This is a genomic window from Pseudomonas sp. C7.1, from assembly GCF_056312395.1.
Genome location: NZ_JBWDTL010000003.1, coordinates 168842 through 226512, shown reverse-complemented (window position 1 = coordinate 226512; position 57671 = coordinate 168842). Strand labels below are relative to the sequence as shown.

The 57671-nt window shown below is 59.0% G+C and carries 50 protein-coding genes, 1 tRNA gene and 2 pseudogenes (2 of these 53 running past the window's edge); 18 read left to right on the top strand and 35 right to left on the bottom strand.

Annotation, left to right across the window (positions count from 1 at the left end; genetic code table 11):
- The 8 genes and pseudogenes from AC0T4W_RS04385 to AC0T4W_RS04350 form a co-directional block, all read right to left on the bottom strand.
- A protein-coding gene (locus AC0T4W_RS04385) for an AAA family ATPase (protein WP_476316624.1) crosses the window boundary here: on the bottom strand, positions 1–1520 show its 5' portion. Its footprint begins 571 nt before the window's first position; only the first 1520 of its 2091 coding nucleotides appear in the window; it begins with the start codon at positions 1518–1520; its stop codon lies beyond the left edge, outside the window.
- Positions 1521–1613: 93 nt separating this feature from the next.
- The gene (istB, locus tag AC0T4W_RS04380) at positions 1614–2369 is read right to left on the bottom strand and encodes an IS21-like element helper ATPase IstB (protein ID WP_476315508.1); all 756 of its coding nucleotides are present in this window, start codon (positions 2367–2369) and stop codon (positions 1614–1616) included.
- A gap of 16 nt (positions 2370–2385) precedes the next feature.
- Positions 2386–3906, bottom strand: a complete 1521-nt coding sequence (gene istA, locus AC0T4W_RS04375) for an IS21 family transposase (protein WP_476315505.1) — start codon at positions 3904–3906, stop codon at positions 2386–2388.
- A gap of 409 nt (positions 3907–4315) precedes the next feature.
- On the bottom strand, positions 4316–4963 hold the full coding sequence (locus tag AC0T4W_RS04370; protein WP_476316621.1) for a hypothetical protein: 648 nt from the start codon (positions 4961–4963) through the stop codon (positions 4316–4318).
- 9 nt (positions 4964–4972) lie between these two features.
- Positions 4973–5359 carry a hypothetical protein gene (locus AC0T4W_RS04365; RefSeq protein WP_476316618.1) on the bottom strand — a complete coding sequence of 129 codons (387 nt, stop codon included), beginning with the start codon at positions 5357–5359 and terminating at the stop codon, positions 4973–4975.
- A gap of 176 nt (positions 5360–5535) precedes the next feature.
- A complete protein-coding gene (locus tag AC0T4W_RS04360; RefSeq protein ID WP_476316615.1) occupies positions 5536–6057 on the bottom strand; it encodes a hypothetical protein in 522 nt (173 codons plus the stop codon).
- Positions 6058–6105: 48 nt separating this feature from the next.
- Positions 6106–6252 (bottom strand): annotated as a pseudogene (locus AC0T4W_RS04355) (BrxR family transcriptional regulator); the annotation flags it as partial.
- 214 nt (positions 6253–6466) lie between these two features.
- Positions 6467–7141: a hypothetical protein gene (locus tag AC0T4W_RS04350; protein ID WP_476323453.1), complete on the bottom strand. Its 675-nt coding sequence runs from the start codon at positions 7139–7141 to the stop codon at positions 6467–6469.
- Positions 7142–7506: 365 nt separating this feature from the next.
- Here AC0T4W_RS04350 and AC0T4W_RS04345 point away from each other — a divergent pair, with 365 nt between their 5' ends.
- The 3 genes and pseudogenes from AC0T4W_RS04345 to AC0T4W_RS04335 form a co-directional block, all read left to right on the top strand.
- Complete coding sequence (locus tag AC0T4W_RS04345) at positions 7507–8232, top strand: endonuclease (RefSeq protein WP_476316612.1); 726 nt, start codon at positions 7507–7509, stop codon at positions 8230–8232.
- Between the two features lie 79 nt (positions 8233–8311).
- On the top strand, positions 8312–8893 hold the full coding sequence (locus tag AC0T4W_RS04340; protein WP_476316610.1) for a DUF1415 domain-containing protein: 582 nt from the start codon (positions 8312–8314) through the stop codon (positions 8891–8893).
- Positions 8894–9209: 316 nt separating this feature from the next.
- Positions 9210–10406, top strand: a pseudogene (locus tag AC0T4W_RS04335) (type IV pilus assembly protein FimV); the annotation flags it as partial.
- Between the two features lie 21 nt (positions 10407–10427).
- Here the strand turns inward: AC0T4W_RS04335 and AC0T4W_RS04330 are convergent.
- A complete protein-coding gene (locus AC0T4W_RS04330) occupies positions 10428–11540 on the bottom strand; it encodes a hypothetical protein (protein ID WP_476316608.1) in 1113 nt (370 codons plus the stop codon).
- A 662-nt stretch (positions 11541–12202) separates the two neighbouring features.
- Between AC0T4W_RS04330 and AC0T4W_RS04325 the strand changes: the two genes are divergently transcribed.
- Together AC0T4W_RS04325 and AC0T4W_RS04320 are read left to right on the top strand one after the other, a co-directional pair.
- Positions 12203–12415, top strand: a complete 213-nt coding sequence (locus AC0T4W_RS04325; protein ID WP_304864699.1) for a cold-shock protein — start codon at positions 12203–12205, stop codon at positions 12413–12415.
- A gap of 102 nt (positions 12416–12517) precedes the next feature.
- Positions 12518–13015, top strand: coding sequence for an RDD family protein (locus AC0T4W_RS04320; protein WP_476316604.1), 498 nt, complete (start codon positions 12518–12520; stop codon positions 13013–13015).
- A 62-nt stretch (positions 13016–13077) separates the two neighbouring features.
- Here AC0T4W_RS04320 and lptG read toward each other — a convergent pair whose 3' ends face one another.
- Both lptG and lptF read right to left on the bottom strand, forming a co-directional pair.
- Positions 13078–14139, bottom strand: coding sequence for an LPS export ABC transporter permease LptG (gene lptG, locus AC0T4W_RS04315; RefSeq protein ID WP_476316601.1), 1062 nt, complete (start codon positions 14137–14139; stop codon positions 13078–13080).
- A complete protein-coding gene (gene lptF / locus AC0T4W_RS04310; RefSeq protein ID WP_476316598.1) occupies positions 14132–15253 on the bottom strand; it encodes an LPS export ABC transporter permease LptF in 1122 nt (373 codons plus the stop codon). Before lptF ends, lptG begins: the two co-directional genes overlap by 8 nt.
- 143 nt (positions 15254–15396) lie before the next feature.
- Between lptF and AC0T4W_RS04305 the strand changes: the two genes are divergently transcribed.
- The 8 genes from AC0T4W_RS04305 to rlmF all read left to right on the top strand — a co-directional run bounded on the left by AC0T4W_RS04305 (position 15397) and on the right by rlmF (position 25678).
- Positions 15397–16890 carry a leucyl aminopeptidase gene (locus tag AC0T4W_RS04305; RefSeq protein ID WP_476316595.1) on the top strand — a complete coding sequence of 498 codons (1494 nt, stop codon included), beginning with the start codon at positions 15397–15399 and terminating at the stop codon, positions 16888–16890.
- A 23-nt stretch (positions 16891–16913) separates the two neighbouring features.
- Positions 16914–17390, top strand: a complete 477-nt coding sequence (locus tag AC0T4W_RS04300) for a DNA polymerase III subunit chi (protein ID WP_476316592.1) — start codon at positions 16914–16916, stop codon at positions 17388–17390.
- An 8-nt stretch (positions 17391–17398) separates the two neighbouring features.
- Complete coding sequence (locus AC0T4W_RS04295; protein ID WP_476316589.1) at positions 17399–17794, top strand: DNA polymerase III subunit chi; 396 nt, start codon at positions 17399–17401, stop codon at positions 17792–17794.
- Between the two features lie 262 nt (positions 17795–18056).
- Complete coding sequence (locus AC0T4W_RS04290; RefSeq protein WP_476316586.1) at positions 18057–20903, top strand: valine--tRNA ligase; 2847 nt, start codon at positions 18057–18059, stop codon at positions 20901–20903.
- 100 nt (positions 20904–21003) lie between these two features.
- Entirely contained in the window at positions 21004–22455 is a 1452-nt protein-coding gene (gene nhaC, locus AC0T4W_RS04285) for a Na+/H+ antiporter NhaC (RefSeq protein WP_476316583.1), read from the top strand.
- A gap of 150 nt (positions 22456–22605) precedes the next feature.
- Positions 22606–23985, top strand: a complete 1380-nt coding sequence (gene nhaD / locus AC0T4W_RS04280; protein WP_476316580.1) for a sodium:proton antiporter NhaD — start codon at positions 22606–22608, stop codon at positions 23983–23985.
- A gap of 47 nt (positions 23986–24032) precedes the next feature.
- Complete coding sequence (locus AC0T4W_RS04275; protein WP_476316577.1) at positions 24033–24329, top strand: winged helix-turn-helix domain-containing protein; 297 nt, start codon at positions 24033–24035, stop codon at positions 24327–24329.
- Positions 24330–24643: 314 nt separating this feature from the next.
- Positions 24644–25678: a 23S rRNA (adenine(1618)-N(6))-methyltransferase RlmF gene (gene rlmF, locus AC0T4W_RS04270; RefSeq protein WP_476316574.1), complete on the top strand. Its 1035-nt coding sequence runs from the start codon at positions 24644–24646 to the stop codon at positions 25676–25678.
- 233 nt (positions 25679–25911) lie between these two features.
- Here rlmF and AC0T4W_RS04265 read toward each other — a convergent pair whose 3' ends face one another.
- On the bottom strand, positions 25912–27156 hold the full coding sequence (locus AC0T4W_RS04265; protein WP_476316571.1) for an SLC13 family permease: 1245 nt from the start codon (positions 27154–27156) through the stop codon (positions 25912–25914).
- A 339-nt stretch (positions 27157–27495) separates the two neighbouring features.
- On the opposite strand from AC0T4W_RS04265, the gene AC0T4W_RS04260 reads away from it, so the two are divergent.
- The 4 genes from AC0T4W_RS04260 to AC0T4W_RS04245 all read left to right on the top strand — a co-directional run bounded on the left by AC0T4W_RS04260 (position 27496) and on the right by AC0T4W_RS04245 (position 32212).
- Positions 27496–28512 (top strand): class I SAM-dependent rRNA methyltransferase, encoded by a 1017-nt coding sequence (locus tag AC0T4W_RS04260; protein WP_476316568.1) that lies wholly within the window; start codon positions 27496–27498, stop codon positions 28510–28512.
- A 100-nt stretch (positions 28513–28612) separates the two neighbouring features.
- Complete coding sequence (locus tag AC0T4W_RS04255) at positions 28613–31600, top strand: DUF748 domain-containing protein (RefSeq protein WP_476316565.1); 2988 nt, start codon at positions 28613–28615, stop codon at positions 31598–31600.
- A gap of 12 nt (positions 31601–31612) precedes the next feature.
- Positions 31613–31909: a DUF2845 domain-containing protein gene (locus AC0T4W_RS04250; protein ID WP_476316562.1), complete on the top strand. Its 297-nt coding sequence runs from the start codon at positions 31613–31615 to the stop codon at positions 31907–31909.
- 3 nt (positions 31910–31912) lie between these two features.
- On the top strand, positions 31913–32212 hold the full coding sequence (locus AC0T4W_RS04245; protein ID WP_476316559.1) for a DUF2845 domain-containing protein: 300 nt from the start codon (positions 31913–31915) through the stop codon (positions 32210–32212).
- A gap of 63 nt (positions 32213–32275) precedes the next feature.
- Here the strand turns inward: AC0T4W_RS04245 and AC0T4W_RS04240 are convergent, their stop codons facing one another.
- The 16 genes from AC0T4W_RS04240 to rlmE form a co-directional block, all read right to left on the bottom strand.
- On the bottom strand, positions 32276–32473 hold the full coding sequence (locus AC0T4W_RS04240; protein ID WP_476316556.1) for a CsbD family protein: 198 nt from the start codon (positions 32471–32473) through the stop codon (positions 32276–32278).
- 63 nt (positions 32474–32536) lie between these two features.
- The gene (locus AC0T4W_RS04235) at positions 32537–32905 is read right to left on the bottom strand and encodes a BON domain-containing protein (protein ID WP_476316554.1); all 369 of its coding nucleotides are present in this window, start codon (positions 32903–32905) and stop codon (positions 32537–32539) included.
- 300 nt (positions 32906–33205) lie between these two features.
- Positions 33206–35311: a polyribonucleotide nucleotidyltransferase gene (pnp, locus tag AC0T4W_RS04230; RefSeq protein ID WP_476316551.1), complete on the bottom strand. Its 2106-nt coding sequence runs from the start codon at positions 35309–35311 to the stop codon at positions 33206–33208.
- A 212-nt stretch (positions 35312–35523) separates the two neighbouring features.
- Complete coding sequence (gene rpsO, locus AC0T4W_RS04225; RefSeq protein ID WP_042554902.1) at positions 35524–35793, bottom strand: 30S ribosomal protein S15; 270 nt, start codon at positions 35791–35793, stop codon at positions 35524–35526.
- 209 nt (positions 35794–36002) lie between these two features.
- Positions 36003–36923: a tRNA pseudouridine(55) synthase TruB gene (gene truB, locus AC0T4W_RS04220; RefSeq protein ID WP_476316546.1), complete on the bottom strand. Its 921-nt coding sequence runs from the start codon at positions 36921–36923 to the stop codon at positions 36003–36005.
- Positions 36924–36927: 4 nt separating this feature from the next.
- Positions 36928–37332, bottom strand: a complete 405-nt coding sequence (gene rbfA, locus AC0T4W_RS04215) for a 30S ribosome-binding factor RbfA (protein WP_476316543.1) — start codon at positions 37330–37332, stop codon at positions 36928–36930.
- 122 nt (positions 37333–37454) lie between these two features.
- The gene (gene infB / locus AC0T4W_RS04210; RefSeq protein WP_476316540.1) at positions 37455–39941 is read right to left on the bottom strand and encodes a translation initiation factor IF-2; all 2487 of its coding nucleotides are present in this window, start codon (positions 39939–39941) and stop codon (positions 37455–37457) included.
- Positions 39942–39968: 27 nt separating this feature from the next.
- A complete protein-coding gene (gene nusA / locus AC0T4W_RS04205) occupies positions 39969–41450 on the bottom strand; it encodes a transcription termination factor NusA (protein ID WP_476316537.1) in 1482 nt (493 codons plus the stop codon).
- A 66-nt stretch (positions 41451–41516) separates the two neighbouring features.
- Positions 41517–41978, bottom strand: a complete 462-nt coding sequence (rimP, locus tag AC0T4W_RS04200; protein WP_476316534.1) for a ribosome maturation factor RimP — start codon at positions 41976–41978, stop codon at positions 41517–41519.
- Positions 41979–42279: 301 nt separating this feature from the next.
- Positions 42280–42365, bottom strand: a tRNA-Leu gene (locus AC0T4W_RS04195).
- A 32-nt stretch (positions 42366–42397) separates the two neighbouring features.
- Positions 42398–42781 (bottom strand): preprotein translocase subunit SecG, encoded by a 384-nt coding sequence (gene secG, locus AC0T4W_RS04190; RefSeq protein WP_476316531.1) that lies wholly within the window; start codon positions 42779–42781, stop codon positions 42398–42400.
- A 4-nt stretch (positions 42782–42785) separates the two neighbouring features.
- Positions 42786–43541, bottom strand: coding sequence for a triose-phosphate isomerase (tpiA, locus tag AC0T4W_RS04185; protein WP_476316529.1), 756 nt, complete (start codon positions 43539–43541; stop codon positions 42786–42788).
- Positions 43542–43606: 65 nt separating this feature from the next.
- A complete protein-coding gene (gene glmM / locus AC0T4W_RS04180; RefSeq protein WP_476316526.1) occupies positions 43607–44944 on the bottom strand; it encodes a phosphoglucosamine mutase in 1338 nt (445 codons plus the stop codon).
- Between the two features lie 18 nt (positions 44945–44962).
- Positions 44963–45814, bottom strand: coding sequence for a dihydropteroate synthase (gene folP / locus AC0T4W_RS04175; protein ID WP_476316523.1), 852 nt, complete (start codon positions 45812–45814; stop codon positions 44963–44965).
- 8 nt (positions 45815–45822) lie between these two features.
- Positions 45823–47739, bottom strand: coding sequence for an ATP-dependent zinc metalloprotease FtsH (gene ftsH, locus AC0T4W_RS04170; RefSeq protein WP_476316520.1), 1917 nt, complete (start codon positions 47737–47739; stop codon positions 45823–45825).
- Positions 47740–47920: 181 nt separating this feature from the next.
- Positions 47921–48544 carry a 23S rRNA (uridine(2552)-2'-O)-methyltransferase RlmE gene (gene rlmE, locus AC0T4W_RS04165; RefSeq protein ID WP_476316517.1) on the bottom strand — a complete coding sequence of 208 codons (624 nt, stop codon included), beginning with the start codon at positions 48542–48544 and terminating at the stop codon, positions 47921–47923.
- Positions 48545–48658: 114 nt separating this feature from the next.
- Between rlmE and yhbY the strand changes: the two genes are divergently transcribed.
- A complete protein-coding gene (yhbY, locus tag AC0T4W_RS04160) occupies positions 48659–48970 on the top strand; it encodes a ribosome assembly RNA-binding protein YhbY (protein ID WP_476316514.1) in 312 nt (103 codons plus the stop codon).
- A gap of 58 nt (positions 48971–49028) precedes the next feature.
- Here yhbY and AC0T4W_RS04155 read toward each other — a convergent pair whose 3' ends face one another.
- The 7 genes from AC0T4W_RS04155 to dnaK form a co-directional block, all read right to left on the bottom strand.
- Positions 49029–49469 carry a DUF4149 domain-containing protein gene (locus AC0T4W_RS04155; protein ID WP_476323450.1) on the bottom strand — a complete coding sequence of 147 codons (441 nt, stop codon included), beginning with the start codon at positions 49467–49469 and terminating at the stop codon, positions 49029–49031.
- A complete protein-coding gene (gene greA, locus AC0T4W_RS04150; RefSeq protein WP_476316511.1) occupies positions 49462–49938 on the bottom strand; it encodes a transcription elongation factor GreA in 477 nt (158 codons plus the stop codon). Before greA ends, AC0T4W_RS04155 begins: the two co-directional genes overlap by 8 nt.
- The gene (carB, locus tag AC0T4W_RS04145) at positions 49935–53156 is read right to left on the bottom strand and encodes a carbamoyl-phosphate synthase large subunit (RefSeq protein WP_476316509.1); all 3222 of its coding nucleotides are present in this window, start codon (positions 53154–53156) and stop codon (positions 49935–49937) included. Before carB ends, greA begins: the two co-directional genes overlap by 4 nt.
- 36 nt (positions 53157–53192) lie before the next feature.
- A complete protein-coding gene (carA, locus tag AC0T4W_RS04140) occupies positions 53193–54341 on the bottom strand; it encodes a glutamine-hydrolyzing carbamoyl-phosphate synthase small subunit (protein ID WP_476316506.1) in 1149 nt (382 codons plus the stop codon).
- A 220-nt stretch (positions 54342–54561) separates the two neighbouring features.
- A complete protein-coding gene (gene dapB, locus AC0T4W_RS04135; protein WP_476316503.1) occupies positions 54562–55365 on the bottom strand; it encodes a 4-hydroxy-tetrahydrodipicolinate reductase in 804 nt (267 codons plus the stop codon).
- Between the two features lie 71 nt (positions 55366–55436).
- Complete coding sequence (gene dnaJ / locus AC0T4W_RS04130; protein ID WP_476316500.1) at positions 55437–56561, bottom strand: molecular chaperone DnaJ; 1125 nt, start codon at positions 56559–56561, stop codon at positions 55437–55439.
- 126 nt (positions 56562–56687) lie between these two features.
- A protein-coding gene (dnaK, locus tag AC0T4W_RS04125) for a molecular chaperone DnaK (protein ID WP_476316497.1) crosses the window boundary here: on the bottom strand, positions 56688–57671 show its 3' portion. Its footprint extends 933 nt past the window's final position; only the last 984 of its 1917 coding nucleotides appear in the window; its start codon lies beyond the right edge, outside the window; it ends in the stop codon at positions 56688–56690.

Sequence of the window (57671 nt, the reverse complement as noted above, 5' to 3'; positions counted from 1 at the left end):
AGCCAATGACCGAAAGCAGTCTTGCCTGTACCTGGCGGGCCGTAAAAGCACAGACGTGCCTCGCCATGATTCTGCAACCCGGCTAGAAGCTGATCGAGGGGCATATCAGTATTGGCCATTTCTGGGCTGTAGAACTCAGGTAGAGCCTGCATGCGACTCTGCCCCAGGCGCGAAAACCCTTGGGCTTGCAACGTGGCGTTGACCAGAAATTCGACTGTCGTGTCCAAGGCCGCAGATGCGTCTTGAGCCTGGCTGCTTGCCACATCCATCGCCCGTGTGATGATGGCGGGCATCAGCTGTTCATGGTCGGCGAGCTTGTCGACCAACGACTGAGTCAGGCGATTGTCGCTGGCGCTGCGGATAATGCCTTCGCGCTGAAGCCGAGGTGGATTATCCAGCTTGAGTACTAAGTCGAAGCGCCGGATATAGGCATTATCCAAAGCCCTGATGTTGTTGGTCAGCCAGAAGCAGGGGATTGGGTTCTCCTCAAGCATGCGGTTGATCCAGCCTTTTTGCCGTTCTTGGCCACCCATGAACATGGCCAGTTCATTGCTGCCACTGAATAGATCCTCGATCTCATCCAGCACCAGCAAGGTTTTCTGCTGGCTGAGTACACACATCGCCGACCGCAGCGCGCACAAGCGACCGCGACGATCAATAGGATCACCACTGTTATCGGTACAGGCAATTTCGAAGAGATCAGCCTGCAACTCGCTGGCAAGCAGCCTTGTTAGCTGGCTCTTGCCGGTGCCGGGTGGGCCATAGATGAGGATGTTAACCCCGGTTTTTTTCGCTTCGAGTGCTTGCTGCAGGTAGGGGCGGGTGATGTTGAGTGGGGTGTCGAGGTGAATAAAATCTTTGGCTTCCAGCTCGCTTTCGGGGGCAGGGCGAAAAGCACTTTGGAACAGCCCAATAGCGCTACCTTGGTGGTGACGCACGGAGAACAGCAGATCCTTGTTGTTAAAGCCCAGCAGGTCAGAGATGTGATTGCGCACGCCGCTGCGCAGGTTCGCCTCAAGCAACCCTGACTGCACCAGGCGGCCCTCTGCCGAAAGACGTAAACGCAGGTCATTCTGCGGAATATCCAGCAGTGTGCTCAGCACTCTGATCAGGCGGTTGAATCCGATGTGACCGAGTTCATTGCAGCAGTCATCCAGCAGGGTATCTGTATTCATCACCGAGCAGAAACCGATCAGCTTTTGCTCGATTTCATCCAGGCCAATCAGCTGTGCAAGTTTTGCCAGATTCGCTTGCAGGTTGTCTGGTAGCTCGGGTGCTGGAAACTCCTTATCAAAGAGCATGCGTTCATTGCGCAGCGCAGCCAAAGATCGCTCCTGAAAGCTGAATTTTCTGGCTACGTTTGAGCGTCTAGCTCTTCCAGGTAGAACCCCAGGGAAGGTGGGGGCGTCCTCATCGTCTTCATCACTCTCGGCAGCGTCTACTAGCCAGTAAATGCCAAGCTCGTGGGCGACATCGTCATCACTGAAACAACCGTGATTGATGAAGCCTGCGGATTCCACGCCATTCGGACACTCAGCCCACGCTGATCCGGACACCTGTTCCACGGTCATCCGGACAGGCAGTCGGAGCGCAGCGACGCAGGATATGCATTGTTAGTCTGAGGTGCCCGGCGTCGTCAATTTCTTCGCCCGCCTGCGCATCGACTCTCCCTTCAGGTTGATCCGGTAGGCGTTGTGCACCAGGCGGTCGAGGATGGCGTCGGCCAGGGTCGGATCGCCGATCAGTTCGTGCCAGTTGTCCACCGGCATCTGACTGGTCACGATGGTTGAGCGTTGGCCGTAGCGGTCGTCCAGCAGCTCCAGCATGTCGCGGCGCTGTTCGGTGGTGAACGGTGCCAGGCCCCAGTCATCGAGGATCAGCAGGTCGGTCTTGGCGTAGCTGCTCATCAGCTTGACGAAGCGGCCGTCGCCATGTGCCAGGCCCAGTTCTTCCAGCAGCCGTGGCAGGCGCAGATAGCGCACGCTGCAGCCGTCCCGGCAGGCCTGGTGGGCCAGGGCGCAGGCCAGCCAGGTTTTGCCGACGCCGGTGGGGCCGCCGATGATCAGGTTGAGGCCGTCGCGCAGCCACTGGCCGCTGCGCAGTTGCAGGATCAGCGCCTTGTCCAGCCCGCGCGGGGCGCGGTAGTCGATGTCTTCGAGGCAGGCGTTGTGCTTGAGCCGGGCCTGGCGTAGGCGGCTGCTCAGGCGCTTGTCGTCGCGCTCGGTCAGCTCGCGATCGACCAACAGGCCGAGGCGTTCTTCGAAGCTCAGGCTGTCGATGTCGGGTGTTTTCAGTTGCTCGGCGAGGGCTTTGAGCATGCCGTGCAGGCGCAGGGTTTGCAGCTTGTCCAGGGTCGGGTGAGGCAGCATGGTGGGATTCCTTTGTTCAGTGGTAGTAGCCGGGGCCGCGCAGGTTGGCGTGGTCGTCCGGTAGTAGGGGTAGGTTCTGTTGAGCCAGCGGCAGGTTTTCCAGGCCTTGGCGCAGAATCGATTCGAGGCTTTTGTAGCTACAGGCACCGAGGCTTAGGGCGCGCTGGCAGGCGGCTTCCAGCCGTTCTTCGCCGTGGTGCTTGCCCAGGCGCAGGATGCCCAGGCAAGCGCGGTAGCCATGCTGCGGATGCACGCGCCGTTCGAGGATGTGGCTGATTACGCCGGCGGTGTTCGGGCCGGTCTGCTCGGCCCAGCGGATAAGCCGTTGAGGCGTCCACTCGGCATGCTCGCGATGGCTCTTGGGCATGTGCTCGGTCTGCGTGCTGTGCCGGCCTTTGTGCAGGGAGCGTACGTGGCTGGCCACCCGCTGGTTGGCGTGGAAGCACTCCACGGTGCGGGCCGTCAGGCGCACCTCCAGCTGCTTCTTCACCAGCTGGTAGGGCACCGAGTAGTAATGCCCATCGACCTCGACGTGGTAGTCGATGTGCACCCGCGCCTTCTTCCACTCGGCATAGACGTAGGGCTGCTCCGGCAACGGGCGCAGAGCCGGGCGATCCAGGCTGGCGAAGGCCGACTGCCGGGAGCCCGGCAGCTTCTTGAACGGCCGTTGGTTGAGCCGCTCCAGCAGCACGGCGATGGCCGTGTTGAGCTCGTCCAGGGAGAAGAACTGGCGATGGCGCAAGGCGGCGAGGATCCAGCGCTCGACCACCTGCACGCCGACCTCGGCCTTGGCCTTGTCGCGGGGCTTACGCGCCCGCGCCGGCACCACCGCCACGCCATAGTGCTCGGCCAAGTCGCGGTAGCTGGGGTTGATGTCCGGTTCGTAGCGATGGGCCTTGCTCACCGCACTGCGCAGGTTGTCCGGCACCACGATCTCCGGCACCCCGCCGAGGAAGGCGAAGCAACGGGCATGGGAGCCCAGCCAGTCCGGCAACTGCTGCGACCAGGTGGCCTCGGCGAAGGTGTAGCTGGAGGCACCGAGTACCGCGACGAATACCTGCGCCTGGCGGATCTCGCCGCTGTGACGGTCGATCACCGGCATCGTCTGACCTGCGTAGTCGACGAACAGCTTTTCGCCGACGCGGTGCTCCTGGCGCATCACCACATCGACCTTGCCGGCCCAGGCCCGGTAGTGCTCGCAGAACCAGCTGTACTGGAAGCCCTGTGGCTGGCCCAGCCGATACTCCTGCCAGAGCAGTGCCAGGGTCACGCCTGGTCGGCGCAGCTCGGCATGCACCCAGGCCCAGTCGGGAGTTGGTCGTTGCTCAGAGGGGATCTCCGGCGGTGGCGGGAACAGGCGCCGCTCCAGCTCGGCGTCGGACAACTCAGTAGGGAGCGGCCAGGAGAGGCCGCAGGCCGTGAATCGGCAAAGGTAATCACCGGCACTGCTGTGACCTATGCCCAGACTGCGGGAGATCTTACGGACAGACAGCCCGCAATCGAACTTGAGGCGCAACACTTCACGGATTTTACGCATGGATAAACGCTCCACGACGACCTCTCTGCTTCGAAAAAGAGGCCAATGGTAGTGAATAAATCCTGCGTAGCTGCCTGCCAGAAAGTGTCCGGATGGCTGTGGAATCAGTGTCCGGATGCTCGTGGAATGGGTGTCCGGATCAGCGTGGAATCACTGTCCGGATGTGCGTGGAATGGGTGTCCGAGTCAGCGCGGAATCCGCAATGAAGCCCCGATGGCCGCCGCAATCGATCACCAGCTTGAACATCCAGCTCAGGGCAAGCGGGCATGTGTCCTGGTTGTGTGGGCCAGACTTGCGAGCGGGTTTTGTCATTTTGAGTCCTCCAGAGAGTGTGGAGGCATTGTGGAGGATGCTTGCGACGCAATGCGTCGCAAGCCGTGCTCAGGTACTTTTACTGTGGACGGGGGCGTTAGGGTTCCAGCTCTCCCAGGAGCATCACCACGGGTGGATTGCTTGCGTGGTAGTTGGCGGCGAGCACTATGCTGCTGACGTTTGGGCTGATTTCTTCAAGAGCATTTCCGAGGTCTGAGATCATCGGCATCGTTAAATCGTGACCAGCAAACAGCGAGGCAAAGACATTTCTAAAGCGAAAGCGTTGTAGTTGTGCCCAAGGAACTTCAAGAGGGTCGTCATAGGGGATGATCTCTAAAAGTAGCTTCTGGCTTTCGGAGGCTCGCAGAAAACGTATCAGATCCGAAATGTCGATGCAGATAAGACCGGTGTGCATGAAGGGATGGGTAAGCATGTGGATGCCTTGCTCAGCCCATTTCATAAATTCATGCGTACTTAAGTGATGGGGGCATGTGACTTGATAAGCATCCTCGGGCAGTGCGCGTGAGCAGTCATTTTGGTCGAAATACACCGTGGCACGTTTGTCATCCGTAGGTGGGTGGTAGTCAAGCGGTGCACTGATGACAAAGAGCAAGTCGCTTAACTCAAAGTTGGGCACCGGATTGTCTGGATAGAAAGTTGCCCGCATGGTCTCTGTAAACGTAAAGAAATCCATGACACTAAAGCATGGGCCGTGCTTCGGAAGATTGGTTTTTAATGGAGACATTTCGTGCCCTCAATCGGCAGTTTTCAGACGAATGATCTTGCGGCCTACGGCTAGGCTGACCAGCCAGCTGATGAGTTGGGCGTAGTTGATATCCTCCAGAGCCGCGATTTGCTTGCGCACCTCTTCTAGGCTGGCGAGCATCGCGCGCATGGCGTGGGCATCCAAGGTGTGGGTCAGGCCCGCCCGGGACATCAACGTGACAGGCTCAAGCAACGCGTCAAATGCATCCTGCTGAATCAGCAGGCGCGACAGATTGCTCAGTTGCTCCTGCAGATGCTCAGGTGGTTCGGAAGGACTGAGAAAGCCTGCAAGGCTGATAATTCGACGACCAAAGCGCTTGGTGTTCGAGGTTTCTTGCAGAAGTGCTTCGAGGTTTTCCTTGATGAGACGATCCATGGTGCTTCCCCTAGATACAGTGAGCACCAATCGTGAATCATGCCTGCGACGAAATGTGACGCAGGAGTGTGCTGATTTATCCGGACGGGATTTTTTGATGGGTCGGCTAATATACCGAGTACATCTCTAGAAGAGATGAACGGTTCGCCATAGTGAATAGAAACGCAATGCTTTGCTCAGGCCCTTTTAGGGCTTGCCGGCTTGTACTTTTCCGGGAGCCACTTAACGTGTTTTATTTTTGCGATTCGGTGCCTCGCCATTAAGTCTATGCCGTCCCAGTCTTCCGGCATTTGTTGGCGAAGTTTAAGTTGGTTGAGGCGCGCGTCTTCAGCTTTTGTAACTGCAATCCTGACAATCATCTTGTCTAGAATCTCAGCTATTCTTGCCATGCTTATTTTTTTCTGCTGAGTCAATGCTGCGTATATAGCCAGTCGTGGAATTGCATGCTCAATGATTATTCCGTTTTTAGGTTTGATGTTGGATTTTTCATTTTCCTTCCAAAGGCGCATGGCGGCAGACGAGAAAATTATTCCGTTATTATCGCCTTGAACTCCTTTAGGTGCGTCAGATTTCCATAGAAGTTCTCTTAGTAGAATGTGTTTCTTGAATTCTTCTGGCCAGTCTGATTTTAATATGTCGTATATTATTTTTATCATTACATCCTTGCCGTACGAATCTATTCGTTTAATTTTTGGCATAGCTTTAATCCCTAACCATTTATGAAAAATATATTAGCGCTACTGTTCTCAATGGTACAACCAACCCTGCAGTTCATCCAAATTCACCACCACAATCTGCTGGGCCGTTGGCTTGGTATGCACTTTGGTCGTGTCGATCTGATAGCGCTGCAGCACGTACTGCACCAGTGCACCTCGTATATCGATAACCAGCCGTGTTGCCGTTTCGTCGCGAGCCGCGTTGCTGCGAAACGGCAACAGACCCTAGGTCGCGCGCCCCATTTACTCAGGAGTCACTATGCGCGTCGCCTTTACCTTATTGCTGCTATCAACCACCCTAACCCTGAGCGCCTGCAGCCTCGGTGAAACAGCAGATCGAAGCTGCTAATGCGCAAAACAATAAGCGATTGGAAGAAGACTACTGAGGGGTTTACTGCACCGGCAGGAAGTTTATAAACAACAACCCCTGGGCATAACTCACACCCATGCGCCGATAGCGCTCATCCAGCACATCGGTAAGCAGATCCAGACGCGCGACTATCTTGCCAAACTCCACGGCATAGCTGAGGTTATGCCCTTCAGCAGAAATCTCGTTTGACAATAACCAGGGCTTGCCCCCGGCATCAGTGCGCTGGGCGAGCATCCAGCTGGCCTTCTCGAAATTGCGCGCGGCGTTATGGATGAACTGCGGGTCCAGTGTATCGCTCAGGTAATACTCGGTGCGCCCACCGTGAGCGGTAATCAGCATGCTCGCCAGCGAATAGATAAACGCACCAACACGGTCGCCCTGGTACTCAGCGCTTAAGGCATAACCCAGCGCTGCAATATCGGTACGCCCGCCCAGCTGCGGCAGCGGTTGGTCCAGCTCAATGGCGCGGTGTACCTCACGCTTGGCGGACTCCACATCCGCAAGGCCGGTTTTGCGCCACTCGCGCGGGTTACGCAGGTACAGCTTGTCCATCAAACGGTAGAGGCTATTGAGGTTGTTGCGCATGCCCAGAGTGGCCATACGGTCGGCGTGGCTCTGGAAGAACTCGGTGGGTTTGATCGCGCTACGGTTGCTGATGATGGTTTGATGGTCCTGCCGACTGGAACAGCCGCCCATAGCCATTACCGCCACCAGCAACGTCGCCAGCAACGGCCAACGGCGCCTTGCCACAGCGCTGCCGCCCGACCAGGCGGAGCCAGTTTTCAGCCATTGCCAACGCTGTACAGTGCTCATCAGAGGAGGTCGTCCGCTGCGGTGTAATGAGGTAACGCTAGCAATAAAATCCAGATTGGCCAGTTTTCCTACCCGAATACATGACATTGAACACAATCAAGCACCTAGCTGCATAAGCTCAGGTGGACTGCCAACAGACCGTGCTACACACAAAAGATTGCTAACCGCCTATCAGCACACCGGCAAAAGGCCCGCCACAGAGCGCTTTAAGCGGTATGATCCGCGCCTTTTTGGCTGTCGAGTCACCCATGCTGCGTCTGTTTGCCCTGCTTTGCCTGCTAGTTACCCTGCCCGTCCTTGCCGATGCCCCGAAAACCTTTAGCGCCGCGAAGAAAATCGCCTGGCGGCTGTATGCCGAGCGGCCCAATACCTTCTATTGCCAATGCGCCTACAGCGGCAACCGGGTCGACCTTGGTAGCTGCGGCTACAGCGTGCGCAAGCAGGAGCGGCGAGCCGCCCGCGTGGAGTGGGAGCATGTGGTGCCGGCCTGGGTGATCGGCCATCAGCGCCAATGCTGGCAGAACGGCGGCCGCAAGAACTGCGCACGCAGCGACGCCAGTTTCAAAGCCGCCGAAGCGGACCTGCACAACCTGGTGCCGAGCATCGGCGAAGTGAATGGCGACCGATCCAACTACGCCCTCGGCATGCTCAGCGACAAGCCCACGCAATACGGCGCCTGCCCGATGGTGGTCAATTTCAAGGCGAAAACCGCCATGCCGCCGGCTCATGCGCGTGGCGCATCGGCGCGCATCTATCTGTATATGGCCGAGCGTTACCAGCTGCGATTGTCCAAGCTCGACCGTCGCACCTACGAAGCCTGGAACCGCCAATACCCAGTCAGCGAATGGGAGCGCTGGCGCAACCAACAGGTCGGCTGCGTGATGGGCCACGGCAACCCTTATGTAGGCGCCATCGATGCCAGCCGCTGCAGTCCGCTGCGCCGTGCCGGCAACCCGCAACGTAACAGCGGCTAAGCACTGGCAGCTGCCCGAAGACCCCAGCGCGCCGCTATTAACGCTAAACTTCACGCCACACCAACCCGAGCACAGCCCCATGTCCAGCACCGCCACCCCAAGCCCCGCCCACGCCATTGCCGAAACCCGCGCCTGGGTTGATCGCGCTGTAATCGGCCTGAACCTCTGCCCGTTCGCCAAGGCCGTGCAAGTCAAAGGGCAAGTGCGTTATGTGGTGTGCGCCAGCGCCGAGCCGCAAGCACTGCTCAGCGCCTTGATCGACGAGTTGCACGCGCTCGCCAACTGCGAGCCAAGCGAGACCGACACCACTCTGCTGATCCACCCTGCCGCCCTTACCGATTTTCTCGACTTCAACGATTTTCTCGCCGTGGCCGATGACACCCTCGACGATCTCGGCTATGCCGGAGTTCTGCAAGTGGCCAGCTTCCACCCGCAGTTCCAGTTTGCCGACACCGGCGTCAATGATGTCAGCAACGCCACCAACCGCTCGCCCTACCCGACCCTGCATATCCTCCGTGAAGCCAGCATTGACCGCGCCGTCGCTGCCTTCCCAGAGCCGGAGGCGATCTTCGACGCTAATATCCAGACCCTGGAAGAGCTTGGCGCAGACGGTTGGGCGGCCCTGCAGGCGCAATGCCGCAAAGACGCGCAAAACAGCTAAGTCGCAAACGCGAAGCTGCCAGAAACACCTGACAGCACTACAGCCATATCTATCAAGCCGAGTGCACCGCCCATTCGAACGAGCGCGCGGATGCCGTGCGCCCGACGAATGGACGCTATTGCTTCCGAGAACCTTGAGAGATTTGCAAGCTGATCAACACAATTAATCGGCGCGACTCCATAAAATCCCCCCTCTTTCGAAGCTGCCAATACGGGCCGAGTGGATTGCTGAGTAGGCTCAGCTCTGCAGGCCTGGCGGCAACAACTTTCAAGGCCCTCTCGCGGGTCGAGAAGCAGATAAAACAAGGGATAACGCTATGGCTCGGGTTCGTAAACTGGTGCTGGCAATCGCAGCCGCTTCGGCGCTGTCATCCGGCATGGCGCACGCGCTAGGGCTGGGTGAAATGACGCTGCAGTCAGCGCTCAATCAACCACTGGTGGCTGAGATTGAGCTGCTGGAAAGCCGTGACCTGGACGCCAACGAAGTGATCCCGACCCTGGCGTCCCCAGAAGCATTCAATAAGGCCGGGATTGATCGCCAGTTCTTCCTGACTGACCTGAAATTCACCCCGGTACTCAAACCCAATGGCAAAAGCGTTATCCGGGTGACCTCGAATAAGCCGATGCGTGAGCCTTACCTGAATTTTCTAGTGCAGGTGCTCTGGCCCAATGGCCAGTTGCAGCGTGAATACACCCTGCTGCTGGACCCGCCGCTCTATACCGCGCAAAGCGTGACCCCTGTTGCAGTACAACAACCGGTAACCGCAGCCTCTGCTACGTCACGCACACAGCCGCCGACACCGCGCCCAGCCGTTAGCGCAATTCAGCCAGCGTCGCCAGGTGTAGCCCCCGCCACACCACCGGCAGTCAATGAGTACAAGACCACCGCCAACGACAACCTCTGGGACATTGCCAACCGTGCGCGGGCTGGCGGCAGCGTGCATCAGGCCATGCTGGCGATTCAGGATCTCAATCCGCAGGCCTTTATCGATAACAACATCAACCGCATGAAAAGCGGCCAAGTGCTGCGCCTGCCCGATGCCCAACAAATCAACAGCCGCACGCAAAGCGCCGCCATCGCACAGGTTAACCAGCAAACCGCCGCCTGGCGTGAGAGCCGCAATGTTGCCGCCAGCACCCGTCAGCTGGACGCCAGCAAGCGCAATAACGCCGCCGCTACGCCAGCCATAATTGAACGCAGCGATAACCTGAAACTGGTTGCCGATAGCAGCGGTAAAGCCGGTGCCGGCAGTGACAAAGGCAGCGCAGGCAACAAGGCCCTGCTTGACCAACTGGCGATAACCCAGGAAAGCCTCGACTCAACCAATCGTGAAAATGCTGAGCTGAGAAGCCGCATTGCCGACCTGCAGAGCCAACTCGACAAACTGCAGCGGCTTATCCAGTTGAAAAACGATCAGATGGCCCAGCTACAGGCTCATCTGGCCGCGCAAAATCAGGTGCCCGCTGCAACACCTGAGGTATCAGCGTCTACAGCTGGTAGTGAAACACCGGCTAACCCTTAAGCCCGAGAGCGATCAGCTGCTAGCCGGAGTGCACTTGGCCTGCGCTGCTTCAGGAGTTAAGTTGCGCACCGAGGTGTAGAACAGCTCGCAGGTTTGTAGCTTGTCAGTAACCTGCCATTTCTCGCTGCAGCTGCTCAGAACTGGGCTCGCATCCTGATTGGGCTGTTCGCCCATACTCGCCTGCCAGCAGGCGGCGCTGAGATCCTGCCCCATGACTTTGATGCCGGCAGCATCGGCTTTCTGCTGATCGCCATCGTAGTTTTCCGGGTCAGCGGCATACCAGATGTAACTGGGGTGGTTGGCGCCGAGCACCGCCACTTGCTGCCCAGCAGCCGGGCTGATCTGCGCCAAGCCAAGTACATCGAGAGAAACCCCGTACTGCTGCTTAACCCAGCTGCGCACCGGGCTGCCAAAGGCCACCATGGGCAGCGCTTGGCCGTCTTTGCCAGCGGTCAACTGCATGACCATCTGGGTCTGGTAGGTGTTGAAATAACTGTAAACCCCCTCAAGCGCGCTACCGGCGTTAGCGGGTGCGGCAATTGGCGCAATGTCGATGATGGTCTGGAAGGCAGGTGTCTGCGCCGCATCGATGCCGTTATTAGTCAGCAGCTCCGCCCAACGGTCCGTGGTGCTCGACTCTAGATAATCCTGCGCCTGGGTCAGCGAGTAATCCGGTGGGAAGTGCAGCAGCTCAACGCTTTTGCGGTTGTCGAGAGCCATGCCCAACGGCAGGAACAACGACCAGTTGTATTGCCACTTGCCATCCTTGTTAAGCAGTTTGGCGCCCGCGTAGGCCAGCTCGCCGGTCTTCAGCAGTTGCTCGAGTGGTTTACCGTAGCCTTCAGGCACCTCGGTGAATTTGGCGTAGAGCTCTTGCTCCTCGCGGTGCACAGTAACCTTGGCGGTGGCGTACCCATCGCGCTGCAGGCTCTGGCCCAGGTAATGCTCAGCAGTTTGCTCCAGTGTCCAATCGCGGTAGCAGATCACATTGCAGTTGTTGGGGTATGCAAACAAGCGGGTGACGCGCTCCGTGCTGCCCAGCTTGACCGTGACATCCGCAGCTTGGGCGTGACAGGCCAACAACCCAGCGGCTGCGACAAACAACAATCCTTTACGGCTCAACATAAGCGACTCCTTAAATGAAGGGACCTTTTGCGCTTCCGGCTTCAGGCCTAGGACTGAAGTAAAGAAGCAAAACCGCAGACTCGCGGATAGCGACCCTGCTCAAAGGTACCGAACCAGGTCGATAAGCGCTCGACGCATTAGTGCGCAGTGCCTGCTCATTGTTATTGGCTATGTACTCATTACCTGTTGCTCCGTGCTGTAGGCCTTTGTAGGAGCGGCGCTCTTCCTTAAGATTTCCTGCAACAGCTAACGCATACATAGCCTTGTTATCCACCCGATTGTAGGCATCATTTGCCCCGGTCGTGGCGCGCGCCACCTCATGCGGCCGTCATACGTTGTCCGCCACGCCGCTTTTTCATCATTAGTGACACGCCTATCTGCTGGTGGCAGCTCAAAGCCCATTCTAAGCCCCCGCAAAACGCAACGAAATCAGCCTACAACCCAGTAAACGCATGCCCTGCAGGGGCTTGGCATTTTCCTGGGAGTTGGCTAGAGTTTGCCCCACTGTATTTGCATGGGTCGCCGAAAATCGTGACCTGGTGCAGTAGATCATCTAGATCCGCTACATCCCGCTCGACCTCGTACACCTCCTTGCAACCAGTACTCAGCCCCCTCATGCCGAGTAGCGGCTGTCATCAACTCTAGGTCCAAGGAAACGCAACATGTCGAATCGTCAGAGCGGTACCGTCAAGTGGTTTAACGACGAGAAAGGTTTTGGTTTTATCACCCCAGAAAGCGGCCCGGACCTGTTCGTGCACTTTCGCGCGATCCAAAGCAACGGCTTCAAGAGCCTGAAAGAAGGCCAGAAGGTCAGCTTTATCGCCGTGCAAGGCCAGAAAGGCATGCAGGCTGACGAAGTACAAATCCAGGAGTAATCCTGCCGTGCTGAAAAACCCCTGATGGTGACATCGGGGGTTTTTTTATGCCCCGACCCAGCTACCCTGTGAACCCGCCGCAACCGCCATACGAGTCTGACCATGTCCCACCACCTGCTAAGCCCGCAGGGCGACTACCCTGCCGCCGGCCTGCTCCGCCGCCTGGCCGCCCTTTTCTATGATTTTTTACTCTGTGTGGCCCTCGTCATGGTCGTCACCCTGATCTACCAGCAGGGGGTACTGCGCATGATCTATGGCGGCGACACGCTGATGGCCATGTCCCAGGCCGGCCGATTGGACCGCGACCCTATGCTAGCCAGCCTGGTACTGCTCAGCCTGTTTGGTTTCTTCGCCAAGTTCTGGACGCACAACGGCCAGACCCTGGGCATGCAGGTGTGGGGCCTGCGTATCCAGAACGCCGACGGTACAGCGATCAGCCTGTGGCAGGCGCTGCTGCGCTTTCTGGTCGCTATCGGCTCCTGGCTATTGCTGGGACTAGGCTTTCTCTGGGTACTCTGGGACAAGGAGAAACGCAGCTGGCATGACATTTATTCGGACAGCCAGGTAATCCAGCTGCCGAAGAACATCCATAAGAAGTAAACACCCAGCTACAAAAAAGCCGGCGTGCACTCAATGAGTACGCCGGCTTTTTTACGTCTGAATCAACCTGCGCGGCGTAGCAACCAAACGCCGGCCAGGACGCAGGTACCAGCCGGGATCAACACCGCCAACAGCGGCGAGAAGCCAAACACCAGGCTCGACGGGCCGAGCAGGTCCTGGCTGATCTTGAACACAAACCCCACCAGCACCCCGGTAAACACGCGCTGCCCGAGGGTCACGGAGCGCAGCGGACCGAAGATAAAGGAGATTGCCATCAGCACCAGCGCCGCTGTTACCAAAGGCTGCAGCACTTTGGTCCAGAACGACAGCCAGTACTGGCTGTTATTCAGGCCCTGTTCGGCCAAGTAATGGATGTATTTCCACAAGCCGGTCATCGACAGCGCATCCGGGGCCAGCACTACGGTGCCTAGCAGCTGCGGCGTCAACTCGACATCCCAGCGCTCGCTGTCCTGCTTAATAACCTCACTGCTGCGTTCACGAAAATGCGTGGTCGCGACATCTTCCAGCTGCCAGTGATCGCCCTGAAACTGGGCACGCCGTGCGAAGCTGGAAGACTGCATACGTTTCTGCTCATCGAAACGATAGCGAGTCACCCCGAACAGCACGCCGTTGGGCTGCACGGCGTTGATGTGCACATATTCCTGACCCTGACGATGCCACAGGCCACGCTTGGCGCTCTGCGCTTCACCGCCGCCTTGGGCCATGGCCCGACTGGCCTGGGCCTGATTTTCGCTATAGGGCGCGAGGTACTCACCGATCAGCACGCCAACCAGCATCAGCACCAGCATCGGCTTCATCACCGCCCAAACAATGCGCCCAATCGATACGCCGGCCGCACGCATGATGGTCAGTTCGCTGTTACTGGCCAGTGAGCCCAGGCCGATCAGACAACCGATCAGCGCCGCCATCGGCAGCATTTCATAGATGCGTCGTGGCGCCGTCAGCAGCACATAGCCCAGGGCATCGAGCAGGCTGTAGCTGTCCTCCACATCGCCCAGCTCATCGATAAAGGCAAACAACAGCGCCAGGCCGACAATGATGCCCAGCACAGCCAGGATGGCGACAAATACCTGTGTGCCAATGTAGCGATCCAACTTAACCACGGGCCACCTCCAGTGCCACACGACGGGCCGCCCAGCGCAAGCGCAGCGGCTCCCAATACAGCAACAGCAGCCCGATCAATGCGAACAGCCCATGCACCCACCACAAGCCCAGGGCTGCGGGGATTTTCTCTTTATCCAGCGCGCCACGCGCGCCAATCAGCAGCGCCAGGTACGCCATGTACAGCAGAATGGCCGGCAACAGCTTGAGGAAGCGCCCTTGGCGCGGATTAACCCGTGACAGCGGCACCGCCAGCAAGGTGACCACGAAAACCAGCACCGGGATCGACAAGCGCCACTGCAGTTCGGACTGCAAGCGCGGCTTGTCACTGCCAATCAGCTCGCGCGTTGGCATCGCCTCGCGGTCCGTCACCTCCGTCGCCACTTCCGGCTTGGGCAGCAGCACGCCGTAGGTGTCGTATTTAATAGCGCGGTAATCGGCCTGGCCCGGATTACCGTCGTAGCGGTAGCCATTTTCCAGAATCAGGTAGCGGCTGCCGTCTTCCTGGATCTCTTGGTGACCGGACTCGGCTACCAGCACGGAGATGCCGCGCTCCTTATCGCCCTCGCGGGACAGCTGTATCTCGGAAATAAACACCCCGGCCAACGAGCTGCGATCTTCGGACAAGTCTTCGGTGTAGGTGACTCGCGAGCCATTTTTCATCGACTGAAAACGCCCTGGCACCAGGGTATCCAGCTCAGTCATGGCGCTCTGCTGGTTGAGAATTCGCGCCACCTGCTCAATGCCTTGCGGCGCCAGACCTAGGCTCAGCCAGCCAGCCAGCAATGCCACCAGGGTCGCCGGCGCCAGGCTGTAGGCAAACAAACGCTGCTGACTCATGCCGGTGGCCGAGAGCACGGTCATCTCGCTGTCCAGGTACATCCGCCCATAAGCCAGGAGGAAGCCGAGAAACAGCCCCAGCGGCAAAATCAGCTGCAGAAAACCCGGAATTCGGTACGCAATAATCATCAGCAGCACCCCAGGGTCAAGCACCCCCTGCGCGGCTTGGGCCAGGTAACGGATAAAGCGACCACTCATAATGATGACCAACAGCACCGCACTTACGGCACTCAGGGTCAACAACACTTCACGGGACAAATAACGGAAGACGATCAAACCAGACACTCCAGGGTTGTCAGGCTCAGGCGGCTAAGATCAAACTAGCCGCACTGCTTGCCGGCTCGCCCAACTGGCGAACCATCGAAAAATAGCCGGCATTATCCTGCAATACCGACGCCTTGTCTTGGGGACACCACGTAATGGAATTTATTGTTAAAAGCGCACGCCCAGAAACACTAAAAACCGCCACCCTGGTTATCCCTGTTGGTGAGGGCAAAAAACTCGGAGAAATCGCCAAGGCCATCGACACCGCCAGCGCTGGCGCGATCAGCGCCTTGCTCAAGCGCGGCGACCTGGCCGGCAAGATCGGCCAGACCCTGCTGGTGCACAACCTGCCGAATCTCAAGGCCGAGCGGGTACTGCTGGTCGGCACCGGCAAGGACAGCGAACTGTCTGACCGCCAACTGCGCAAATTGATCACTGCCGTTTACAGCAGCCTGAAAAATCTCGGCGGCAGCGACGCGGTGCTGGCCCTCGACGAACTGCAGGTCAAAGGCCGCGACACCTACGGCAAAACCCGCCTGATGGTAGAAAGCCTGGCCGATGCCGGTTACTGCTTCGATCGTTTCAAGAGCCAGAAGGCCGAAGCTGGCGCGCTGAAAAAAATCACCCTGCTCACTGAAAAAGCCAACCTGGCTGATGCCGAGCGCGCCAGCACCCAGGCCCAGGCAATTGCCGCCGGCATGGCGTTTACCAAAGACCTCGGCAACCTGCCGCCCAACCTCTGCCACCCGAGCTATCTCGCCGAAGAAGCCAAAAACCTGAGCAAAGCCTACAAAAACCTCAAGGTCGAGATCCTTGATGAGAAGAAGCTCAAGGAGCTGGGCATGGGCGCCTTCCTCGCCGTCGCCCAGGGCAGCGACCAGCCGCCACGCCTGATCGTACTCAACTACCAGGGCGGCAAAAAGAACGAGAAACCCTACGCCCTGGTTGGCAAAGGCATCACCTTCGACACCGGCGGCATCAGCATCAAGCCGGCGGCCGGCATGGATGAAATGAAGTACGACATGTGCGGCGCGGCCAGCGTGTTCGGCACCCTCAAGGCCGTGCTGGAGCTGCAACTGCCTATCAACCTGATATGCCTGCTGGCCTGTGCCGAAAATATGCCGAGCGGCGGCGCCACTCGCCCGGGCGACATCGTCACCACCATGAGCGGGCAGACCGTGGAAATCCTCAACACCGACGCCGAAGGCCGTCTGGTGCTGTGCGACACCCTGACCTATGCCGAGCGCTTCAAACCGCAGGCGGTGATCGACATCGCCACCCTCACCGGTGCCTGCATCGTTGCCCTGGGCAGCAATGTCTCCGGTCTGATGGGCAACAATGACGAACTGGTGCAGCAGATTCTTGGTGCCGGCCTGACCGCCGACGACCGCGCCTGGCAGCTGCCGCTGTATGACGAATACCAGGAGCAGCTTGATAGTCCATTTGCCGACATCGCCAATATCGGCGGGCCAAAAGCCGGCACCATCACTGCTGGCTGCTTCCTCTCACGCTTCGCTAAGGCCTACAACTGGGCGCACCTGGATATCGCCGGCACCGCCTGGATCAGCGGCGGCAAGGACAAAGGCGCAACCGGCCGCCCGGTGCCGATGCTGACGCAGTACCTGCTGGATCGCAGTAACGCCAGCTAACACCTCCTCCGTAGGAGCGGGCCATGCCCGCGATAGCGGCTTCGCGGGCATGGCCCGCTCCTACACACACTCGGAGATCATTAGTGCGCATCGAATTTTACGTCCTTTCCAGCGCTGTGCAGGCCGAGCGCCTACGTGCGGCCTGCCAGCTGGCGATGAAAGCCTGGCGCGCTGGTATGCCGGTGTTTCTGCGTGGCAGCGATGCACAGCAATGCAGAGAGGTGGACGAACTGCTGTGGCGCTTTAAAGCGGAAAGCTTTGTGCCGCACAGCCTGTACCAGGAAGACGCGCAAGCCCCGGTGGTGATTGGTCTGGATGAAGAGCCCAGCAGCGCTCAGGGCGTACTGATCAACCTCGGCAGCACCCTTTCGCCACAGGTAGAGCGCTTTAGCCGGATCATTGAAATCGTCAACCAGGAACCCGACCTGCTGACCGCCTGCCGGGAGAATTTCCGCAGCTATCGGCAGCGCGGGTATGATCCCAAACGAGTCGAACTTTAGCAGCACATATGGACACCCCAAAACCGCCACAAAAACCCGCGCAACTGCTGAACGACCTGGAGTCGATCCGCCAGCTGCTGGGCGATGAAAACCTCGAACCACCGCTGCTGATCGACTCGATCGACCCGGACAGCATCCCCCTGCTCTCGGACATCGTCACTCCGCCGCCCGTGGCCGCTGCACCAGCACCTGCGCCCAAGCCGCCAGTGGCACAGACCCTGCGTGAAACCGTCAGCCAGAGCGTTAGCCGCGACAGTGAACTGAGCCGCCTGGACAACGAACTGCGCGCCGCCGCCCAGTTGATCCTGCAAGATGTGATCGATGATTTCGTGCCGCAGATCGAGGCCGAACTGAAGCGTCGCCTGGATGCCCGCCTAAGCCGCCTGCTGCCGCCACGCCGATAGCTCAGCAGGGTAGGTTGGGTTAGCGGCGATTGTCGCGGTTTAAGCAACAACATCGCCATAGGTCGCCGCGTAGCCCAACAGGGTCTTGGGGTGGTAACTATCATGTCGCTCGACAGCATGGGTATCGCTACGCTCCACCCATCCTACAAGCTCAAATCTCGCCCATCAGTCAGCCACGCCATGCTCGGCCTTACGCCACAGGCGCCTTCCCCGCTATACTTGCCGGCTTTTCCGTCTAGCCGTCATAAGGGTCCCGCCGCGCATGGACAAGACCTACCAGCCCCACGCCATTGAAACCGCCCTGTACGAGAACTGGGAGGCGAATAACTATTTCGCTCCGCAGGGTGCGGGCGAGCCCTACACCATCATGATCCCGCCGCCAAACGTCACCGGCAGCCTGCACATGGGCCACGGCTTCAACAACTCGATCATGGACTGCCTGATTCGTTTGCGGCGCATGCAGGGCCGCAACACCCTGTGGCAGCCGGGCACCGACCACGCAGGCATCGCCACCCAGATGGTGGTCGAGCGTCAGCTGGCCGCTGATGGCATTGGCCGCCACGACTTGGGGCGCGAAAAGTTCCTGGAGAAAGTCTGGGAATGGAAGGAGCAGTCCGGCGGCACCATCACCCGGCAGATCCGGCGTCTGGGCAGCTCGGTGGACTGGTCGCGCGAGCGCTTTACCATGGACGACGGCTTGTCCGAGTCGGTGAAAGAAGCCTTTGTCCGTCTGCACAAAGACGGTCTGATCTACCGTGGCAAGCGTTTGGTCAACTGGGACACCAAGTTCCACACCGCCATCTCCGACCTCGAAGTGGAAAACCACGACGAGAAAGGCAGCCTGTGGAACCTGCGTTACCCGCTGGCCGACGGCAACACCACCGCCGACGGCAAGAATTACCTGATCGTCGCCACCACGCGCCCGGAAACCATGCTCGGCGACAGCGCCGTGGCGGTTAACCCGAACGACGAACGCTATCAGGCGCTGATCGGCACCTTTGTCGAGCTGCCGCTAGTGGGCCGGCGCATTCCGATCATCGCCGACGATTACTGCGACCCCGAGTTCGGCACCGGCTGCGTGAAGATCACCCCAGCTCACGACTTTAACGACTATGAAGTCGGCAAGCGCCACAACCTGCCGCTGCTGAACATCTTCGACAAAAACGCCGCCGTACTGGCCAAAGCCCAGGTGTTCAATGTCGATGGCAGCGTCAATAGCGAGATCGATGGCAGCCTGCCGGCCGAATACGCCGGCCTGGACCGTTTCGAGGCGCGCAAGCAAATCGTTGCTGCCTTTGAGGCCGCTGGCCTCTTGGAAAGCATCGACGCCCACGCCCTGAAAGTGCCGAAAGGCGACCGCTCCGGCACCATCATCGAGCCGTGGCTGACCGACCAGTGGTACGTCAGCACCAAGCCGTTGGCCGAGAAAGCCATCGCCGTGGTCGAGAGCGGTGAAATCCAGTTCGTGCCCAAGCAATACGAAAACATGTACTTCAGCTGGATGCGCGACATTCAGGACTGGTGCATCAGCCGTCAGCTCTGGTGGGGCCACCGTATTCCGGCCTGGTACGACGATGCCGGCAATGTTTACGTCGGCCGCGACGAGGCGGAAGTACGCGCCGCGCACAACCTGGGCGACGCCAATCTGCGCCAGGATGAAGACGTACTCGATACCTGGTTCAGCTCCGGCCTGTGGACCTTCTCCACCCTCGGCTGGCCGCAGCAGACCGAAGAACTGAAGACCTTCCACCCGACCGACGTGCTGGTCACCGGCTTCGATATCATCTTCTTCTGGGTTGCACGGATGATCATGCTGTCCACCCACCTGACCGGGCAGATTCCGTTCAAGACCGTGTACGTGCACGGCCTGGTGCGCGACGGCCAGGGCCAGAAGATGTCCAAGTCCAAGGGCAACGTGCTCGACCCGCTGGATATCGTCGATGGCATTACCCTGGACGCGCTGCTGGAAAAACGCACCAGCGGTATGATGCAGCCTAAGCTCGCCGAAAAAATCGCCAAGCAGACCCGCGCTGAGTTCCCCGAAGGCATCGCCGCCTACGGCACCGACGCCCTGCGCTTTACCAACCTGGCGCTGGCCTCGACCGGTCGTGACATCAAGTTCGACATGGGCCGCGTCGAGGGTTACCGCAACTTCTGCAACAAGATCTGGAACGCCGCCAACTTCGTGTTGGAAAACACCGACGGTCAGGACTGCGGCGCGGGCGGCGAAGAAGTTGAGCTGTCCTCGGTGGACCGCTGGATCATCTCCGCCCTGCAGCGCACCGAGGCTGAAGTAACCCGCCAGCTCGACGCCTTCCGCTTCGACCTGGCCGCGCAGGCGCTCTACGAGTTTATCTGGGACGAGTACTGCGCCTGGTACCTGGAGCTGGTCAAGCCCGTGCTGTGGGACGAGAACGCGCCCATCGAACGCCAGCGCGGCACCCGCCGCACGCTGATCCGCGTGCTGGAAGTGGCGCTGCGTCTGGCCCACCCCTTTATGCCGTTTATCACCGAAGAAATCTGGCAGCGCATCAAGACGCAGGCAGGCTGCCTTCAAGGTGGAGAGCGCGGTGAAACGATCATGCTACAAGCCTGGCCCGTGGCGAATGAGAGCCGTATCGATGCCGCCGCCGAAGGCGATATCGAGTGGGTCAAGCAACTGATGCTCGGCCTGCGGCAGATCCGTGGCGAGATGAAGATCTCCATGGCCAAGCGCATCGATATCATCCTGGTCAACGCCAATGATGAAGACCGCCGCCGCCTGGCCGACAACGCGCCGCTGCTGAACAAGCTGGCCAAGCTGGAATCGGTACGCGTACTGGAAGCGGGCGAAGAAGCACCGATGTCCGCCACCGCGCTGGTCGGCGAGATGCAGGTGCTGGTGCCAATGGCCGGGCTGATCGACAAGGACGCCGAACTGGCGCGCCTGGACAAAGAGATCGCCCGTCTGGATGGCGAGGTCAAGCGTGTCGGCGGCAAGCTGGCCAACGAAGGCTTCGTCGCCAAGGCGCCTGCCGAAGTGCTCGACAAAGAGCGCGCCAAGCTGGCCGAAGCTGAGCAAGCCCTAAGCAAGATGGTCGAGCAGCGCGGTAAGATCGCCGCACTCTGATCGCCACGTAACACCCTCAGCCCGCGCCCTTAACGGCGCGGGTTTGTTTTTTCTGGGCTGGGCTTTCCAGCCACAGTCCCATTGATCGACCGGTACACCCATGACTGATACACGCGCCCCCTCCCTGCTCGATGCCTTGCTGCCCATTGGCGTGCTGGTGGTTTTGCTCAGCCTTTCCGTTTACCTGTATGGCGACAGCTCTTCCAGTGGACCGAACCAGATCGCGCTGATGAGTGCAGCCCTGATCGCCGGCCTGGTAGGGCTGAAGAATGGCCTGCAGTGGGCGCAGGTCGAGGAAGGCATCCTCGCCGGCATCCAGATGGCGATGAAGGCCAACCTGATTCTGCTGGCGGTCGGTGCGCTGATCGGCACCTGGATTCTCGCCGGCACCGTGCCGACCATGATCTGGCTCGGCCTCAAGCTGATTTCGGCGGAATATTTCTACGTCACCAGCTGCCTGATCTGCGCCCTTACTGCGCTGTCCATCGGCAGCTCCTGGACCGTGGCCGGCACCCTGGGCATTGGCCTGATGGGCGTGGCCTCAGGCTTGGGCCTGGACCCGGCGATTACCGCCGGGGCGATTATTTCCGGCGCCTACTTTGGCGACAAACTCTCGCCACTGTCGGACACCACCAACCTGGCGCCCGCTGCGGCCGGGGCTGATCTGTTCGCGCATATCCGCCTGATGCTGCGCACCACGGTGCCGGTACTGGGTATCACCCTGGTGCTGTTCTTTATCCTCGGCCAACGCGCCGACGGCAGCCATGACACTGCGCGCATTACCGAGGTGCTGCAGGCGCTGGAAGCCCAGTTCAGCCTCGGCTGGCACCTGCTGTTGCCGGTGGCCTTGCTGCTGTTTCTCGCCGTTCGCCAGTGGGCGGCTTTTCCGGCGGTGTTTGTCGCCGCACTGCTCGGTGGCATCTTTGCCGTAATCTTTCAGCCCGAGGTGATGGCGCGCCTGGCTGACCCGGCTGCCGGCAACCTGGCGCCGCTGAAAACCGTTTGGACTGCACTGTTCGCCGGTTATGAGTCCAGCAGCGGTAACCCGGCGCTGGACGGTTTGCTGTCCAAAGGCGGCATGGGCAGCATGCTCACCACGGTGTGGCTGATCATCTGCGCTATGTGCTTTGGCGGCGTGCTGGAAAAACTCGGCCTGCTACAACGCCTACTACAAAGCACCCTGCACCTGGCGAAAAGCACCAGCAGCCTGATCGCCAGCACCATTGCCACCAGCATCGGCACCAATATCATCACCGCCGACCAGTACATCGCCCTGGTGCTGCCGGGCCGCATGTACCGCGCCGAGTATGAAAAACGCGGCTTGGCCCCGGTCAACCTGTCGCGCGCGTTGGAGGACGGCGGCACCCTGACCTCGGTGCTCGTGCCGTGGAACACCTGCGGCGCCTATATGGCCGCGACTCTGGGCGTAGCGACCCTGAGTTACCTGCCGTACTGCTTCTTCAACCTGCTGATGCCGCTGCTGGCGATCTGCCTGGCGTTTATCTTCCCGCCTCGGCCACAGGTAGCCGAGGCTCACACAGCGAGCGCCTGAACATAGGGATACCGCTTAAGTAGTAGTACTAATTAGAGGTCGCATACACGCAGGAAGGTCCTGCCAATTTGGGTGAAAATCAGGCATCTTTGCGCAATTGTAAAAACTTATGCCACCCCCTTCTAAACCTCCTGAACTGGACCCCCAACCATGTATGCGTTAATGGCGTTAATTTTCGTCCTGGGCTACCTGTGCATAGCCTTGGAACATCCGCTGAAAATCGATAAAGCGGCCTCAGCCCTGCTCACCGCCGTATTGACCTGGACAGTGCTGGTACTTGGCGCCAGCAGCATCACCCCGCTGATTGAAGCTGCGCTGGAACACGGCAGCAATGACACCACCCATTTCGTGGTCACCGAGCTGCGCCACCACCTGGGCGAAATCTCGGAGATCCTGTTCTTCCTGATGGGGGCCATGACCATTGTCGAGCTGATCGACGCCCACGAAGGTTTCAAGGTCATCACCGACCGCATCCGCACCAACAAGCGCGTGCACCTGCTCTGGCTGGTGGGCGTGATCACCTTCTTCCTCTCGGCGGCGTTGGATAACCTAGCCACCACCATCGTGATGATCTCGCTGCTACGCAAACTGATCGACGACCAGAAGGAGCGCTGGTTCTATGCCGGCATCGTGGTGATTGCCGCCAACGCTGGCGGTGCCTGGTCGCCGATTGGCGACGTGACCACCACCATGCTGTGGATCGGCAACCAGGTCACCGCCAGCGGCATCGTGGTCAAGCTGATCATCCCAAGCGTGATCTGCCTGCTCGTGCCACTGACCATCATGAGCTTCGTACTCAAGGGCGATATCAAGCCGCCCAAGCACAAGGAAAGCCGCGAGAGCCGCCGCGACCCAACCACTCCGTTCGAGCGCAACCTGGTATTCGTACTTGGCCTGGGCGCACTGATTTTCGTGCCGGTGTTCAAGACCATCACTCACCTGCCACCGTATATGGGCATCTTGTTCGGCCTCGGCGTGCTCTGGGTCACCACCGAAATCATCCACCGCAGCAAGAACAGCGAAGACAAAGACCCGCTCTCGGTGGTCGGCGTACTGCGCCGTATCGACGTCACCAGCGTGCTGTTCTTCCTCGGCATCCTGCTGGCGGTGTCCAGCCTGTCCACTGCCGGCCACCTGATCGACGTCGCTACCTACCTGAAAGACAGCCTGGGCAATGTCTACACCATCGCCATGTCCATCGGCCTGCTCTCTGCCGTGGTGGATAACGTGCCAATGGTCGCTGGTGCCATGAAAATGTACCCGCTGGTCAGCCCTGAAGTCCTGGCGACAGCCGCAGCAGAAGAACTGCCATGGCTGAGCAACTTTGTGGTCAATGGCAACTTCTGGGAAATGCTCGCCTACTGCGCCGGTACCGGCGGTAGCTGCCTGATCATCGGCTCGGCGGCCGGCGTGGCGGCCATGGGCATGGAGAAGATCAACTTTATCTGGTACGTGAAGTACATCAGCGGCTTGGCTTTTGCCGGCTATATCGCTGGCGCTCTGAGCTATATCGCGCTCTTTGCCATGTAAGCCACGCAATAAGGCGGTTGCAGCAACCGCCTCGCGCAGGAGCGCTTATGGACATCAGTAAAACCCGCAGCAGTTTCTACCGCCGCCTGTATGTGGCCTGGCTGATCGACAGCGGCGCCGCCACCAGCGTACCGGCGTTGATAGAGGCCACCGGCATGCCACGTCGTACCGCCCAGGACACCCTGACTGCCCTGGCCGAGCTGGATATCGACTGCGCCTTCACCCAGCAAAGCGGTGAACGCAATAACGCCGGGCACTATGAGGTTCGTGACTGGGGCGCGATTAATCCACAGTGGATTGCTGCCAATCTGGCGCAGATCAAAGCCGTGCTGGGTTATCCCTAGGTTTGTACCCATTGCGTGTGGCGAGGCGATAAGTCGTAGGTTGGCGTTGAGCGCAGCGAAGCCCAACAGATTGCAGCATGTCTCGTTGGGCTTCGTCGCGCGGCTCCTCAACCCAACCTACACATGCAACCCTGCGCTGACGCGTGTGGCGAGCTCTACCCAATGCATGCCAACACGCTATGGGCTTAACCTATCCCTAAGCCACCTTGCAAGGCCGGGCCCAACCCGTCGCGAGGCTGATTTATTCCTATCAACAAGCAACCCGCGCCCAGCTGTGGGAAAATCCCGCGCCCCAAGCCTTAGATCCGCCTGCCATGTCCCTGCCGCCGAAACGCCCCAGCCGTAAACCCAGCCCTGCACCTAGCAAATCCGCTGCGGGCAAGCCCGGCACCCTTACGCCCGATACGGCCAAGGGTCAGTTGCACCCGCGCAACAAGCATCAGGGCCGCTATGACTTCCCGGCATTGATCAAGGCCAGCCCCGAGCTGGCGGCCTTTGTGATCATCAATCCCTATGGCAACCAGAGCATCGACTTCGCCAACCCGCAAGCGGTGAAGGTGTTCAACCGCGCACTGCTCAAACAGTTCTATGGCATCAATCATTGGGATATTCCGGCGGATTATCTGTGCCCGCCGATCCCCGGTCGTGCCGATTACCTGCATTACCTGGCGGATCTGCTGGCCGCCAGCAATGGCGGCGAAATACCGCGAGGGGCCAAGGTGCGCGCGCTGGACATTGGCGTGGGCGCCAACTGCATCTACCCGCTGCTGGGTAACCGCGAATATGCCTGGCAGTTTCTCGGCTCGGACATCGCCGCCAGTGCCATCGCTTCGGCCAAGGCCATCGTCCAGGCCAATCCGGGCTTGAGCGAAGCAATCGAGCTGCGCCAGCAGCGCGACAGCGCGCATATCTTCCAGGGGTTGCTGCAAACGGATGAGCGCTTCGATCTAACCCTATGCAACCCGCCCTTCCACGCCAGCGCGGAAGAAGCCAGCAGCGGCAGCAAACGCAAATGGCGCAACCTCGGCAAGCTCGACCCCAAGCGCAAACTGCCGGTGCTGAACTTCGGCGGCCAGGCGGCGGAGTTGTGGTGCAAGGGTGGCGAAGCGGCGTTTGTCAGCCAACTGATTAAGGAAAGTGTCGAGGTGGGCCAACAGGTGCTGTGGTTTAGCAGCCTGATCTCCAAGGCCGGCAACCTGCCGGGCGTTTACAGCGCGCTGAAAAAGGCCGGCGCACTGCAGGTGAAGACCGTGGAAATGGCCCAGGGCCAGAAGCAGAGCCGCTTTGTTGCCTGGACCTTTCAGACGCCCGAGCAGCAGCAGGCTTGGCGCAAAACCCGCTGGTCGTAGGCTGGCAACGCGATGACACGGAGAATGTAGGCCGTAGGATGGGTTGAGCGCAGCGATACCCATACAGCCAAGGCGCCCGTGATGGGTTACGCCGCGCCTAAATCTCAGAACGACTCCAGCAACAGCGCAGCGGCTAACCCATCCTACCCACTAAACGTAGCCCGGATGCAATCCGGGAGCGAATCTTACGGCCAGCAAAGCGTCCCGGATTGCATCCGGGCTACGGGTTACACCTACCAGGGCAGCCAGCCGCCCAGCCCTAACCACACCCCAGCTACGCCCATGCTGAGCAGGGTCACCGGCACACCGCTGCGGGCAAAGTCGACAAAGCTTAGCGGCACACCCTGACGCCGTGCGCTTTCGGCGACGATCAGGTTGACCACGCTGCCGATCAACAGCAGGTTGCCGGCCAGCGTCGACATAATCGCCAGGCCCACCAACAAGGCCTCGCTGGCATCTGGCAGTACACCCAGCAGCAACATCACGTAAGGCACATTGCCAATCAGGTTGCCGGCCAGCAGAGAAACGCTCGCCAGCGTGATCACCCCATGCGGCAACAGGCCCAGTTCGGCCAGATTACCGGCCATACCGGCAACCTGCGGCAGGCTCATCGCCGCACCAGTGACGACGAACAAGCCAGCAAACAGCAGCAAAAGGTTCCAGTCGACCTTCTGCACATAGTCGCGGCTGTCCACCCGCCGCGAAATCATCAGCAGCGCGGCAATCAGCAGCGCGGAAATCTCCCGAGGCATGCTGGTGGAAAACAACCCGAGCAGCACCAGGCTGGCCAGTAGCGGCTTTAGGTAACTGCGCAGGCCGTAAATGCGCTCAACCGGGGTTTCTACCTGCACCACTGGCTTGGCCGTGCCCCAGCGCTTGCGCCATTGCAGCCAGATCACCACGTAGGTAATGGCCAGTGCGGCCAGCGCGGGCGGACCGGCAATCAAGGTGTAGGACCAGAAATCCAGGCCACCGGCCTGGCCGATCAGAATGTTCTGCGGATTGCCAATCAGGCTGGCGCATGAACCGGCGTTACAGGACAACGCCAACGCCAGCAGAAACGGTCGCGGGTCGAGGCCGCGAGCCAGCAGGCTGTGGCACAGCAGTGGGGTCAGGGCAAAGGCGACTATGTCGTTGACCAGCAGCGCCGAGAGCAGGCCGCCGAGCGCCACTACCCCTAGCAGCAACAGCGCCGGGCGCTGGGCCTGCTGGCTGAGCCACTCATTTAGCCAGGCATAGACTCCGGAAAAATCGAACTGCGCGGAGATCAGCATCAACGCCAACAACAGCAAGAGCGCGCCAGCCTCCAGATGGCTGGCCGCCTCGGCTGGCGACTGCACGCCGGTAAACAGCAGCAGTACTGCGGCGCAGCCGGCGATCCAGCTGCGGTCCACGCGCAAACCACGAATGCCGCCTGCGGCCATGCCCAGATAGGTCAAAACGAACAGGCCCAATACTGCCCATGAGGTTATCGCCATGCTGCCCTCGAATGCCACGCGTTAACGCCTTCACCGTGCTCGCGGTAGCGCCGCAGCACTCTAACTGCGGCTGAAAGCCAGGAGAAGCAGGGCAAGGCGGTTACCTAAAAAATATTAGGTGAGATGCTGTCCAATGCTGAAGCGAAGACAAAAGACGTGCTCTTGCAGCCCGGATGCGAAGTGCGCTTAGGTGGACAGGGTAGAGCCTTGCCCACCGAGCTCAGATGGTGGACAAGCCTTCGGTATGGCCATACAGCCACAACCGCCCTACGCGGCACACCCAAATATCGACGCTTTTCTTGGTAAACTATGCGCCTTTCTCCTTCCGAGTCGCCGCGCATGCCCTCTCTCGATCAGGCGCTGCGCGCCGCATTGCATAACCGTCAAGACCTGCTAGCCGAACTGCATCAGCAAGGCACCGACTGCTATCGCCTATTCCACGGCAGCCAGGAAGGTGCCGGTGGCCTGACCCTCGACCGTTACGGCCCGCAACTGCTGGTGCAGAGCTTTCACCAGGGCCTGAGTCGCGACGAATTGCTGCAATTGGCTGAACAATGCCAGGCCAGCCTCGGGACGCAACTGCTGCTGGTCTACAACGACCGCTCCCAAGGCAACTCGCGGATCGACCGCACTGATGCGGTCTACCAAGCTGAGCCGACCGCACTGGAAGACCTGATCGGCCATGAATGGGGCCTCAACTACCGCGTACGCGGCCGCCACGCAGGGCAAGACCCGCTGCTGTTTCTCGATCTGCGTAACGCCCGTGGCTGGGTCAAGGCGCACAGCGCCGGCAAGTCGGTGCTTAACCTGTTCGCCTACACCTGTGGCGTCGGCTTGAGCGCAGCGGCAGGCGACGCCAGCGAGGTGCTTAACCTGGATTTTGCCGAGGGCAATCTGGCGGTCGGTCGCGAAAATGGTCAGCTCAATCCGCAGCTGCAACCCATGCAGTTCGTGCAATCGGATTACTTCCCGGCGATTCGCCAACTGGCCGGCCTGCCGATCAATGCGCGGCGCGGGCAGAAGCTGCCGCACTACCCACGCCTTGAGCAACGTCAGTTCGATTTGGTGCTGCTCGATCCGCCCGCCTGGGCCAAAAGCGCCTTCGGTACTGTCGACCTGCTGCGCGATTATCAGAGCCTGCTCAAGCCAGCGATCCTCGCCACCGCCGATGATGGTGTGCTGATTTGCTGCAACAACCTGGCAAAAGTAGGCATGGTCGATTGGCGTGAACAGGTGCTGCGCTGCGCGGAAAAAATCGGCCGCCCGGTACGTGACTGGCAGGTGCTGCCGCCGGCCAGCGACTTCCCCTCGCAGGATGGCCAACCGCCGCTGAAGACCCTGATCCTGCAGTTCTGAGCCACCCGCAGCGTGAATAAATCCCCGCGCAGAGCCTCTGCGGAACTGCCCACGCGTGCCATACTCCAAGGCACTTCTCGTCGGGATAGATGACGTTTTTATGCTTAAAGGAATACAGCGCGTTGCCAGCGCCATTACCATCGCCGTTGCCCTCTACAGCCTGCTGGGTTTTCTGATTCTGCCCGGCATCGGTCTGCGCATTGCCAACCAGCAGCTGGCGCAATACGCCGAAGTACCTGCCACGCTACAGCGCCTGCAACTCAACCCGTTCAGCCTGGAGCTCAGCCTCTGGGGCCTGCAGATTGGCGAAGCTGAACAGCAGCAGATCGCTTTCGAACGCCTGTATGCCAACCTGCAACTCAACAGTTTGTGGAGTGGCGTATTGCACCTGGCCGACATCGAACTGGACAAGCCGCATAGTGAAGTGTTGTTCGGTAAAGACGGTCGGCTCAACCTGACCCAGCTGTTCAAGCTGCCAGTCAGTGCGCAGCCTGAGGCCGACCAACCGACCAGCGAACCGTTCCCGCTGCGTATCGCACGCATCAAACTGAGTGGCGGCAATGTGCACTTTCAGGACCTGCGCCCCAGCGAGCCGATCAATTTTCTCTACGACGACCTCAACTTCGAGCTGTTCAACCTCAGCACCCTGCCCGATGACAATGCCGACATGACCCTGGTCGCCACCGGCCCGGCCAACGGTCGTATCGATTGGAGCGGACGCATCAGCCTGGTGCCGATCAACTCCAACGGCAGCCTGAAAGTCAGCGATGGTCAGCTGAAAGCCATCTGGCCCTACGTGCGTGATGCGGTGCCGCTGGTTCTGCAAGACGGCATCATCAACCTCAACAGCGACTACAGCCTGAACCTGGCCAAAGGCACTGAGCTGCTGCTGAACAACACCAAGCTCAGCGTCAGCAACTTTGCCATCAAGAGCCCAGCCGACAAACCGCTGCTGCGCCTGGAAAGCCTGGATATCAGCGAAACCAGCGTGGACCTGGCCAAGCAGCAGGTCATCGTTGGCAAGATTCGTAGCCAGAAACTGGAAACCTGGGCCGCGCGCGAAGCCGATGGCCAGCTCGACTGGCAGAAGCTGCTGGCCAGCCAACCCGCCAAACCAGCTCCAGCTCCAGCTCCAAATGAGGGTGGCGCAGGCTCGGCAGCAACGGAACTGGAAAAAGCCCCCACCGGGCCGACTACTGCGGAGCAATCTGCTGAGCTGGAAACAGTCACTGCAGGCCAACCGGAAGAGCCAGGTAAACCCTGGCAGGTGATCCTGCGTGACGTGCAATTACGCAACTATCAGGTGCATCTGGCCGATCGCGCGGACGGCGCCGACGTCAAAATCGACCTGGCGCCACTCAACCTCGACCTAAAAGACTTCGACAGCCTGGGCACCGCGCCCTTCGCCCTAAAGCTGGACACCGGAGTGAACAAAAGCGGGCAGATTAAAGCTGAAGGCCAGGGACAGCTGACCCCGACTACGGCCAAGCTGCAGGTTGCCACGCGCGATATCGACCTGCGCCTGGCGCAAACCTATCTGAGCCCTTTCGTGCGTCTGGAACTGCGCAGCGGCAAGCTGGGCAGCGACCTCGCAGTCAACCTGCAAAGCGTCGAACCGCTGGCCTTCAGCATTGGCGGGCAAGCTGAGATCAACCAGCTGCACACCCTCGACACACTCAATGATCGTGACTTAATCAAATGGCAACAGGTCGTGGTTGAGGGACTCGATTACCAGCACGGCAAAGGCCTGGCGATTAGCCAGGTCAAACTGCAACAGCCCTACGTGCGCTTTATCATCAACGAAGACCTGACCACCAATATCAACGACCTGCTGATGCCGCAACAGGCCAGCGCCACGCCCGCCAAAGCACCGACCGAAAAGCCGCTGCCAATCCGCATCGGCGGCATCAGCATCAAGGATGGTTCGGCCAACTTCGCCGACTTCAGCCTGCGCCCCAACTTCGCCACCGCGATTGGCCAGCTCAACGGCCAGATCGGCACTCTGGATAACCAGAGCCCGAAGGCCGCCAGCGTCGATATCAAGGGAAAGATTGATAAATACGCCCCGGTCAGTATCAAAGGCCAGCTCACCCCCTTCGACCCGATGAACAGCCTGGATATCACCACCCGCTTCAAGAACGTCGAGCTGACCACCCTCACGCCCTACTCCGGCAAGTTCGCCGGCTTCCGTATCCGCAAGGGCCGCCTCAACCTCGACCTGCATTACCAGATCGAGAAAGGCAACCTCAACGCCGAAAACACGCTGCTGCTGGAAGACCTGCAGCTAGGCGAAAAAGTCGACAGCAAGGACGCCATGGAACTGCCAATTCGCCTGGCCGTGGCCCTGCTCAAGGACACCAAAGGCAATATCGAGATCAAACTACCCGTGCAGGGCAACCTCAACAGCCCGGAATTCAGCGTGATGCCCATCGTCTGGCAAACCCTGCGCAACCTGGTGCTGCGCGCGGCCCAGGCACCGTTCAAATTTATCGGCGGCCTGGTCAGCGGCGGTAACAATATCGACCTCAGCACCGTGCGCTTCACTGCCGGCCAAATCGAACTCGACGCTGACGCGCAAAAAGCCCTGGACACCCTGGCCAGCGCGTTGAAGGAACGCCCAGCCCTGCGCTTGGAAATCGAAGGCATGAGCGCACAGAGCAGCGACGGCCCACCACTGGCCGCCGCGCGCCTGGAGCGCGAATACCAAAACACCTGGTACAAGATGCTGCAACGCCGTGGCGATGATGTGCCTGCCGAGGCCAGCGAACTGGTGGTGGATGAAGACGACAAGGCGGTGCTGCTCGAAGGCATCTACCGCACCCGCCTCAAGCAACAGCCGCCAGGACAGTGGACCGAACTAACAGACGAAGAACGCAGCGCAGAAATGCATGAAGCCGTACTGCAATTCTGGGCGAAAAGCGAACGGCTGCAGCGCCAACTGGCCCAGGCACGGGCGGCCGAAATAAAGCACTACCTGGTCGAGCGCGGCGGCTTGGCCGACGAACGTATTTACCTGCTGGATGTCAACATTTCACAGGCTGACGCCGATGGCCGCGTCGCCACCACCCTGCATCTCGGCAGCGAGTAAGGTCTTTGTAATATGCGCGCACTGGCTACAACGCTGCTCCTTGCCCTCGCGGGCGCATCGTCTCTGGCACAGGCCGAAACGCTGCGCTGCGGCAGCCAACTGGTCAGCCTGGACGACCGGCGTTTCGAAGTGCTGCACAAATGTGGCGAGCCGGTCTTTCGCGACCTAGTCGGCTACTCCCTAGGGCCAAATGAACGGCGCGAGTATCAGATCGAGGAATGGGTCTACGGCCCTGACAACGGCATGCTGAGCATCCTCACCTTCGAGGGTACGCGCCTGCGCGCCATCGAACGCCGCCGTAGCCGCTAACCGATGAAAGCCCTGATTAGTGCCCTGCTATTACTTGTGCCCATCTGTGCACAGGCTTCATCGACCCTACGCTGCGGCAGCGGGCTGATCAGCCTCGACGACACCACCCACGAAGTCAGCAGCAAATGCGGCGAACCATTGAGCCGTGACTTTCTCGGCTACCGCGAAGTGCTGGATGAGTATGGTTTCTACAATGAAGTTGCGGTCGAAGAGTGGTCATACGGGCCACGCAACGGCATGTACCAATTTCTGCGTTTTCAAGGCAACCGATTGATCAAGATCGACAGCAAGCGCGGCAGCTAATCTCTGCCGAGCAACCACAAAAAAGCCCCGCAGGTTGAGCCAGCGGGGCTTTTCTACGCCTGACTACAGCTTGTCGCTGAAATCACGCAGCTCGTCCTGAGCTTTCTCCTTGGTCCAGCCGTAGCGTTCTTGCAGCTTGCCGGCCAGGTACTCGCTATGGCCTTCAGCGACATCCAGGTCATCATCGGTCAGGTTGCCCCAACGCTCTTTGATGCGGCCATTGATTTGCTTCCACTTGCCTTTGATTACGTCAGCATTCATCGAATTATCCTCGTCGTTGAGTGGTTGCCAGGCTGAGTTAGTAGCCCGGCTCACGTCCTTGGGTTACTCGGCAGTTTTCAGAGCTTCGGCTGATACCGCGCTCACGCCTTTGATCTCACCAGCCTTGGCGATGGCCAGATCACGTTCGGCAGCGCTGGCAACAACACCAGAAAGGCTGACAACGCCCTTGTTGGTTTCAACCTTGATATCGATACCGCTCAGGCTGCTATCAGCCAGGAAGGTCGATTTCACCTTGCTGGTAATCCAAGTATCGGTTGCAGCGTCTTCTGCTTTATCCATTGTTTCACTGGCGGCCAGCAGGGTTGGCTGCACCGTGGAGGTACCTGCAGCCAGGACCGGCCCGGCGAGCAACAGGCTCAGCGCGGTAGCGGTCATGGCAGTTACGGCGAAATGCTTGATTGGCTTTTTCATAAATAATGCCTCCTGCGTGTACTGAACAATCTGCAGCCACTACGAGCTGCAGCCTCCCCAGTACTATCGCAAGTGCTATGCCAACCCAGATAAAATAATTTTATTCATATTTATCAATTGGTTACATAACTATAAAAACAGCCGAAGTCGTGCAATCTGCATGTTGAGCCCCAGTGTACAGGGCATATTGCACGACACCTGTAGCTCCCTGAAGACGGAGTGGCATCACGACTCGGTTTTTCGCAGACAAAAAAGAGGGCCCCGAAGGGCCCTCTTTTTTGCGGTTAAGCGACGCGGCGATTAAACGCCCGACGCTTTGGCAGCAGCAACGTCCTTGATCGACAGCTTGATACGGCCGCGGTTGTCCACGTCCAGTACCAGTACTTCAACTTCCTGACCTTCTTTGAGAATGTCAGTCACTTTCTCAACGCGAGCATCGCTCAACATGGAGATGTGCACCAGGCCGTCTTTACCCGGCAGGATGTTGACGAAGGCACCAAAGTCGACGATGCGCTCAACTTTACCGACGTAGATCTTGCCGATTTCAGCTTCCGCAGTGATGCCCAGTACGCGCTGACGCGCAGCCTCGGCCGCTTCCTTGGTTTCGCCGAAGATCTTGATGGTGCCGTCGTCTTCGATATCGATCGAGGCCTTGGTTTCTTCGCAGATGGCACGGATGGTTGCACCGCCTTTGCCGATCACATCGCGAATCTTGTCCTGGTCGATCTTCATCGCGATCATGGTCGGTGCGTTGGCCGACAGCTCGGTGCGCGACTGGCTGATGACCTGATTCATCTGCGTCAGAATGCTTTGACGCGCCTCCAGGGCCTGACCCAGAGCGATCTCCATGATTTCTTCGGTGATGCCCTTGATCTTGATGTCCATCTGCAGCGCGGTTACACCCTTGGCGGTACCGGCTACCTTGAAGTCCATGTCGCCCAGGTGATCTTCGTCGCCGAGGATGTCGGTCAGAATGGCGAACTTCTCGCCTTGCTTGACCAGACCCATGGCGATACCGGCTACCGGTGCCTTCATCGGCACACCGGCATCCATCAGCGCCAGGGAAGCACCGCAGACCGAAGCCATGGAGCTGGAGCCGTTGGACTCGGTGATTTCCGAGACCACGCGAATGGTGTACGGGAACTCGTCAGCGCTCGGCAGCATCGCCGAGATGCTGCGACGTGCCAGGCGGCCGTGACCGATTTCGCGACGACCGGTAAAGCCTACGCGACCACACTCACCGACCGAGTACGGCGGGAAGTTGTAGTGCAGCATAAAGGCGTCTTTCTTCTCGCCTTCCAGGGTGTCGAGCAGCTGAGCGTCACGGGCGGTGCCGAGGGTTGCAACTACCAGGGCCTGGGTTTCGCCACGGGTGAACAGCGCCGAACCGTGGGTCTTGGCCAGTACCCCGACTTCGATGTTCAGACCACGTACGGTACGGGTGTCGCGACCATCGATACGCGGCTTACCGTTGACGATGTTCTCGCGCACGGTGCGATATTCGACTTCGCCGAAAGCGTCTTTAACTTCGCCAGCGGACGGCTGGCCTTCTTCGCCTGCGAACTTGGCAACGATTTCATTGCGCAGCTCGCCAAGACGGGCATAACGCTCGTGCTTGACGGTGATGGTGTAAGCCTGGGAGATCGCCTCGCCGAACTCGCTACGGATAGCGCTCAGCAGCTCGGTGTTCTCGGGCTTAGGCTGCCAATCCCAGGTTGGCTTGCCGGCTTCGGCAGCCAACTCTTTGATTGCCTGGATAGCGCACTGGAAGCCTTCCTGAGCAAAGAGTACAGCGCCCAGCATCTGGTCTTCGGTCAGTTCTTTGGCTTCAGATTCGACCATCAGCACGGCGTCTTGGGTACCGGCTACGACCATGTCCAGGCTGGAAGCTTTCTGCTGCTCATAGGTCGGGTTCAGCAGGTAGCCGGACTCCGGGTGGAAAGCTACGCGTGCAGCGCCAATCGGGCCATCGAACGGGATGCCGGAAATCGCCAGGGCAGCCGAGGTACCAATCATCGCAGCGATGTCCGGATCGGTCTTCTTGCTGGTGGAGATCACGGTGCAGAGCACCTGGACTTCGTTCTGGAAACCTTCCGGGAACAGCGGACGGATCGGACGGTCGATCAGGCGCGAGGTCAGGGTCTCTTTCTCGGATGGACGGCCCTCACGCTTGAAGAAGCCGCCAGGAATCTTGCCGGCAGCGTAGGTTTTTTCCTGATAGTGCACAGCCAGGGGGAAAAAGCCCTTGCTTGGGTCGGCTGTCTTGGCACCGACCACGGTCACCAATATGGCGACATCGTCATCAACGGTGACCAGCACTGCGCCGGTGGCTTGACGGGCAATACGGCCCGTTTCGAGGGTAAAAGTCGATTGGCCGAACTGAAACTTCTTGATTACCGGGTTCACGGTGTTTTCCTTCTCTTTTTTGCCTTTGGGGAAAGCGTTTCTTGCAACCGTTCTATCACGTCAACGTGAACAAACGGGTCTTGCAGAATGTGTGGGCGGTTACGGGAATCGGACCCGCTATCGTCCAAAACAGCTCAAGCAGAAAAGCAAAAGCTGGAAGCAGGGTCAAACCCCACTTCCAGCTTCGGCAGTCAGCTACGCATAAGCATTGCTTAGCGACGCAGACCCAGGCGACCGATCAGGGCGCTGTAACGACTGGTGTCCTTACCCTTCAGGTAATCCAGCAGCTTACGACGCTGGTTAACCATACGGATCAGACCACGACGGCTGTGGTGGTCCTTACCGTTGGCCTTGAAGTGGCCTTGCAGTTTGTTGATGTTGGCGGACAGCAGTGCAACTTGCACTTCCGGGCTACCGGTGTCGCCTTCAGCTTGCTTGTAGTCGTTAACGATCTGGGCTTTTTCTTCAACGCTGAGTGCCATGGGGCAATCCTCTCAGTTAAGAAACTGCTGCAGTGCAACAGTTTCAATAGGCCGGGAATCGCTTCCCGTGTTTTTAAGTGAGGTATGACCGTGCCTATTAACAGCCACCCTCGATACACGCAGGCCAGAGCCGAAACCCCTTGCCTGCGCTACGGTCATGCCGACCGAATCCTAAACCACGGGCCTATGGCCCGTGTCTCCAACCAAGGCTACGCCTTGGTTGCAATCAAGCGACGCGGCGCAATGCGCCCGTCTTCGCTCACTTCACCGATACCGATAAAGCGACCGTTGTGATCTTGTACCCGAACCATGCCGAACTTCGGCGCATCCGCAGCGCGTACTGGCTGCCCTTGCAGCCAGTAGAACGAACTGTGCTCGGAGAACTGCAGCAGCGGCCAGTGTTGCAGGCCGCTGTCGGCCGGTTGCAAAAACTGATCAACGGCATCACAACCACCTTCGCCATGCACGCGCTCCAGCTCTTCGAGCGTGACGGTGCGGCTCAAATCGAAGGGGCCGGCTTTGGTTCTGCGCAGCTCTGCAACGTGTGCACCACAACCCAGCAAGTGGCCGATGTCTTCAACCAGGGTGCGGATATAGGTGCCTTTGCTACAGTCGACCGCCAGGCGCGCTTGCTCCGCCTCGCAGCCCAGTAATTCCAAGCGCGCAATAGTAACAGAACGCGGCTCGCGCTCCACTACTTCCCCTGCCCGCGCCAGCTTGTACAACGGCTGACCATCACGCTTGAGCGCCGAATACATCGGCGGTATCTGGCTGATTTCACCACGAAAACCGGGCAAAACGGCCTCGATATCGGCGCTACCAACGGTCACCGGACGACGCTCCAGCACTTCACCTTCAGCATCGGCGGTGGTGGTGGTGACGCCCAGCTGCATCAGAGTTTCGTAGCCTTTGTCGGCATCCAGCAGATACTGGGAGAACTTGGTTGCCTCACCGAAGCACAGCGGCAACACGCCAGTGGCCAAAGGATCGAGGCTGCCGGTGTGCCCGGCCTTCTCGGCATTCAGTAACCAGCGCACCTTCTGCAAGGCGGCGTTGGAGCTGAAACCCTTGGGCTTATCCAGCAAAATGATGCCATCGACGGCACGACGAATACGTTTGACCTGGGCCACGCGCTTACTCCTTGGCCTCGGGTTCATCACCGTGCTGACGGTCTTGGCTGACAGCACGCTCGATCAGTGCCGACAGCTGCGCACCGCGAATCACGCTTTCGTCGTAATGGAAACGCAGGTTCGGCACGCTGCGCAGCTTCATCGCCTTGCCCAGCTGCATGCGCAGGAAGCCGCTGGCATCGTTGAGCACCTTGATGCTCTGCACCACGGGATCAACACCCTCTTGCGGCTCGCCATCCATAACGGTGACGAACACCTTGGCATGGCTGGAGTCGCGGCTGACTTCTACCGCCGTGATGGTCACCAGGCCGCCAAGACGCGGATCTTTGATTTCCAGGCGGATCAACTGCGCCAGCTCGCGCTGTATCTGGTCGCCGATGCGCTGGGCCCGGCTAAATTCTTTGGCCATTTCTTACTACCTTCACTCGTCACGCTGCGCAAAAAGCAGCGGACCTAAAAGCGGCAAACGCCCGGCCGCGAATAAACGGGGCCGGGCGCTGCATATTGCAACTCGCTACTACATGCCTGTTTTTACAGGCTACGAGCCACCTGAACTTTCTCGAACACTTCGATCTTGTCGCCGACCTTGACGTCGTTGTAGCTCTTCACACCGATACCGCACTCCATGCCATTACGCACTTCGGCAGCATCGTCTTTGAAGCGACGCAGGGATTCCAGCTCGCCTTCGAAGATCACCACATCGTCGCGCAGTACGCGGATCGGACGGTTACGGTGAACCGTACCCTCGAGCACCATACAACCGGCAATCGCACCGAACTTCGGCGAACGGAACACGTCACGCACTTCGGCGATGCCCAGGATGTTCTCGCGAACATCGCTGCCGAGCATGCCGGTCAGGGCTTTTTTGACGTCTTCGATAATGTCGTAGATCACGTTGTAGTAACGCATATCCAGACCTTCCTGCTCGACGATCTTGCGCGCGCCGGCATCGGCACGCACGTTGAAGCCGAACAGTACAGCGTTGGAGGCCAGCGCCAGGTTGGCATCGGATTCGGTGATACCACCGACGCCGCCACCGACCACACGCACCTGCACTTCATCGTTACCCAGGCCGCCGAGCGAGCCCTGCAGCGCTTCCAGCGAACCACGGACGTCAGATTTGAGAACGATGTTGAGCGTCTTTTTCTCTTCCTGGCCCATGTTCTCGAAGATGTTTTCCAGCTTGCCAGCGTGGGCGCGGGCCAGTTTCACTTCGCGGAACTTGCCTTGACGGAACAGCGCCACTTCGCGGGCTTTCTTCTCGTCGGTCAGTACGCTCATGTCGTCGCCGGCATCCGGAGTGCCATCCAGACCGAGAATCTCGACCGGAATCGACGGGCCTGCTTCTTTGATCGGCTTGCCGTTCTCGTCAAGCATGGCGCGGATACGACCGAAGTTGGAACCGATCAGCACCATGTCGCCTTGACGCAGGGTACCGTCCTGAACCAGTACAGTGGCAACCGGACCGCGACCTTTATCCAGACGCGACTCGACCACGACACCACGGCCCGGGGCCGACGGCGTAGCTTTCAGTTCAAGAACTTCGGCTTGCAGCAGTACAGCTTCGAGCAGGTCATCGACACCGGTACCGACTTTTGCCGATACAGAAACAAACGGCGTATCACCGCCCCACTCTTCCGACGTCACGCCGTGTACCGACAGTTCGCTGCGAATGCGATCCAGATCTGCACCCGGCTTGTCGATCTTGTTCACCGCAACAACCAGTGGAACGCCAGCAGCCTTGGCATGCTGAACGGCTTCAATGGTCTGCGGCATCACGCCGTCATCTGCTGCAACAACCAGAATCACGATATCGGTCGCCTTGGCACCACGGGCACGCATGGCGGTAAACGCGGCGTGGCCTGGGGTGTCGAGGAAGGTGACCATGCCGCGCTCGGTTTCTACGTGGTAGGCACCGATGTGCTGGGTGATACCACCGGCCTCGCCAGCAGCAACCTTGGCGCGACGGATATAGTCGAGCAACGAGGTCTTACCGTGGTCAACGTGACCCATAACGGTAACAACCGGTGCACGAGAAAAGGTCTCGCCTTCGAATTTCAGCGACTCAGCCAGGGAGTCTTCCAGGGCCGTGTCGCTGACCAGGGTGACTTTATGACCTAGCTCTTCAGCAACCAGCTGGGCAGTTTCCTGATCCAGAACCTGGTTGATGGTCGCCGGGGTACCCAGCTTGAACATGAACTTGATGATTTCAGCGGCTTTGACCGACATCTGCTGAGCCAGATCGCCCACAGTGATGGTCTCGCCAATCTTCACTTCGCGCACGATCGGGCCCGTTGGGCTCTGGAAGCCGTGAGCATTACGCTTCTTCAGCTTGCCCTTGCCACGACCACCGCGACGGAAGCTGTCGCTTTCTTCATCAATGGAACGCGGCGCAACACGCGGAGCAGGTGCCTTTTCCTTAACGGACGGACGATGCTGGGTGGTCTTGCGCTCGCCGCCACGACGGTCGGCGTCGTCATTGCGCGGTTTGTCCGGGCGACGCTGCTCATCTTTCTTGCGTTCTTCAACGGCCGGAGCGGCAACCGCTGGCAGCTCTACGGCAGCAGCCGGTGCAGCAGCGGCCGGCGCTTCAGGCGCAGAGCCAGGGCGCGCAGCTTCTTCTGCGGCGCGACGCTTAGCTTCTTCATCAGCCTTCGCTTTGGCAGCTTCAGCTACTGCGCGCTGCTCAGCCAGCTCACGCTGCTTTTCAGCTTCGATTTCTTCAGCGCTGCGCTTAACGAAGGTCTTCTTCTTACGCACTTCTACACTGATGGTTTTGCTACCGGCAACCCGCAGGGTACTGGTGGTTTTGCGCTGCAAGGTAATCTTGCGCGGCTCTTCCACCTTCTTGTCGCCGTGGCTGCTTTTAAGATGGGCCAACAGGGCCTGCTTCTCGCTGTCGGTCACCGCTTGCTCGGCACTTTTGTGCGGCAAACCTGCCTCACTCATTTGCTGCAGCAGGCGTTCAACCGGCGTATTGACCACTTGGGCCAGTTCTTTCACCGTGACTTGCGTCATGTATTTCTCTCCTCAGGCCGCAACTTCTTACTCGAACCAATGGGCTCGGGCGGCCATGATCAACTTGCCGGCACGCTCAGCGTCGATACCGTCGATGTCGAGCAGGTCATCAATCGACTGCTCGGCCAGGTCTTCGCGGTTAACAACGCCGCGCACTGCCAGTTCATGCGCAAGCGCCTTATCCATCCCCTCAAGCGAGAGTAAGTCTTCGGCTGGGTGGGCATCTGCCAGCTTTTCCTCGTTGGCGATGGCTTTAGTCAGCAAGCGATCTTTGGCACGGGCGCGAAGCTCGCTGACGATATCCTCGTCAAAGCCATCAATGCTGAGCATTTCTTCCATCGGTACGTAGGCAATTTCTTCAAGGCTGGTGAAGCCTTCTTCGACCAACACCTGGGCCAGCTCTTCGTCGACTTCAAGCTCTTCGATAAAGCGCTGCAGGATGTCGCCTGTTTCCGCTTGCTGCTTGGCCTGGATATCCGCCTCGGTCATTACGTTCAAGGTCCAACCAGTCAACTGACTGGCCAAACGCACGTTCTGACCGCCGCGGCCAATGGCCTGAGCAAGGTTGTCGGCGCCAACGGCGATGTCCATAGCATGGGCATCTTCGTCAACGATAATGGCGGCTACTTCGGCCGGCGACATGGCGTTGATCACGAACTGGGCGGGGTTGTCATCCCACAGCACGATATCCACACGCTCACCCGCCAACTCACCGGAGACCGCCTGCACGCGCGAACCGCGCATGCCGATACAGGCACCCTGCGGGTCGATGCGTTTATCTTTGGACCGCACGGCCAGCTTGGCGCGCGAACCTGGATCACGGGACGCGCCCATGACTTCAATCAGTTCTTCAGCGATTTCCGGCACTTCGATGCGGAACAGCTCAATGAGCATTTCCGGCGCGGTACGCGACAGGATCAGCTGCGGGCCGCGGTTCTCAGTGCGAATTTCCTTGAGCAAGGCGCGCAAGCGCACACCAACACGAAAGGTTTCGCGGGAGATGATGTCCTCACGGGCCAGCATGGCTTCAGCGTTGTTACCCAGATCAACGATCACGCTGTCACGGGTGACTTTCTTCACGGTGCCGGAGATGATTTCACCCAGACGCTCGCGATAAGCCTCGACCACCTGAGCACGCTCAGCTTCGCGGACTTTCTGCACAATAACTTGCTTGGCGGTTTGCGCGGCAATACGACCAAACTCGATGGAGTCGATCTTCTCTTCCAGCACATCACCAACTTTGGCGTTGGCCTCAACTGCACGCGGCATGTCAGTGGTGACCTGATGCGCAGGGTCATCAAATTCACTTTCATCGACCACTGTCCAGCAGCGGAATGTTTCATAGTTGCCGGTCTGGCGATTGATCGCCACACGCAACTCAACTTCATCTTCAAAACGCTTCTTGGTAGCCGTGGCCAAAGCCAGCTCCAGCGCTTCAAAAATTACGCTAGCCGGTACACCCTTTTCGTTGGATACCGACTCAACAACCAGCAGTACTTCTTTGCTCATCGTACGCCTCGCCTTTCGCAATCCATTTTGAGCCACGTAATCCGCTTACACCGCAGGATCCGCGTCTCAATCAAACCTGGGGATAATGTTGGCCTTGTCGATCATGTCGATCGGCAACAGGAATTCATGGTCATCCACCTGCACCACCACGTCCTGCTCTTCCACACCGCGCAGAAGGCCCTGGAAGTTGCGCCGGCCTTCAAAAGGCGAACGCAGCTTAATCTTCACTTGCTCACCGGCATGGTTGGCGAACTGTTCAATAGTGAACAGCGGCCGGTCCATACCCGGCGAGGACACCTCAAGGGTGTACTCAGCGCTGATCGGGTCCTCGACATCGAGCACCCCACTGATCTGCCGACTGACAATTTCACAGTCTTCGATCAGCACGCCGTCAGGCTGTTTATCAATATAAATTCGCAGCAGAGAATGCCGCCCTTGTGACAGGAACTCGACACCCCAACATTGGTAGCCAAGAGCCTCGACTACCGGGGCCACCAAGGCCTGCAACTGTTCTAGCTTGCTCGACACCTGAACCCCTCGCGCATGCTGTAAAAATAAAAAATGGGCGAATCGCCCATCATCAAACCGCCCTCTAAAGGCCGGCAAAGCTGTCACCCAGCTAGCAAAAAGCCCCTTAAAAGGGGCTCCTCTGCAACTCAATGCGGGGGCTGGTTTAACCCAACCATCATCGGACTCAACATCCGAGGAGCGACCTTGCTGCTCAATCCCACATCAAAGCTGGGGCCGGATTATACGACTGAACCTCAACCAGGGTCAATCGACACTCCAGCAACAAAAAGGCCCGCATCAAGCGGGCCTTCCTGAAAATTGGTACCGAGAAGGGGACTCGAACCCCTACAGCCTATGGCCACTACCACCTCAAGGTAGCGTGTCTACCAATTCCACCACCTCGGCAAAATCGTTTGTTGCGTAAAACCTACTGCGTATTACTGCTGTTCTGGAGCCTGAGGTACGTCTGCCGCTTCGATAGCCGGCTTAGCTGCATCAAGAACAGGTACATCTTCAACAGCTGGCTTAGCCTGTTGTACTTCCAGGACTGCTGGATCAGGCAAACCGACCTGAGCCAAACCATCAGCTTTGTCTTTAGCAAAGAACGCTAAACCCAAGCTAGTCATGAAAAAAGCGGTGGCGAGTATAGCAGTAACGCGACTCAAAAAGGTAGTGGTTCCTTGGCTACCGAATACGGTAGAAGAAGCACCCGCACCAAAAGAAGCGCCTGCGTCCGCACCTTTACCCTGCTGCAGCAAAACCAGCACAACAACGCCGATAGCACCCAGCAGATGAAGAACAACGATAACTGTTTCCAGCATTTCTTTAGCTTCCTGCGGCGCGACAGATCGCACCGAACTCATCCGCATTCAGAGAGGCTCCACCCACAAGCCCCCCATCGATATCCGGCATACCGAACAACTCGGCTGCACTGGCGGCCTTGACACTGCCGCCATAAAGAATTCTTACCTTGCTTGCCAAGTCAGGGCTTTTCGCCGCCAACTGTGCGCGAATTGCCGCATGCACTTCCTGCGCTTGCGCAGGCGACGCGGTCAGACCAGTACCAATGGCCCAAACTGGCTCGTAGGCAATTACCGCACGCGCAAACACCTCAACACCCAACGCATCGGTTACCGCAGACAACTGCGCAGCAACCACATCAAGCGTGCGCCCGGCTTCACGCTGAGCCAGGGTTTCGCCGACACACAGCACCGGAAGCAAACCTGAGGACTGCGCCGCCGCAAATTTGCGCGTCACAATCTCATCACCCTCACCCAGCAGCGATCTACGCTCGGAGTGACCGACCAGCACCAGCGAGCAGCTCGAATCATGCAACTGACTTGCAGCCACTTCGCCAGTCAAAGCACCTTGCTGCGCTTCGGTCGCACAATCTTGTGCACCCACCGCAACAGCCTTGCCTGCCAGACCATCGACCACCTGAGCAAGATGCAAGCAAGACGGGAAAACCGCTATACCTACACCAGCGGGCAATACCTGCTGATTGAGACCGTTGATCAGCTCTGCAACGCTGGCGCGGGTACCGTGCATTTTCCAGTTACCAGCAACCATTGGGCGACGCATGCTTTACCTCGTCGGTCAAAGAGGGCGCAGATGTTACCCAACAGCTACCCGACTGGCAAGCCGAATCAAGCACATACATCCGCAACAACTTTAGCCAATTCATCGGCATAGCCACGCACCAAGCCCTCATCGTCACCCTCGACCATAACGCGCACCAATGGCTCGGTGCCGGATTTACGCAGCAGCACCCGACCACGCCCGGCCATTTGCTCGGTTACCCGCGTGCTAGCCTGCTGCACAGCAGGATGCTCCAGCGGATCAACACCGCCGGCAAAGCGTACGTTTACCAGCACTTGCGGGCACTTCTGCATACCCAACCGCGCCTCGCCCAGAGTTTGCTCGCGACGCTTGAGCGCCATCAACACCTGCAGCGCCGCGATAATCGCATCGCCCGTCGTGGTGTGCTGGAAACACACCAGGTGGCCGGAGTTCTCGCCACCCAGCTGCCAGTTGCGTGACAGCAACTCGGCAATCACGTAACGGTCGCCCACTTTGGCCCGCACAAACGGTATGCCCAAATCAGCCAGGGCCAGCTCCAGCCCGAGGTTACTCATCAGCGTACCGACAACACCGCCCTGTAGCTTGCCGCGCTCCAACAGGTCACGGGCGATGATAAACAGCAATTCATCACCATCAACCACTGCACCAGAGTGATCAACCATCAGCACCCGATCCGCATCACCATCAAAGGCGATACCCAAGTCAGCCTGCTGAGCCAGCACTTCGGCCTGCAGCGCCTCTACGTGGGTCGAACCGCAGTTGTCATTGATATTCAAGCCATTAGGTTGCGCCGACAGCACCGTTACCTGCACGCCCAACTCGCGGAATACGCTTGGCGCCACTTTGTACGCCGCGCCATGGGCGCAGTCGACGACGATCTTCAGCCCAGCGAAGTCGGTACTGCTCGGCACGCTGCTCTTACAAAATTCGATATAGCGCCCAGCGGCATCATTGATCCGCGAGACTTTTCCCAACTGCTCGGAATCAACCACGGTCATCGGCTGATCGAGCAACTCTTCGATCATCAACTCGATTTCGTCCGGCAGCTTGGTGCCCTGCCCCGAGAAAAATTTGATGCCGTTGTCGTGGTGCGGATTGTGCGAGGCACTGATCACGATCCCGGCTTCAGCATGGAACGTCCGGGTCAGGTAGGCGATTGCAGGCGTCGGCATCGGACCGAGCAGCATCACATCAGCACCTGCGGCGGACAGACCGGCCTCCAGGGCAGACTCGAACATATAACCGGAGATGCGCGTGTCCTTGCCGATCAGGATGCGACACTTGCCCTGCTTGCGAAACGCCATGCCAGCCGCCCAGCCGAGCTTGAGCATGAACTCCGGGGTAATCGGGAAGTCACCGACACGCCCACGAATACCGTCAGTACCAAAATATTTTCTACCCATCCCACAATTCCTTTTAACTTATTCGGCCGCTTCAACTGCGGCGATCATCCGTACTACATCAACCGTTTGCGCCACGTCGTGGACCCGCAGAATGTGTGCGCCTTTGCTCAGCGCCAGCGCAGCCAAGGCCAGACTGCCATACAGACGCCCGCCCACTTCATGCCCCAGCACTTTGCCGATCATACTCTTGCGCGACACCCCGACCAGTAACGGCCGCCCCAAGGCATGCAGCGCCTGCAAATGTTTAAATAGCGAGAGGTTGTGCTCCAGGGTTTTCGCAAAACCGAAACCCGGATCAAGAATGACTCGCTCAACCCCAATCCCAACCGCCGCACAGGCCGCTAGCCGCTCAAGCAGAAACTCGCGCACTTCTGCCACCACATCAGGGTATTGAGGGTTCTGCTGCATAGTGGTTGGCTCACCGCGCATATGCATCAGGCACACCGGCAAGCCGCTATCCGCCGCAGCCTCCAGAGCGCCGTCGCGCTGCAGGGAGCGCACGTCGTTGATCAAGCCAGCACCCAGCCGCGCTGTTTCGCGGATGACTGCCGGGGTTGAAGTGTCCACTGAAATGATCACATCCAGTTCGCAGGCAATGGCCTCAACGACAGGCGCAACCCGCTCCAACTCCTCAACCGGAGAAACCGCACGCGCACCAGGACGCGTCGACTCACCACCGACATCAATCAGCGTCGCACCCGCCTGCAGCATCGCCTCCGCATGGCGCAACGCCGCATCACGCTGACCATAGCGCCCACCATCGGAGAATGAGTCGGGGGTAACGTTGAGGATGCCCATCACATGCGGACGGCTTAAATCAAGAAACCGGCTGCCACAGGGCAGCCGGTTAAAGGTTGGTGCAACAGACATGGAAAACCTTACAGCTCGGCGGCTGGGCCACCAATTGGCTTCTCTGTAGACTCAGCGACTTCAACTGGCGCAGTTGGCGTGCCATTGTTGTCATCACCGCCCTGCCAGCCTTTCGGCTCACGTGGCGCGAGGCCATTCATGATGTCCTCGATCTGCTCGGCGTCGATGGTTTCGTACTTCATCAGCGCCTGCGCCATGGCATCCAGCTTGTCGCGGTTTTCTTCCAGCAGACGACGAGCCGTGCTGTAGCAGCCATCAATGATGCTGCGTACTTCCTGGTCGATCACCTTGGCGGTTTCGGCAGAAACGTTGCTCTGATTACTCCCCATGCTGCGACCGAGGAACACCTCGCCCTCTTCTTCGGCATACATCATCGGACCGAGCTTTTCCGATAGCCCCCACTTGGTGACCATATTCTTGGCCAACTGGGTGGCGCGCATGATGTCGTTGGAGGCACCAGTGGTGACGCCCTCGAAACCCAGGGTCATTTCTTCGGCAATCCGGCCACCGAACAGCGAGCAGATCTGACTGGTCAGCGCACGTTTGCTCAGGCTGTAACGGTCTTCCTCAGGGAGGAACATGGTTACACCCAGGGCGCGGCCGCGCGGAATGATCGACACTTTATAAACAGGATCATGCTCAGGCACCAAGCGACCGACGATGGCGTGACCCGCCTCGTGGAATGCAGTGTTGAGCTTCTCTTTGTCCGACATGACCATGGTTTTGCGCTCGGCGCCCATCATGATCTTGTCTTTGGCCAACTCGAACTCTTTCATCTCGACCACACGCTTGCCGGCACGGGCAGCGAACAGCGAAGCCTCGTTGACCAGGTTAGCCAGGTCTGCACCGGAGAAGCCCGGCGTACCACGCGCGATAACGGCCGGAGCAACGTCTTCACCCATCGGCACTTTACGCATGTGTACTTTGAGGATTTGTTCGCGACCACGAATATCCGGCAGGCCAACCACAACCTGACGGTCGAAACGACCGGGACGCAGCAAAGCAGGGTCGAGTACGTCAGGACGGTTGGTGGCGGCAATCACGATGATACCGTCATTCATTTCAAAGCCATCCATCTCAACCAACAATTGGTTGAGCGTCTGCTCACGCTCGTCGTGACCGCCACCCATGCCAGCACCACGATGGCGACCCACGGCGTCAATTTCATCGATAAAGATGATGCACGGCGCGTGCTTCTTGGCTTGCTCGAACATGTCACGCACACGGGATGCACCGACACCAACGAACATCTCGACGAAATCCGAACCGGAAATGGTGAAGAACGGCACCTTGGCTTCACCGGCAACCGCCTTGGCCAGCAGGGTTTTACCAGTACCAGGCGAGCCCACCATCAGCACACCACGCGGGATACGCCCACCGAGACGCTGGAACTTGCCCGGATCACGCAGGAATTCAACCAGCTCACCGACTTCTTCCTTCGCCTCGTCGCAACCGGCGACGTCGGCAAAGGTAGTCTTGACCTGATCTTCCGAGAGCAGGCGCGCCTTGGACTTGCCGAAACTCATCGGCCCGCCCTTGCCGCCAGCGCCGCCTTGCATCTGGCGCATAAAGAACATGAACACCGCAATGATCACCAGAATCGGGAAGCTGGCCACCAGCAACTGAGTCCAAATACTCTGCTGCTCAGGCTGCTTGCCGACGATCTCGACATTGTTGTCCATCAGGTCCTTGATCAGGCCATTGTCCTGAATCGCCGGACGCACGGTCTCGAACGATGAACCATCGGTACGGGTACCGCTGATGATGAATCCATCCACCGTCACCCGCTTAACGCCGCCATCCTGAACCTGCTGGATAAACTGCGAATAGTTGAGTTTATTCGACTCAGTCGGGCTGGAAAAATTGTTCATCACCGTCACCAAGACGGCGGCGATGATCAGCCACAGGACCAGATTCTTTGCCATGTCGTTCAATTAGCTACCCTCTGAAGCAGGCCCCGTGCCGAAGCGCACTTCGCATGACGACCAGTTATGTACCGATCTAACTTACTACACAACGCCCACCCCTGGCAGACGCCGTCTGTAACCCTTTATTTGTTGTGAGACCACAAAGCCTCACCACAATTCGCTGTAAAACCCGCCACCATCAAAGGCCGCGAAAGCCCCGCGCCAGCATATATTGCTCGCGAGAGCGGTCACGCGAGGACAGCGGCTTGCGCATCTGCACCTTGTCGAACAGCTGACGCATCTGCTTGTGGTACAGATCAAAACCTTCACCCTGGAAGATCTTGATCAGAAAATCGCCACCCGGACGCAGCACCCGAGTCGACAAATCCAGCGCCAGCTCGCACAGGTACATCGCGCGCGGCTGATCCGACTCCCTTACACCACTCATATTGGGGGCCATATCGGAAATCACAAGGTCTATCGGCTTATTGCCGACGGCCTCGAGGATCTGTGCAAACACCGCATCGTCGGTAAAGTCGCCCTGGATAAAGGTGACATCAGGGATGCTATCCATCTCCAGAATATCTGAAGCGATCAAACGGCCCTTGTCACCGATCACCCGACTGGTGACCTGCGACCAGCCGCCAGGCGCTGCGCCCAGATCGACCACAGTGATGCCAGGCCGCAGGATGCGATCCTTCTCCTGAATCTCCAGCAGCTTGTAGCTGGCGCGCGAACGATAGCCATCCTTCTGCGCCATTTTCACGTAGGGGTCGTTGAAATGCTCTTTCAGCCAACCTTGACTGGTCTTGGAACGGGCCACGCAATACCTCGAATGTGCAACGCATGAATATCTGGGCGGTCCCGAAGGCGCTCGGGTAAACTGACCGCCGCTTTTACCAGAGCTGTTTATTTACCAGATTGCAGGAATCAGATTATGCCGCTCACTCAAGAGCAGAAGAAACAATTCAAATCTATCGGCCACCATTTAAAGCCTGTATTGATCGTGGCTGACAACGGCTTGACCGAAGGTGTGCTGACTGAACTGGAACGCGCACTGAGCGATCATGAACTGATTAAAGTGCAATTACGCATCACCGAGCGTGAAGATCGCCTGAAGGCTATCAACGAGCTGTGCAAAGCCGGTAAAGCTGAGCTGGTTCAGGTGATTGGCAAAATGGCGCTGATCTACCGCAAGAACCCGAAAGTGAACAAGAACCTATCCAATGTTCACCGTCATCACGGCTGATTAATCAGCCGTTGCAAGGCGCGCTCAGCGCCTTTGCAACCACCGAATCTGCTCAATCCTACTGCCTAGAGCCTATGCCCGACTTTTGCGGCACGGGCTGCAGAACCAACAGCAACCCGCAAAACGCCATCACCAGATAACTAAACATCAACCACAGCTCAGCCTCCGGCAGCAGTTGACGCACCGCGAAGTAACTGCCCGCCATCGCCACCACAACCAAGAGCAACTGCCCGCGGGCATCACGCCACAGGCTTGCCAGGTGTTCGGCACGAATCAGCACCAGCGCCTGCAGCCCGGCGCACACCGCCGTCAGACCAATCAGCAGCGGACGCAGGGCATTGCCGATTTCCTCGACCAAGAGTGACGCCAGGCCGATCTTGGCGATTGCCGGTAACAGCAAAAAATGCAGCAACCAGAGCCCGCCAACCCAGAGTGCCTGAGCCAGCAGCCAGCTGATCGCGCCAGCATCACGCCGAACAGGATTAACGGGCTTAGAGATGGCGAACCTCTACGATCTCATATTCCAGCGCACCGCTCGGCGTCTGCACCACCACCACGTCACCCTCACTCTTGCCAACCAGGGCGCGAGCGATGGGAGAGCCGACGGAGATTTTGCGCTGCTTGATGTCCGCCTCGTCCTCACCCACGATTTGATAAGTCACGCTTTCATCGGTTTCGCAGTTGGCGATTTCTACGGTGGTACCGAAAATCACCTTGCCGGTGTGCTCGATAGTGGTGACGTCGATGATCACTGCATTCTGCATTCGACCCTCGATATCACGGATACGCGCCTCGACCATGCCCTGCTGCTCGCGCGCGGCATGGTATTCGGCGTTCTCCTTGAGGTCACCGAGCTCGCGCGCAGTGCCGATATCCTGGCTAAGTTTGGGGCGCAGCACCTTGGTCAGGTGAGCGTGTTCCTCTTCCAGGGCGCGCGCGCCCTGGACGGTCATTGGGTACTTGATCATGCGTTGATTCCTGCATGCAGGTCCTGCAGCCGGCGCACGGTCTTCTCGGGACCAAACTTCAGCGCCTCACAGATCGCCTGCCCCGCCGCAATGGTGGTGGTGCAATAGATCTTGTGCTGCAGAGCGTTACGACGAATAGAGTAGGAGTCAGCAATCGACTGACGACCTTCAGTGGTGTTGATGATCAGAGTGACCTCGTCGTTCTTGATCATGTCGACCACGTGCGGACGGCCTTCTGTCACCTTGTTGACCCGGCGCACTGGCAAGCCAGCAGCCTCGATCAACTTGGCAGTCCCCGCAGTGGCCACCACTTCAAAACCCAGTTCAATCAGGTCGCGGGCAACACCTTCCACCAGCGGTTTGTCATCGTCACGCACGCTGATAAAGGCCACACCTGCGTTCGGCAGAATCTCGCTGGCACCCGACTGCGCCTTGGCAAAGGCTTCGCCGAAGGTATCACCGACACCCATGACTTCACCGGTGGACTTCATCTCTGGGCCGAGGATTGGGTCGACGCCTGGGAACTTGGCGAACGGGAACACCGCTTCCTTGACGCTGAAGTACGGAGGGATGATTTCCTTGGTGTAACCAGCCTCAGCCAGCGACTTGCCGGCCATGACGCGCGCCGCCACCTTGGCCAGCGAGACGCCAACGCACTTGGAGACAAACGGCACGGTACGCGAGGCGCGCGGGTTCACTTCGATAACGAAAATGTCCTCGCCCTGCACGGCCATCTGCACGTTCATAAGACCAACTACATTAAGCTCCAGGGCCATCTTTTTGACCTGGTCGCGAATCTCGTCCTGGATGTGCATCGGCAGCGAATAAGGCGGCAGCGAACAAGCGGAGTCACCGGAGTGCACGCCGGCCTGCTCGATGTGCTGCATGATCGCGCCAATCACCACGGTTTCGCCGTCGCACACCGCATCCACGTCCACTTCAATGGCGCAGTTGAGGAAGTGGTCGAGCAGCACCGGGCTGTCGTTGGAAACTTTTACCGCCTCGCGCATGTAACGCTTGAGTTCGTCTTCTTGGTAGACGACCTCCATCGCCCGCCCGCCCAGTACATAGGACGGCCGCACCACCAGCGGATAACCGATGATCTTGGAGTGCGCCAGGGCTTCGTCTTCGCTGCGCGCGGTGGCGTTGGCCGGCTGGCGCAGGCCGAGACGCTGGACCATCTGTTGGAAACGCTCACGGTCTTCGGCGCGGTCGATGGCGTCCGGGCTGGTGCCGATGATCGGCACGCCGGCCTCTTCCAGGGCGCGACAGATTTTCAGCGGAGTCTGGCCGCCGTACTGCACGATCACACCTTTGGGCTGCTCGACACGGACGATTTCCAGCACGTCTTCCAGGGTAACCGGCTCGAAGTACAGGCGGTCGGAGGTGTCGTAGTCAGTCGATACGGTTTCCGGGTTGCAATTGACCATGATGGTCTCGTACCCGTCTTCACGCAGTGCCAGCGCCGCGTGCACGCAGCAGTAGTCGAACTCGATGCCCTGACCAATACGGTTCGGCCCGCCGCCGAGGATCATGATCTTGTCGCGGCTCGACGGATTGGCCTCGCACTCTTCCTCGTAGGTCGAGTACATGTAGGCAGTGTCGGTGGCGAACTCAGCAGCGCAGGTGTCGACGCGCTTATACACCGGCAGCACTTTCAACTTGTGGCGCTGGCTGCGCAGGGTTTTCTCGGTGACGCCCAGCAGCTTGGCCAGACGAATATCGGAGAAGCCTTTGCGCTTGAGCTTGTACATCGCATCCCGATCAATACTGGACAGCGCCAGGGTTTTGATGCGCTCTTCATCCTTGATCAGGTCTTCGATCTGGACCAGGAACCACTCATCAATATTGGTCAGCTCAAAGACTTCGGCCACGGTCTTGCCCGCACGGAAGGCATCGCCGATGTACCAGATGCGGTCGGCGCTTGGCACGGTCAGTTCGCGGCGCAGGGTGCTTTCGGCTTCAGGATCAGTCAGATCAAGCATCGGATCGAAACCCGAAACGCCCACTTCCAGACCGCGCAGGGCTTTCTGCAGGGACTCCTGAAAGGTGCGACCGATGGCCATGACTTCACCGACCGACTTCATCTGGGTGGTCAGGCGAGCGTCGGCTTTCGGGAACTTCTCGAAGGCAAAACGCGGGATCTTGGTCACGACGTAGTCGATGGCTGGCTCGAACGAGGCAGGGGTGCGGCCGCCGGTGATGTCGTTGGAGAGCTCGTCGAGGGTGTAACCCACGGCCAGCTTGGCGGCGATCTTGGCGATCGGGAAGCCGGTGGCCTTGGAGGCCAGCGCCGATGAACGCGACACGCGCGGGTTCATCTCGATCACGACCATGCGGCCAGTGTTCGGGCAGATGCCGAACTGCACGTTGGAGCCGCCGGTTTCCACACCAATCTCGCGCAATACCGCGAGCGATGCGTTACGCAGGATCTGGTATTCCTTGTCGGTCAGGGTTTGCGCCGGCGCAACAGTGATGGAGTCACCGGTATGCACGCCCATTGGGTCGAAGTTCTCGATAGCGCAGACGATGATGCAGTTGTCCTTTTTATCGCGGACCACCTCCATCTCGTATTCCTTCCAACCGATCAGCGATTCGTCGATCAGCAGTTCGCTGGTTGGCGACAGATCGATACCGCGGGCGCAGATCTCTTCGAACTCTTCACGGTTGTAGGCGATGCCGCCGCCGGTGCCGCCCATGGTGAAGGACGGACGGATGATGCAAGGGAAGCCAACCTTCTCCAGCACGCCGTAGGCTTCTTCCATGTTGTGCGCAATGCCGGAAACTGGGCAGGCTAGGCCGATGTCTTTCATCGCCTTGTCGAAGCGCGAGCGGTCTTCAGCCTTGTCGATGGTGTCGGCGTTGGCACCGATCATTTCGACGCCAAATTTTTCCAGCACGCCGTGCTTTTCCAGGTCCAGCGCGCAGTTCAGCGCGGTCTGGCCACCCATGGTTGGCAGCAGCGCGTCCGGGCGCTCCTTCTCGATGATCTTGGCCACGGTGGACCATTTGATCGGCTCGATGTAGGTGGCGTCCGCCATCGCCGGGTCGGTCATGATGGTGGCTGGGTTGGAGTTGACCAGGATGACGCGGTAGCCCTCTTCTTTCAGCGCTTTACACGCCTGAGCACCGGAATAGTCGAACTCGCAGGCCTGGCCGATAACAATCGGGCCAGCGCCGAGGATCAGGATACTTTTAATGTCTGTACGTTTTGGCATAGCGGTTACTCGAATCCTTGGGTCAGTCGGCGAGGTTTAGCGGCGCTTGGCCATGGTTTCGATAAAGCGGTCAAACAGCGGGGCCACATCGGCTGGGCCAGGGCTCGCTTCGGGGTGGCCCTGGAAGCTGAAGGCATCCTTGTCAGTACGCTCGATGCCCTGCAGGGAACCGTCGAACAGCGACTTGTGGATAGCCCGCAGATTGCCGGGCAGCGTGGCCTCATCCACGGCAAAACCGTGGTTCTGGCTGGTAATCATCACCACACCCGTATCCAGATCCTGCACCGGGTGGTTGGCACCGTGGTGGCCGTGGCCCATTTTCAGGGTCTTGGCACCGGAAGCCAGGGCCAGCAGCTGGTGGCCGAGGCAGATGCCGAAGACCGGGATGTCGGTTTCCAGCACATCCTTAATCGCCTGGATGGCGTAGTCGCAGGGCTCGGGATCGCCCGGGCCATTGGACAGGAATACGCCATCAGGTTTTAGCGCCAGCACTTCATTGGCCGGAGTTTGCGCCGGCACCACAGTCACCCGGCAGCCGCGCTCGACCAGCATGCGCAGGATGTTCCACTTAACCCCGTAGTCGTAAGCAACCACGTGGTATTTGAGTTCACTGGCTGGAATTTCTGGATGGCTGTCGTCTTGCAGATTCCACACACTGGAGCGCCACTCGTAGCGCTCGGTGCAGCTGACCACTTTGGCCAGGTCCATGCCCTTGAGGCCAGGGAAGCTGCGCGCCAGCTCTAACGCCTGTTCTTCGGTGGCGTCATCGCCGGCCAGAATGCAGCCGTTCTGCGAGCCTTTCTCACGCAAAATGCGGGTCAGGCGGCGGGTGTCTATACCGGCGATGGCGACGGTGCCGTTTTCCTTGAGGTATTCATCCAGAGGCTGCTTGTTGCGCCAGTTGCTGGAGGTCAGCGGCAGGTCACGGATAATCAGGCCGGCGGCCCATACGCGGTTGGATTCGGCGTCTTGCGGCGTAGTGCCGGTGTTGCCGATGTGCGGATAGGTCAGGGTGACGATCTGCTGGGCATAGGAAGGATCGGTAAGGATTTCCTGATAGCCGGTCATGGCGGTGTTAAAAACCACCTCTCCAATAGTCTGGCCATCGGCGCCGATGGCCTCGCCGCGAAAAATACTGCCATCAGCAAGAGCCAAAATGGCAGGTTTAAGGGCTGGCTTACTCAAGAAAACCTCCGAAAATTAAATCGTGAAGCAAACGCAGATTGTAAAAAAGCGGGGTGACGTATCGACCGTCACCCCGCTTTTTTATCTGATTCATTCTGCGCAACTTTAGTGGACACACTAAAGCAGAAAGCTTACAGGAAACTGCTTTTTTGGTCCACCGTCTGTTGCGACTCAGACCCAGGTAAAACACATTTCTGCGACAGAATGCCTCAGCTCAACCTCAATTCAACCCCAGAACATCCTGCATGTCGTATAGACCCGGCTTACGATCCTGCAGCCACAGTGCTGAGCGCACCGCACCTTTTGCGAAGGTCATGCGGCTTGAGGCCTTATGAGTGATTTCCACGCGCTCGCCATCAGCGGCGAACAGCACAGTATGGTCGCCAACTACATCACCGGCACGCACCGTGGCAAAACCGATGGTTTCGCGCTCGCGGGCACCGGTCTGACCTTCACGCCCATAAACGGCGACTTTCTGCAGATCACGCCCCAACGCATTGGCCACAACCTCACCCATGCGCAGCGCAGTACCGGACGGTGCATCGACCTTGTGGCGGTGGTGGGCTTCGATGATTTCGATGTCCACATCATCACCCAGCACCCGCGCCGCAGTGTCGAGCAACTTCAGGCACAGATTGACGCCGACACTGAAGTTGGCGGCAAACACGACTGGGATCTGCTTGCCAGCATCGGCCAACAACTGCTTTTCTTCCGGGGAAAAACCGGTGGTGCCAATCACCATGGCTTTACCGGCCTGGCGGCAGATCTCCAGGTTTTTCAGGGTGACCGATGGATGGGTGAAGTCGATCAGCACATCAAACTGATCGAGCACCGCATTCAGGTCGCCAGCCAGATTGACGCCAATCTTGCCCTGCGCCACCAGCTCGCCAACATCCGCACCAACAAGGCTGCTGTCGGCACGATCAATCGCCGCGCTCAGGCTTGCGCCATCAGCCAACTGCACGGCTTCGATCAGGGTCTTGCCCATGCGCCCGGCGGCGCCCATCACAGCAATACGTTGCATAACTACCAGCTCCAAGCTGTCGCTACAGGCTGCAGCCGCCGCTTAGCGACCGCGCAGCCCGTCAGCGGGATTTACAGATCGCCAAAGAAGCGCTTAACGCCCTCGAACCAGCCATTGGCCTTCGGCGAATGCGAGCTGTCACCTTCCAGGGTCTTGCGGAACTCATCGAGCAGTTCGCGCTGACGCTTATCCAGGTGCACCGGCGTTTCCACCGCCACCTTGCACATCAGGTCGCCGGCACCGCCGCCACGCACCGGGGCAACGCCCTTGCCACGCAGGCGGAACATCTTGCCGGTCTGGGTGCCTTCCGGGATTTTCAGCTTGACCCGACCATCCAGGGTCGGCACTTCCAACTCACCGCCCAGGGCCGCATCGGCAAAGCTGATCGGCACTTCGCAGTACAGGTGCTTGCCGTCACGCTGGAAGATCGCGTGCTCGCGCACATTCACCACCACGTACAGGTCACCCGCCGGGCCACCCATCGCACCCGCCTCGCCTTCACCGGACAGACGAATGCGGTCGCCGGTATCGACGCCAGCCGGCACTTTCACTGACAGAGTCTTGTGCTCTTCGACCCGGCCGTGACCGTGGCAGGAGCCGCAAGGATCAGTGATCATCTTGCCGCTGCCGTGGCAGCGCGGGCAGGTTTGCTGCACCGAGAAGAAGCCCTGCTGCATACGCACCTGGCCAATACCGCCACAGGTGGTACAGGTTACCGGCGTGGTGCCCTTCTTCGCGCCCGAACCCTCGCAGGGCTTGCAATTAACCAGCGTCGGCACGCGAATGGTCACCGTAGTGCCACGCACCGCCTCTTCCAGGTCCAGCTCCAGGGTGTAACGCAGGTCACTGCCGCGCTGCGCGCCGCCCCGTTGACCGCCACGCCCACCGCCGCCGAAGAAATCACTGAATACATCGCCGAAGATATCCGAGAAGTTCGCCCCGCCCGGACCACCACCGCCACCCATCTGCGGATCGACACCGGCATGGCCGTACTGATCGTACGCCGAGCGCTTTGCCGCATCGGAGAGCACTTCGTAAGCTTCGTTGGCTTCCTTGAACTTCTCCTCCGAGGCTTTATCGTCCGGATTGCGGTCCGGGTGATACTTCATGGCCAGACGTCGGTAGGCTTTTTTCAGCTCCGATTCGCTGGCACCGCGCTCGACACCGAGCACTTCGTAAAAATCGCGTTTAGCCATAAGTCTTCAACACCTTTAAATCGTCTACTCCAGACACGCCAACGCGGGAGCAAGCTCCCGCGCGGCGGATCATGCCGAACGCAACTCGCATCGCGTCCGGCCAGAGCGGCATAAGCTTGCGCCTATTTATTTGTTGTCTTTGACCTCTTCGAACTCAGCGTCGACCACGTCATCGCCTGCGTCCTTGGCTTGCTCAGCATCCGGAGCTTGCGCGCCGGGCTGCGGCTGCTCGGCGTACATCTTCTGCGCAAGTGGTGCGGTCACTTCGGACAGCGCAGTCATCTTGGCTTCGATATCAGCCTTGTCGTCGCCCTTGATCGCCACTTCCAGCGCGCTCAGCGCGGTTTCGATAGCAGTCTTCTCGTCAGCAGTGGCCTTGTCGCCTGCCTCAACGATCATCTTGCGGGTGGCGTGCACCAGCTGATCGCCTTGGTTACGCGCGCTCGCCAGTTCTTCGAACTTGCGGTCTTCCTCGGCGTTGACTTCGGCATCACGAACCATCTGTTGAATCTCTTCCTCAGACAGACCAGAGTTGGCCTTGATCACGATCGACTGAGTCTTGCCGGTCGCCTTGTCTTTCGCGCCGACGTGCAGGATGCCGTTGGCATCGATATCGAAGGTGACTTCGATCTGCGGTACGCCACGTGGCGCTGGCGGAATCTCGGCCAGGTCGAATTTACCCAGCGACTTGTTACCGCTGGCTTGCTTGCGCTCGCCCTGCAGTACGTGAATAGTCACAGCGCCCTGGTTGTCGTCAGCAGTCGAGAACACCTGGGATTTCTTGGTAGGAATCGTGGTGTTTTTCTCGATCAGCGCAGTCATCACGCCGCCCATGGTTTCGATACCCAGGGTCAACGGCGACACGTCGAGCAGCAGCACGTCTTTCACATCACCCGACAGTACCGCGCCCTGGATAGCAGCACCCATGGCTACAGCTTCGTCCGGGTTAACGTCTTTACGCGCTTCTTTACCGAAAAAGTCGGTGACCAGCTTCTGCACCAGCGGCATGCGGGTCTGACCGCCGACCAGGATCACGTCGTTAATCTTGCTGATGTCTATACCGGCGTCTTTCAGCGCGATGCGGCAAGGCTCAATGGTGCGCTGCACCAG

Coding starts and splice junctions, on each gene's coding strand:
- istB (WP_476315508.1), bottom strand. CDS start 2,369: ATGCTGCCTCACCCGACCCTGGACAAGCTGCAAACCCTGCGCCTGCAC.
- istA (WP_476315505.1), bottom strand. CDS start 3,906: ATGCGTAAAATCCGTGAAGTGTTGCGCCTCAAGTTCGATTGCGGGCTG.
- AC0T4W_RS04370 (WP_476316621.1), bottom strand. CDS start 4,963: ATGTCTCCATTAAAAACCAATCTTCCGAAGCACGGCCCATGCTTTAGT.
- AC0T4W_RS04365 (WP_476316618.1), bottom strand. CDS start 5,359: ATGGATCGTCTCATCAAGGAAAACCTCGAAGCACTTCTGCAAGAAACC.
- AC0T4W_RS04360 (WP_476316615.1), bottom strand. CDS start 6,057: ATGCCAAAAATTAAACGAATAGATTCGTACGGCAAGGATGTAATGATA.
- AC0T4W_RS04350 (WP_476323453.1), bottom strand. CDS start 7,141: ATGGGCGGCTGTTCCAGTCGGCAGGACCATCAAACCATCATCAGCAAC.
- AC0T4W_RS04345 (WP_476316612.1), top strand. CDS start 7,507: ATGCTGCGTCTGTTTGCCCTGCTTTGCCTGCTAGTTACCCTGCCCGTC.
- AC0T4W_RS04340 (WP_476316610.1), top strand. CDS start 8,312: ATGTCCAGCACCGCCACCCCAAGCCCCGCCCACGCCATTGCCGAAACC.
- AC0T4W_RS04330 (WP_476316608.1), bottom strand. CDS start 11,540: ATGTTGAGCCGTAAAGGATTGTTGTTTGTCGCAGCCGCTGGGTTGTTG.
- AC0T4W_RS04325 (WP_304864699.1), top strand. CDS start 12,203: ATGTCGAATCGTCAGAGCGGTACCGTCAAGTGGTTTAACGACGAGAAA.
- AC0T4W_RS04320 (WP_476316604.1), top strand. CDS start 12,518: ATGTCCCACCACCTGCTAAGCCCGCAGGGCGACTACCCTGCCGCCGGC.
- AC0T4W_RS04305 (WP_476316595.1), top strand. CDS start 15,397: ATGGAATTTATTGTTAAAAGCGCACGCCCAGAAACACTAAAAACCGCC.
- AC0T4W_RS04300 (WP_476316592.1), top strand. CDS start 16,914: ATGCCCGCGATAGCGGCTTCGCGGGCATGGCCCGCTCCTACACACACT.
- AC0T4W_RS04295 (WP_476316589.1), top strand. CDS start 17,399: ATGGACACCCCAAAACCGCCACAAAAACCCGCGCAACTGCTGAACGAC.
- AC0T4W_RS04290 (WP_476316586.1), top strand. CDS start 18,057: ATGGACAAGACCTACCAGCCCCACGCCATTGAAACCGCCCTGTACGAG.
- nhaC (WP_476316583.1), top strand. CDS start 21,004: ATGACTGATACACGCGCCCCCTCCCTGCTCGATGCCTTGCTGCCCATT.
- nhaD (WP_476316580.1), top strand. CDS start 22,606: ATGTATGCGTTAATGGCGTTAATTTTCGTCCTGGGCTACCTGTGCATA.
- AC0T4W_RS04275 (WP_476316577.1), top strand. CDS start 24,033: ATGGACATCAGTAAAACCCGCAGCAGTTTCTACCGCCGCCTGTATGTG.
- rlmF (WP_476316574.1), top strand. CDS start 24,644: ATGTCCCTGCCGCCGAAACGCCCCAGCCGTAAACCCAGCCCTGCACCT.
- AC0T4W_RS04265 (WP_476316571.1), bottom strand. CDS start 27,156: ATGGCGATAACCTCATGGGCAGTATTGGGCCTGTTCGTTTTGACCTAT.
- AC0T4W_RS04260 (WP_476316568.1), top strand. CDS start 27,496: ATGCCCTCTCTCGATCAGGCGCTGCGCGCCGCATTGCATAACCGTCAA.
- AC0T4W_RS04255 (WP_476316565.1), top strand. CDS start 28,613: ATGCTTAAAGGAATACAGCGCGTTGCCAGCGCCATTACCATCGCCGTT.
- AC0T4W_RS04250 (WP_476316562.1), top strand. CDS start 31,613: ATGCGCGCACTGGCTACAACGCTGCTCCTTGCCCTCGCGGGCGCATCG.
- AC0T4W_RS04245 (WP_476316559.1), top strand. CDS start 31,913: ATGAAAGCCCTGATTAGTGCCCTGCTATTACTTGTGCCCATCTGTGCA.
- AC0T4W_RS04240 (WP_476316556.1), bottom strand. CDS start 32,473: ATGAATGCTGACGTAATCAAAGGCAAGTGGAAGCAAATCAATGGCCGC.
- AC0T4W_RS04235 (WP_476316554.1), bottom strand. CDS start 32,905: ATGAAAAAGCCAATCAAGCATTTCGCCGTAACTGCCATGACCGCTACC.
- rpsO (WP_042554902.1), bottom strand. CDS start 35,793: ATGGCACTCAGCGTTGAAGAAAAAGCCCAGATCGTTAACGACTACAAG.
- rbfA (WP_476316543.1), bottom strand. CDS start 37,332: ATGGCCAAAGAATTTAGCCGGGCCCAGCGCATCGGCGACCAGATACAG.
- infB (WP_476316540.1), bottom strand. CDS start 39,941: ATGACGCAAGTCACGGTGAAAGAACTGGCCCAAGTGGTCAATACGCCG.
- nusA (WP_476316537.1), bottom strand. CDS start 41,450: ATGAGCAAAGAAGTACTGCTGGTTGTTGAGTCGGTATCCAACGAAAAG.
- secG (WP_476316531.1), bottom strand. CDS start 42,781: ATGCTGGAAACAGTTATCGTTGTTCTTCATCTGCTGGGTGCTATCGGC.
- tpiA (WP_476316529.1), bottom strand. CDS start 43,541: ATGCGTCGCCCAATGGTTGCTGGTAACTGGAAAATGCACGGTACCCGC.
- glmM (WP_476316526.1), bottom strand. CDS start 44,944: ATGGGTAGAAAATATTTTGGTACTGACGGTATTCGTGGGCGTGTCGGT.
- folP (WP_476316523.1), bottom strand. CDS start 45,814: ATGTCTGTTGCACCAACCTTTAACCGGCTGCCCTGTGGCAGCCGGTTT.
- ftsH (WP_476316520.1), bottom strand. CDS start 47,739: ATGGCAAAGAATCTGGTCCTGTGGCTGATCATCGCCGCCGTCTTGGTG.
- yhbY (WP_476316514.1), top strand. CDS start 48,659: ATGCCGCTCACTCAAGAGCAGAAGAAACAATTCAAATCTATCGGCCAC.
- greA (WP_476316511.1), bottom strand. CDS start 49,938: ATGATCAAGTACCCAATGACCGTCCAGGGCGCGCGCGCCCTGGAAGAG.
- carB (WP_476316509.1), bottom strand. CDS start 53,156: ATGCCAAAACGTACAGACATTAAAAGTATCCTGATCCTCGGCGCTGGC.
- dapB (WP_476316503.1), bottom strand. CDS start 55,365: ATGCAACGTATTGCTGTGATGGGCGCCGCCGGGCGCATGGGCAAGACC.
- dnaJ (WP_476316500.1), bottom strand. CDS start 56,561: ATGGCTAAACGCGATTTTTACGAAGTGCTCGGTGTCGAGCGCGGTGCC.